The 57,671-nt window shown below is 63.0% G+C and carries 43 protein-coding genes (2 of these 43 only partly in view); 21 read left to right on the top strand and 22 right to left on the bottom strand.

The genetic code is table 11. The annotated features are described in order from the left end of the window. Positions 1–761, top strand: the 3' portion of a protein-coding gene (locus CUJ91_RS28815) for an alpha/beta fold hydrolase (protein WP_114157743.1). Its footprint begins 19 nt before the window's first position; the window shows 761 of its 780 coding nt (coding positions 20–780); the start codon falls outside the window, past its left edge; the stop codon is at positions 759–761. Between the two features lie 295 nt (positions 762–1,056). Then, positions 1,057–2,097, top strand: a complete 1,041-nt coding sequence (locus tag CUJ91_RS28810) for an ATP-binding protein (protein ID WP_114157742.1) — start codon at positions 1,057–1,059, stop codon at positions 2,095–2,097. A gap of 96 nt (positions 2,098–2,193) precedes the next feature. Here CUJ91_RS28810 and CUJ91_RS28805 read toward each other — a convergent pair whose 3' ends face one another. From CUJ91_RS28805 to CUJ91_RS28795, 3 genes are all read right to left on the bottom strand, one after another. After that, the gene (locus tag CUJ91_RS28805) at positions 2,194–3,465 is read right to left on the bottom strand and encodes an epoxide hydrolase family protein (protein ID WP_114157741.1); all 1,272 of its coding nucleotides are present in this window, start codon (positions 3,463–3,465) and stop codon (positions 2,194–2,196) included. 79 nt (positions 3,466–3,544) lie between these two features. Further along, complete coding sequence (locus CUJ91_RS28800) at positions 3,545–3,850, bottom strand: hypothetical protein (RefSeq protein WP_114157740.1); 306 nt, start codon at positions 3,848–3,850, stop codon at positions 3,545–3,547. A 30-nt stretch (positions 3,851–3,880) separates the two neighbouring features. Then, positions 3,881–4,138 carry a DUF4148 domain-containing protein gene (locus tag CUJ91_RS28795; protein WP_114157739.1) on the bottom strand — a complete coding sequence of 86 codons (258 nt, stop codon included), beginning with the start codon at positions 4,136–4,138 and terminating at the stop codon, positions 3,881–3,883. A gap of 421 nt (positions 4,139–4,559) precedes the next feature. On the opposite strand from CUJ91_RS28795, the gene CUJ91_RS28790 reads away from it, so the two are divergent. The 4 genes from CUJ91_RS28790 (at position 4,560) to CUJ91_RS28775 (ending at position 9,548) form a co-directional block, all read left to right on the top strand. Further along, positions 4,560–5,591 carry an alpha/beta fold hydrolase gene (locus CUJ91_RS28790; protein WP_053859916.1) on the top strand — a complete coding sequence of 344 codons (1,032 nt, stop codon included), beginning with the start codon at positions 4,560–4,562 and terminating at the stop codon, positions 5,589–5,591. Between the two features lie 44 nt (positions 5,592–5,635). Further along, complete coding sequence (locus tag CUJ91_RS28785; RefSeq protein ID WP_053860799.1) at positions 5,636–6,145, top strand: cytochrome P460 family protein; 510 nt, start codon at positions 5,636–5,638, stop codon at positions 6,143–6,145. Between the two features lie 332 nt (positions 6,146–6,477). Continuing rightward, on the top strand, positions 6,478–8,205 hold the full coding sequence (locus CUJ91_RS28780) for a methanol/ethanol family PQQ-dependent dehydrogenase (protein ID WP_114157738.1): 1,728 nt from the start codon (positions 6,478–6,480) through the stop codon (positions 8,203–8,205). A gap of 92 nt (positions 8,206–8,297) precedes the next feature. Further along, a complete protein-coding gene (locus CUJ91_RS28775) occupies positions 8,298–9,548 on the top strand; it encodes a c-type cytochrome (protein WP_114158092.1) in 1,251 nt (416 codons plus the stop codon). 140 nt (positions 9,549–9,688) lie between these two features. Here the strand turns inward: CUJ91_RS28775 and pqqD are convergent, their stop codons facing one another. The 4 genes from pqqD to CUJ91_RS28755 all read right to left on the bottom strand — a co-directional run bounded on the left by pqqD (position 9,689) and on the right by CUJ91_RS28755 (position 13,400). Next, complete coding sequence (pqqD, locus tag CUJ91_RS28770) at positions 9,689–9,970, bottom strand: pyrroloquinoline quinone biosynthesis peptide chaperone PqqD (protein ID WP_114157737.1); 282 nt, start codon at positions 9,968–9,970, stop codon at positions 9,689–9,691. 84 nt (positions 9,971–10,054) lie between these two features. Then, entirely contained in the window at positions 10,055–10,129 is a 75-nt protein-coding gene (gene pqqA / locus CUJ91_RS28765; protein ID WP_013341955.1) for a pyrroloquinoline quinone precursor peptide PqqA, read from the bottom strand. 197 nt (positions 10,130–10,326) lie between these two features. Next, a complete protein-coding gene (locus tag CUJ91_RS28760; RefSeq protein WP_114157736.1) occupies positions 10,327–12,300 on the bottom strand; it encodes a sigma-54-dependent Fis family transcriptional regulator in 1,974 nt (657 codons plus the stop codon). A 116-nt stretch (positions 12,301–12,416) separates the two neighbouring features. Continuing rightward, a complete protein-coding gene (locus CUJ91_RS28755; RefSeq protein ID WP_244231041.1) occupies positions 12,417–13,400 on the bottom strand; it encodes a cupin domain-containing protein in 984 nt (327 codons plus the stop codon). Between the two features lie 130 nt (positions 13,401–13,530). Here CUJ91_RS28755 and CUJ91_RS28750 point away from each other — a divergent pair, with 130 nt between their 5' ends. Beyond that, positions 13,531–14,067 carry a carboxymuconolactone decarboxylase family protein gene (locus CUJ91_RS28750; RefSeq protein ID WP_006049707.1) on the top strand — a complete coding sequence of 179 codons (537 nt, stop codon included), beginning with the start codon at positions 13,531–13,533 and terminating at the stop codon, positions 14,065–14,067. 41 nt (positions 14,068–14,108) lie between these two features. Further along, positions 14,109–15,491 (top strand): dihydrolipoyl dehydrogenase, encoded by a 1,383-nt coding sequence (locus CUJ91_RS28745; RefSeq protein ID WP_114157735.1) that lies wholly within the window; start codon positions 14,109–14,111, stop codon positions 15,489–15,491. Between the two features lie 10 nt (positions 15,492–15,501). Here CUJ91_RS28745 and CUJ91_RS28740 read toward each other — a convergent pair whose 3' ends face one another. The 5 genes from CUJ91_RS28740 to CUJ91_RS28720 form a co-directional block, all read right to left on the bottom strand. Further along, positions 15,502–16,266: a DUF4410 domain-containing protein gene (locus tag CUJ91_RS28740; protein WP_114157734.1), complete on the bottom strand. Its 765-nt coding sequence runs from the start codon at positions 16,264–16,266 to the stop codon at positions 15,502–15,504. Between the two features lie 173 nt (positions 16,267–16,439). Continuing rightward, positions 16,440–17,804: an ATP-binding protein gene (locus tag CUJ91_RS28735; protein WP_114157733.1), complete on the bottom strand. Its 1,365-nt coding sequence runs from the start codon at positions 17,802–17,804 to the stop codon at positions 16,440–16,442. Then, positions 17,801–18,514 carry a response regulator gene (locus CUJ91_RS28730; protein ID WP_053859923.1) on the bottom strand — a complete coding sequence of 238 codons (714 nt, stop codon included), beginning with the start codon at positions 18,512–18,514 and terminating at the stop codon, positions 17,801–17,803. Before CUJ91_RS28730 ends, CUJ91_RS28735 begins: the two co-directional genes overlap by 4 nt. A 26-nt stretch (positions 18,515–18,540) precedes the next feature. Beyond that, positions 18,541–18,831: an EF-hand domain-containing protein gene (locus tag CUJ91_RS28725; RefSeq protein WP_029966918.1), complete on the bottom strand. Its 291-nt coding sequence runs from the start codon at positions 18,829–18,831 to the stop codon at positions 18,541–18,543. A 67-nt stretch (positions 18,832–18,898) separates the two neighbouring features. Then, positions 18,899–19,936, bottom strand: a complete 1,038-nt coding sequence (locus CUJ91_RS28720) for a hypothetical protein (RefSeq protein WP_114157732.1) — start codon at positions 19,934–19,936, stop codon at positions 18,899–18,901. Positions 19,937–20,235: 299 nt separating this feature from the next. Between CUJ91_RS28720 and CUJ91_RS28715 the strand changes: the two genes are divergently transcribed. The 7 genes from CUJ91_RS28715 to CUJ91_RS28685 all read left to right on the top strand — a co-directional run bounded on the left by CUJ91_RS28715 (position 20,236) and on the right by CUJ91_RS28685 (position 27,972). Next, complete coding sequence (locus tag CUJ91_RS28715) at positions 20,236–21,162, top strand: sterol desaturase family protein (RefSeq protein ID WP_107707137.1); 927 nt, start codon at positions 20,236–20,238, stop codon at positions 21,160–21,162. Between the two features lie 290 nt (positions 21,163–21,452). After that, positions 21,453–22,487, top strand: coding sequence for a substrate-binding domain-containing protein (locus CUJ91_RS28710; protein ID WP_006049699.1), 1,035 nt, complete (start codon positions 21,453–21,455; stop codon positions 22,485–22,487). Between the two features lie 33 nt (positions 22,488–22,520). Next, a complete protein-coding gene (locus CUJ91_RS28705; RefSeq protein ID WP_114157731.1) occupies positions 22,521–24,005 on the top strand; it encodes a sugar ABC transporter ATP-binding protein in 1,485 nt (494 codons plus the stop codon). Further along, entirely contained in the window at positions 24,002–24,937 is a 936-nt protein-coding gene (locus tag CUJ91_RS28700; protein WP_006049697.1) for an ABC transporter permease, read from the top strand. The genes CUJ91_RS28705 and CUJ91_RS28700 overlap by 4 nt, the downstream gene beginning before the upstream one ends. Then, positions 24,934–25,920, top strand: coding sequence for an ABC transporter permease (locus tag CUJ91_RS28695; RefSeq protein ID WP_114157730.1), 987 nt, complete (start codon positions 24,934–24,936; stop codon positions 25,918–25,920). The genes CUJ91_RS28700 and CUJ91_RS28695 overlap by 4 nt, the downstream gene beginning before the upstream one ends. Positions 25,921–25,983: 63 nt before the next feature. Then, positions 25,984–26,892 (top strand): SMP-30/gluconolactonase/LRE family protein, encoded by a 909-nt coding sequence (locus CUJ91_RS28690; protein ID WP_114157729.1) that lies wholly within the window; start codon positions 25,984–25,986, stop codon positions 26,890–26,892. An 81-nt stretch (positions 26,893–26,973) separates the two neighbouring features. Continuing rightward, a complete protein-coding gene (locus CUJ91_RS28685) occupies positions 26,974–27,972 on the top strand; it encodes an ABC transporter substrate-binding protein (RefSeq protein WP_216649191.1) in 999 nt (332 codons plus the stop codon). A 26-nt stretch (positions 27,973–27,998) separates the two neighbouring features. Here the strand turns inward: CUJ91_RS28685 and CUJ91_RS28680 are convergent, their stop codons facing one another. Beyond that, positions 27,999–28,892 (bottom strand): LysR family transcriptional regulator, encoded by an 894-nt coding sequence (locus CUJ91_RS28680; protein ID WP_053859929.1) that lies wholly within the window; start codon positions 28,890–28,892, stop codon positions 27,999–28,001. A gap of 102 nt (positions 28,893–28,994) precedes the next feature. Between CUJ91_RS28680 and CUJ91_RS28675 the strand changes: the two genes are divergently transcribed. Then, the gene (locus CUJ91_RS28675) at positions 28,995–29,984 is read left to right on the top strand and encodes a zinc-dependent alcohol dehydrogenase family protein (protein WP_006049692.1); all 990 of its coding nucleotides are present in this window, start codon (positions 28,995–28,997) and stop codon (positions 29,982–29,984) included. Between the two features lie 49 nt (positions 29,985–30,033). Here the strand turns inward: CUJ91_RS28675 and CUJ91_RS28670 are convergent, their stop codons facing one another. The 3 genes from CUJ91_RS28670 to CUJ91_RS28660 are packed head-to-tail and all read right to left on the bottom strand — an operon-like array spanning position 30,034 to position 35,381. After that, entirely contained in the window at positions 30,034–32,232 is a 2,199-nt protein-coding gene (locus CUJ91_RS28670; RefSeq protein WP_114157728.1) for a TonB-dependent siderophore receptor, read from the bottom strand. A 58-nt stretch (positions 32,233–32,290) separates the two neighbouring features. Continuing rightward, complete coding sequence (locus CUJ91_RS28665) at positions 32,291–34,564, bottom strand: sensor histidine kinase (RefSeq protein ID WP_279635441.1); 2,274 nt, start codon at positions 34,562–34,564, stop codon at positions 32,291–32,293. Between the two features lie 7 nt (positions 34,565–34,571). Beyond that, a complete protein-coding gene (locus CUJ91_RS28660; RefSeq protein WP_029966903.1) occupies positions 34,572–35,381 on the bottom strand; it encodes a response regulator transcription factor in 810 nt (269 codons plus the stop codon). Positions 35,382–35,826: 445 nt separating this feature from the next. On the opposite strand from CUJ91_RS28660, the gene CUJ91_RS28655 reads away from it, so the two are divergent. From CUJ91_RS28655 to CUJ91_RS28645, 3 genes are all read left to right on the top strand, one after another. After that, positions 35,827–37,701 carry a YadA family autotransporter adhesin gene (locus CUJ91_RS28655; RefSeq protein ID WP_114157726.1) on the top strand — a complete coding sequence of 625 codons (1,875 nt, stop codon included), beginning with the start codon at positions 35,827–35,829 and terminating at the stop codon, positions 37,699–37,701. Between the two features lie 1,012 nt (positions 37,702–38,713). Continuing rightward, positions 38,714–44,944, top strand: coding sequence for an ESPR-type extended signal peptide-containing protein (locus CUJ91_RS28650; RefSeq protein ID WP_114157725.1), 6,231 nt, complete (start codon positions 38,714–38,716; stop codon positions 44,942–44,944). A gap of 67 nt (positions 44,945–45,011) precedes the next feature. Continuing rightward, on the top strand, positions 45,012–45,740 hold the full coding sequence (locus CUJ91_RS28645; protein WP_114157724.1) for an OmpA family protein: 729 nt from the start codon (positions 45,012–45,014) through the stop codon (positions 45,738–45,740). Positions 45,741–45,806: 66 nt separating this feature from the next. On the opposite strand, the gene CUJ91_RS28640 is transcribed toward CUJ91_RS28645, so the two are convergent. Then, positions 45,807–48,455 (bottom strand): hybrid sensor histidine kinase/response regulator, encoded by a 2,649-nt coding sequence (locus CUJ91_RS28640; protein WP_107706945.1) that lies wholly within the window; start codon positions 48,453–48,455, stop codon positions 45,807–45,809. Positions 48,456–48,953: 498 nt separating this feature from the next. On the opposite strand from CUJ91_RS28640, the gene CUJ91_RS28635 reads away from it, so the two are divergent. After that, positions 48,954–50,693, top strand: coding sequence for a ShlB/FhaC/HecB family hemolysin secretion/activation protein (locus CUJ91_RS28635; RefSeq protein ID WP_114158091.1), 1,740 nt, complete (start codon positions 48,954–48,956; stop codon positions 50,691–50,693). Positions 50,694–50,710: 17 nt separating this feature from the next. On the opposite strand, the gene CUJ91_RS28630 is transcribed toward CUJ91_RS28635, so the two are convergent. Then, positions 50,711–51,403, bottom strand: a complete 693-nt coding sequence (locus CUJ91_RS28630) for a phosphatase PAP2 family protein (RefSeq protein ID WP_053859938.1) — start codon at positions 51,401–51,403, stop codon at positions 50,711–50,713. Positions 51,404–51,566: 163 nt separating this feature from the next. Here CUJ91_RS28630 and hmpA point away from each other — a divergent pair, with 163 nt between their 5' ends. Beyond that, positions 51,567–52,781, top strand: coding sequence for an NO-inducible flavohemoprotein (gene hmpA, locus CUJ91_RS28625; RefSeq protein WP_114157723.1), 1,215 nt, complete (start codon positions 51,567–51,569; stop codon positions 52,779–52,781). A gap of 32 nt (positions 52,782–52,813) precedes the next feature. Here the strand turns inward: hmpA and CUJ91_RS28620 are convergent, their stop codons facing one another. The 4 genes from CUJ91_RS28620 to CUJ91_RS28605 all read right to left on the bottom strand — a co-directional run. Further along, positions 52,814–53,347: a GNAT family N-acetyltransferase gene (locus CUJ91_RS28620; protein ID WP_114157722.1), complete on the bottom strand. Its 534-nt coding sequence runs from the start codon at positions 53,345–53,347 to the stop codon at positions 52,814–52,816. Positions 53,348–53,416: 69 nt separating this feature from the next. After that, the gene (locus tag CUJ91_RS28615; protein WP_114157721.1) at positions 53,417–55,990 is read right to left on the bottom strand and encodes an ATP-binding response regulator; all 2,574 of its coding nucleotides are present in this window, start codon (positions 55,988–55,990) and stop codon (positions 53,417–53,419) included. 29 nt (positions 55,991–56,019) lie between these two features. Next, a complete protein-coding gene (locus tag CUJ91_RS28610) occupies positions 56,020–57,057 on the bottom strand; it encodes a 3-oxoacyl-[acyl-carrier-protein] synthase III C-terminal domain-containing protein (protein WP_006049675.1) in 1,038 nt (345 codons plus the stop codon). A gap of 175 nt (positions 57,058–57,232) precedes the next feature. Further along, positions 57,233–57,671, bottom strand: the 3' portion of a protein-coding gene (locus tag CUJ91_RS28605) for a porin (RefSeq protein WP_244231040.1). 629 nt of this gene lie beyond the right edge of the window; the window shows 439 of its 1,068 coding nt (coding positions 630–1,068); its start codon lies off the right edge, out of view; the stop codon is at positions 57,233–57,235.

Raw genomic sequence — 57,671 nt, 5'->3', positions numbered from 1 at the left:
AATTCGCCGGTGCCGCGCTGTTGCTCGGCGGCCTGTTTGCGCTGCAGGCTTCGCACGCCGCGCCGCCGCAGGATCTGAAGGGCAAGAACGTCGTGCTCGTGCACGGTGCGTTCGCCGACGGTTCCAGTTGGGACAAAGTGATTCCGCTACTCGAAGCGCGAGGGGCGCACGTGGTCGCCGTGCAAAATCCGCTGAGCTCGCTGGCCGACGACGTCGCTGCGACCAAACGCGTGATCGAGCAGCAGGACGGACCTGTGGTGCTGGTCGGCCATTCGTGGGCAGGCGTGGTCATCAGTGAAGCAGGCAACGAAGAGAAGGTCAAAAACCTCGTCTATGTCGCCGCGTTTGCGCCGGACAGCGGTCAGTCCATCGACGACATCACCAAAGGAAAGCCGGCGCCCGTGTGGGCCGGCGAGTTGCAGAAAGACTCGGCGGGCTATCTGACTCTGTCGACGAAAGCCGTACTCGAGGACTTCGCGCAGGACGTGCCTTTGCCGCAACGCCGTGTGATCGCGGCGACGCAAGGTCCGTGGGCCTCGGCCTGTATCGGCGAGAAGGTCACGAAAGCGGCGTGGCACGGCAAGCCGTCGTATTTCGTCGTGACCGGGCAGGACCGCATGATTGACCCGCATCTGCAACAGGCGATGGCGAAGAACATCGGCGCGCACGTCACGATGGCTAATGCAAGCCACGTCGTAATGGTCAGCCAGCCGAAGCTGGTCGCCGACACGATCATCGCGGCAGCGAAAGCGGCGCAATAGCAGCAGGCGGGCTTGCAGGCCGTGCACATACAAACGTCAGCTTAATGAGTTGTTCGGGCGCCCGCATGTCGGGGCGCCCGAACAACTCGTTGTCGTTACCGACGATGATCCCTTCCGTGCGGGCCGCCGCCAGCGGCCTCGCGCGCTCGGACACGGCTAACCGAAAGTACACCACCGCATGACGAGGGCAAACCTTAGTAGGGGGTAGACGACCCCATGTCTGATGGTGCGAACCCCGCCCCGCATGATCTTATTCTGCCAAGCCGTCCGACGTGGCGGTGCCAGGAGAACGAAGATGACCTTCATCCATTGGACCGTGTCGCGTGAAGCCTCGCCCAACTCCCTGCTGAAAATTCGAACTCGCGCGGCAAGACGTTTATTGCTCTGGACGGCTCGCGTGCTCGCCGTATTCATAGCGATAAGCATGCCCGCGGCCCATGCAGCGATGCTCTACGCACAGCCGTACCGCGCCGGCGGCTATCTGCTGCCGCTTCTCTGGCTGCTCGCAACGGGCTTCGCGCTGCTCGCGGCGGCCTTGGGCGTGCATGCTTACGAGCAACGTTCGAGCATCGCGCGGCTTGCCGCCGCGATCGAGCAACGCAGCAGCACGGGCACCTTGCCACAAAGTTTGCCGGAGTTCGGGCCGTCCACGGTCGCGCGGCTCGCGCGTGCGATCAACGGCGCGCAGCGCTGCGAGGCCGAACGCGTCGCCGAACTGCTCGACGTGCTGGCGGCCTATGCACACGATCTGCGCACGCCGCTGACGCGCATGGCCCTGCGCTGCGAGCGAGTCGACGAAGGAGAATTGCGCAGCGCAATAGAGCGTGACATCGCGGAGATGAACGAGCTGGTCGAAGCGAGTCTCGCCTGCGCGCGGATGCAATGCTGCGCCGGCGCGCCGCTGCGGCGCTTCGATGCGGACGGACTGCTCGGCGCGCTCGTCGATAACTATAAGGACATGGGCCGCTCGGTCGAACTCGAAGGCGAGGTCGGCCATCCTGTCGTGACCTGTCCGCACGCGCTGCGCCGGGTGCTCGTCAATCTGATCGACAACGGATTGCGCTATGGCAACGACGTGCGCCTGTGCGTGCGCGTCGATGCGCGTCGCGTGGTCGTCGCGATCGTCGATTCGGGGCCGGGCATTGTGCCGGCCGAAATGGAAGCGGTATTCGCGCCCTGGTATCGTGCGCCGCAGACGGCAGCGCGTGCGCCGGGATCGGGCCTGGGACTCGCGATCGCTCGGCGTCTGACGCTCGCGATGCAGGGCGAACTGCAACTGGAAAATCGCCATAGCGGCGGACTCGAAGCGAGATTGACGCTGCCTCTCGCGGCGTGAACTCGCACCGTTCCTTGGTGGCATGCAAACGTCACGGCGACCGCGCAATGTGCGCGCAATGCACGCGCAATGCAGTCGCCGTGACTCACGCGCCGCCTAACGCAGACTGCGGAACGCAGCGCGAACCTCAGTCGCGAAGAGTTGCGGCTGTTCCCACGCGGCGAAGTGGCCTCCTTTATCGACTTCGTTGAAATAGATCAGATTGTGATAGGCGCGCTCGGTCCAGCTACGCGGCGCCTGATAGATCTCTCCAGGAAAGACCGTCACCGCCGCAGGCAACGAGATATCGACCGCGTTGAAGTTGTTCGAATGATCTTCCCAGTAGATTTGTGCAGCGGACGTCGCGCTGTCGGTCAGCCAGTAGAGCGAGATGTCGTCGAGAATTTCATCGCGTGTGAGCGAGCGTTCCGGCACGCCGCCGCTATAGGTCCATTGCGAAATCTTGTCGTACATCCATGCGGCCTGGCCGACAGGCGAATCCGCGAGTGCGTAGCCGACGGTCTGCGGCCGCGTCACCATCATCTGCGCATAGCCGCAATTGTCGCGATAGAAAACATTCAGCGAGTCATACGCCGCTTTCTCTTTCGGCGACAGATTGGCGGGCGCGGGTTCTCCCAGCGTGAGCAGCGTCGCGATGTCCGGCGGCACGGTCGCCGGCATGTTGACGTGAATACCGATCAGCCCTTTCACCTTCTGCATCGCCATGCGGTGCGAGATCACCGATCCGCAATCGCCGCCTTGCGAAACGAAGCGCGTATAGCCGAGCCGCGCCATCAGTTCACCCCATGCGCGCGCGATGTGATCCGATCCCCAGCCGGTCTTCTTCGGCTGTTCGGAGAAGCCAAAGCCAGGCAGTGAGGGAACGACGACGTGAAACGCGTCGTCAGCGCTGCCGCCATACGCGGTCGGATCGGTGAGCGGCCCGATGGCCTTGATCAGCTCGAAGATCGAGCCAGGCCAGCCGTGCGTCATGATGAGCGGCAACGCATTTTTGTGGCGCGAACGTACGTGGATGAACTGGATATCGAGCCCGTCGATTTCAGTCATGAACATCGGCAGCGCGTTCAGTTTGGCTTCGCCTTTGCGCCAGTCGTAATCGGTGCCCCAGTACTTCGCGAGCGCCTGCATTCTGGCGAGCCGCACGCCTTGCGATTCGTCGGCGACGGTTTCCTTGCCAGGCCAGCGCGTGGCCGCGATGCGCCGGCGCAGATCGGCGAGGTCGGCTTCCGGCACGTTGACCTTGAACGGACGGATCTTGCTGTCGCCTGCGGCGGCGAACACCGAGCCGGGAATCAGCCCCATCGCGCCGACTGCAACGGAGGCGGCCAGCACGTGACGTCGAGCGGGAGAAAACGGTGTTGAAGACATATTTTTATTTCCTGACGCTATGAGAAACCGGCGCGCTCATCGCGGCGAGCCGGCAAGTTATCGATCAGTCGACTCGCGTTCAATGATGTGCATACGGCGCGATGGATGTATTCGATGCGTCCGATGCGTGCGGCGCCGAACGCGAGCCGGCCTGCGAAGTCGTGTCGTGCATGCCGCCGTACGATTGCGCGTCGATGTCCGCGTTCGCCATCAGAGAGGTTTGTTCGGCGCGAACGGTCTCGGCGCTCTGGCCGCGTTGCGACGACGGTGCGCCGATCAGCGGGTCGTAGTGGGGCGCGGGGCCGTAGCCGCTGCTGGCGAAAACCGGCGCGGCGATCGCGGCGCTGGTGGAAAGAACGGCGGCGATGACGAGACGCTTGATCATGATGAAACCTCCAAGATTGAATGGAAAAACTTAGCTACCCTGATAGATCTTGCTGAGTGCCGCGAGCTGGCCGTCCTTCTGGGCGCGCACCAGTTCCTGACGAACGTCGGCGCGCGTCTTCGCTGTCGTTGCGGGCTGAACCAGTGCCCACTGAGTTGCTTGCTGCGCGTCGTAGCTGCCGGCATTTGCGGTGGCGGAATTGACCGCCGGATTCGCTGCATAAGCGGAAACAGTCATTGCCGAAGCGGCGAAAGCAGTAAAGGCCAAAGCGATGATCGAAACTTTCATGTCGTTCTCCTGGAACAGTTCAAATGGAAAGCATCCGTACGGGCATCTGCGAGCCGCTATCGGCAGTGAGGCTTGCCGTGCTGCGTCGATCAGAGTCCGTCGTTGGAATGCATTAGAACCGGGAGAGGTATCTGGCTTGTGTCGTGGGAAGGGGCTATTGCAAGGCTGTGTATCGCTTTGGACTTCATACACATTGAGAAACAAATTTCTGCTTTCGCTTCTATTCAGCTTTTGCCGGATCGAATGCCATGTCCGTTTTGTATCCCAATGTATCTACACAACCGGGCGACACATAACGTTGCACTGGCGTGCGTCGTGGACATACGGCGGATACTTTGAAGGCGTCTAATACTTCCACGCCGGCCGGACTGGCAACGCGCAGGCTCTCGCAAGTTTTCATTCAAAAGAAAAGGAAATAGCCATGACTGAACAGATTAATAACCGGCGTCGCCGTCTGCTCGGTACGACCGTCGCGGGCATCAGCCTGATGGAACTTGGTTTGAGCGGACTCGCGCATGCGCAGTCCACTGGCGCGAAGGCGGGCGCGGGCGCGACCTCGTTCGAGAACCTTCGGCAGATCAACGCGGGCACGCTGAACATCGGTTATGCAGAAGCGGGTCCGCAAAACGGTCCCGTCGTGATCCTGTTGCACGGCTGGCCGTACGACATTTACAGCTACGTCGAAGTCGCGCCGCTGCTGGCCGCCGCCGGCTATCGGGTGATCGTGCCGTATCTGCGCGGCTACGGCTCGACGCGCATTCTCTCGGCAGATACGCCGCGTAACGGGCAGCAGGCCGTCATCGCTCTCGACATCATTAATCTGATGGACGCGCTGAAGATCGACAAGGCCATTTTCGGCGGCTTCGATTGGGGCGCGCGCACCGTCAACATCATTGCGGCGCTGTGGCCGGAACGCTGCAAGGCGATGGTCTCGGTGAGCGGTTATCTGATCGGCAGCCAGGAAGCCAACAAGGCGCCGTTGCCGCCGAAAGCGGAACTCGCGTGGTGGTATCAGTTCTACTTCGCGACCGAGCGCGGCGCAGCGGGCTACGACGCAAACCGTCACGACTTCAACAAGCTGATCTGGCATACCGCGTCGCCCAAATGGAATTTCGACGACGCGACGTTCGAGCGCTCGGCGGCTTCGTTCGTCAATCCGGATCACGTCGCGATCGTGATTCACAACTACCGCTGGCGTCTCGGACTCGCGCAGGGCGAACCGCAATACGACGACCTGGAAAAACGTCTCGCGAAGGGGCCGACTATCTCCGTGCCGACCATCACGATGGAAGGCGACGCCAACGGCGCGCCGCATCCCGAGCCGTCGGCATACGCGAAGAAGTTCACCGGCAAGTACGCGCATCGCAATGTCGGCGGCGGCACTGGGCATAACCTGCCGCAGGAAGCGCCGAAAGCCTTCGCCGACGCCGTCATCGACGTCGCCCGTTTTTAAGCGGACGAAGCGGACGAAGCGGAGACAGGCACATGACGATGCAGATGCGAAAAGTACGGACCGCATACGTTGCGCTGAGCGCGGCGCTTTTGCTCGGCGCAGTCGCGGAACACGCGCTGGCCGGGCCCGCGAAGTCGGCGCCGTCGCCGATCTACGGGGTGACGATTCCCGACGGCTACCGCAAGTGGCAGATGATCGCGCCGGCCGAAGAGGCCGCGCCGCTCGACGAGCTGCGCGTCGTGCTCGGCAACCCCGCGGCGATCAAGGCGATCGAGAACTCGACGCTGCCGTATCCCGACGGCACGATCCTCGTCAAGCTCGCATACAAGCGCAAGCAGTCGCCTGAGTTCGCGACCGCGACGATTCCCGGACCGCCCACCACGGTCCAGGTGATGGTGAAGGACTCGCGCCGTTATGCATCGACAGGCGGTTGGGGTTTCGGGCGCTTCGTCAACGGCCAGCCGGTCGATGCCGCACAACACCAGACCTGCTTCGCGTGTCACGCGGCGAAGGTCAAGGATCGCGACTACGTGTTCACGCGATTCGCGCCGTAAGCGCGGCGGCTCTCCCCACACTTCCGACCCAACGCCCGCTGTCTTTTTTAGCAACACATCGGCGATGGATTGCTTCAACGTGCAACAGCCCTTATCACGCTGACCTAGCGCGCGGATCGCTCCAGCTTTCCTCCTCTCCTTAGTCCGGCGCGTCTTGCGCCGGAACCATGCCGCAATGGCATGCGACTTGCCTCGAACGGTTCGCAGCCAGACTGCGTTCCCCAGACGATGGCGTCGCCGTCCGGCTTCGCGTCGATAACTCAACAGCAAGCATGTGATGTGTGACCGGAGCAGCGCTTTACTCAAGCTCGGGTCGACACCAGGAGACAAGGATGAAAGCACGTTCGATTCGGACGATGCGGCGAGGAGCGCTTGCGATAAGCGTCGCCGCGGCCGTCGGTTTGTCATGCGCAACGGCGGCGGTGGCCGACGATTATCCAGCCGTCACCTACGAACGGCTGACCGCCGCGCAAAGCGATCCCGGCTGGCTCACGTACTACCGCACCTACAACGGCCAGGCGCACTCGCCGCTCAAGCAGATCGACACGTCGAATGTGAAGCAGTTGAAGCAGGTCTGGAGCTACAAGTTTCCGGCCGAGCTGCAACAGGGCTTCGAAGCGACGCCGATCGTCAACGGCCGTTATCTCTTCGTGACCACGCCGAAAGACAACGTCTATGCGTTCGACGCGGCAAGCGGCAAGCAACTGTGGAAGTTCGAACCGAAGCTCAGCGCCGAATCGTTCAAGACCGCCTGCTGCGACGTGATCAATCGCGGCGTCGCGCTGTACGGCAAGAACGTCTATGTGGCGATGCTCAACGGCGAGGTCGTCGCGCTCGATGCGCAAACGGGATCGCCGGCATGGCGCAAGGCGATGTTCGAGCCCGGAGTCGGCTACGCGTTTTCGCTTGCGCCACTCGCGCTCGACGGCGCGCTGGTGGTCGGCAGCGCGGGCGGCGAATATGGCGCGCGCGGCTTTATCGCGGCGTTGAATCCCGACAACGGCAACGTGCTGTGGAAGCGCTTCACGGTGCCCGCGGCCGGCGAGAAGGGCGGGAACACATGGCCCGACGGCATGCAGGAGCATGGCGGCGCGCCGGCCTGGCTGACGGGCACGTATGACGCGGCATCGAAAACGCTGTACTGGGGCGTCGGCAATCCCGGACCTTGGCTCGCGGATCTGCGGCCGGGCGACAACCTGTATTCGGATTCGCTGCTCGCGCTCGATCCGAAGACCGGCGATCTCAAATGGCATTACCAGTACACGAAACACGATACCTGGGACTATGACGGCGTCAACACGCCGGTGCTTGCCAATATCAAGTATCAGGACAAGGACTACGACGCGATCATCCATGCGGACCGCAATGGCTACTTTCACGCAATCGACCGGTCGACGGGCAAGCTGATTTACGCGAAGCCCTTCGTCAAGGCCACCTCCGTGACCGGCTATACAGCGGACGGCGCGCCGATCCAGGACCCGGCGAAATATCCGAAGACCGGCACGACGATCGAAACGTGCCCGAGCTTTCTCGGCGGCAAGAACTGGTGGTCGGTTTCGTACGATCCGGACAAGCACATCGCGATCGTTCCCGCGCTGCATGCGTGCATGTCGCTGTCCGGCAAGTCGGTCACGTACATGGAAGGACTGCCGTACCTCGGCGAAGGCTTCGAGATCAAGCCGGAGCCCGGCAGCAAGGGCTACGGGGAACTGCAGGCTATCGACGTCGGCACCGGCAAGAAGCTGTGGAGTTTCTGGAGCAAGCTGCCGTGGAACGGCGGCGTCGCGACGACCGCGGGCGGTCTCGCGTTTAGCGGTTCGCTCGACGGCCATCTGTACGCATTCGACACGGCGACCGGAAAAGTGCTCTGGAAAAGCCCGAAACTGGCGAGCGGCATCGTGGCGCAACCGTCGGTATTCGAAGTCGACGGCAAGGAGTACGTGGCGATTCTCGCCGGCTACGGCGGGGCCAATCCGATCTGGGGCGGACCGATGGCGAAGGCCGCGGAGAAGGTCCCGCGCGGCGGCACGCTCTACGTGTTCGCACTCAATCGCGGCTGATGCCCACGCGGCGCCGGCGCCGGTCCTGCCCGATGCACATTCGCTCGAGCAACCAGGCTGCGGCGGCGCCGCTTCTTTCCGGAAGCAAGACCATGAAGACTCGACTCAACTCTTTTGCTCTCGCCGGCGCATTGCTCGCGAGTGGCGCTCTGATGCCCGGCCACGCGAGCGCGGGCGTGCGCGTCTGCACGTTTCCAGGCAGTCCGTCGACGGCACTCGACGAGGCCGTGACGCGCGAAGCGTTTCGCACCGCGGGCATCGCCTTTACGCTCACGCCAGGCGGCTTCGCGAGCAGCGACGACGACGGCGTATCGCTGAAGGAACTCGACAAGGCGCTCGCGCGCAAGTGCGATGCGATCGCCGGCTTTCCGCGCTCGGATATCGCCGACGGCTCCGGCAGCAAGCTCGTTTTCTCGCGTGCCTATCTGCGCTCGGGTTACGTGAGCGTGACGATGCAGGAATCCGCGGCGCATGCGGGCGGCGCGGAAATCGTCGCGGCCACTTATGCGAGCCCCGCGCAGTTGATCGCCGTGCAACAGCCCAACGTGAAGCTCGATCTGCAGAACACGGCCGAGCTTACCGTCGATGCCGTCGCAAGCGGGCATGCGCAGCGCGCGATCGTCTGGTATCCGGCTGTCGTCGCTTATACGAACACGCATCCCGGGCGGAGCTTTCATATCGCGCAAGCCGCTTCGGCGTATGCGGACTGGCACCTGGTATTTGCGTTCGGCAAAAACGGTGCGGTGTTGCAGCCGCGTATCGACGCCGCGTTGCGCAAGATGGAGTCCGACGGCAGGCTCGCCGCGCTGACGCGCGGCTGGACGTTGCCGCGCATGACGCAGGCGAGTGCGCCCGACGCAGCGGCGTTTCTCTATCGCGACGGTCCTCGGCGTGCCGACGTTAAATCGCCGATCATGCGAGCCGGCGGCCGTGAGATCGAGCGCGGCCATTTCATCAAGGTCGATGCAGCCGTGCCCGCGGACGCGCCGGCTTTCGATCGCGCGCAGGTCGCGCATGGCAAGACGCTGTACTCGAGCGCGTGCGCGAAGTGCCACGGTCCCGAGCTGCAAGGATTGAACGCGCCGGCGTTGCGCGGCCCGTCGTTCGCGCCGACCTCGAATGCGAAGCTGACCATCGGCGGTGTGTATGGATACATGGCGAACAACATGCCGGCGGACCGTCCGGGCAAGATGAAGCCGCAGGATTACGCGGACATCATGGCGTTTCTGCTGTATTCGAACGGCTACAGCGCCGGGAAGACGAAGTTGACGGATGAGAGCGCGAGGGCTTCGTCGAAACCGTTGAACGCGGGTAGCTCGCTCAGTGCAGGCACTTCGCAATAGCGTGAAGCGCTGAAAAGCCAACGCGCAAGCGCAAACTTCGGCAACGAAAGAAAGCGCCCGGCGGTTCTTCCGAGCAACGGAGAATCGCCGGGCGCTTCATGCGTGTGCGTCAATAACGCCATTCGGCACGCAACCGCAAATCACTCCACCCAGCCGCGCTGCCGCGCATGTTCGATGAAACGGTAAACGTCCGTGGCGAGATCCGACGCGTTGAACATAGCCTCGAGCTCGCCGATGATGTCGTCGAGTTGGCGCTTGCCGTCGCAGCGGCTCAGAATTTCGCCTGCGCTCGGATTCAATCTGACTACGCCTTGCGGCGAGAGCAGCACATAGCCGTCTTCGGCGACTTCCCGTTGCAGGCGAAAGTGCGGGCGCAAATTCGGCCTCGGACCGATGCAGCGTTCAATATTCTGAGCGGTCATACGAAGCACGCCTTTTTGTCCGTTGTGGCAGGCCGCCGCGCGCGACACGTTCGGTGACGCGCGCGGCGGCGCTTCATGCTTGCTTCAGCGTGTGGCGATATACATCGTGACTTCGAAACCGAAACGCAGATCGGTGTAGGCGGGGGTAGTCCACTGCATGGCTGTCTCCTTGGATAGGACGTTTGATTAAAAAACCGCATCGGTGAAGCGGTCCCGTGCTCAAACGCAAGGTCCATGCCGAACTTATCCATGTGTGCTTGCAGCCCACGTAAAGCGCGAGCAAGCCGCCGATGCCCGCGCGCTGTTCAATTCCAGCACACTCGTGTTGCACAACGGAGCAGTGCAATGCGCGCGATTCACGCGGCGTCTTCGCTATTGTTCGCGCCGTGCGCCGGCAGCTTGCGATAGATCGTATTGCGCGAGATGCCGAGCGTGCGAGCCGCCGCCGACACGTTGCCGCCATGCTGCGCGAGCGCATTCGCGATCACGCTCGCGGCGACGTCATGCAGCCGCCCGCTGGGCAGCGGCAGCGCATCCGCTGCATGCGTCGACGATGGCCGCGCGGCGCGCAGATCGTCGAAGAAGTCGTCAGGCAGATGCTCGCGGCGAATCTCGCCGTCGGCATCCACCATCACGGCCGCGGTGCGCAGCAGATTGCCGAGCTGGCGGAAGTTGCCGGGCCACGCGCATTGCTCGAAGAGCGTCATCACGTCGCCGGCGATGCTGAGCGGCTGGTCGCCAGCGTTCTCGGCCGACGCGCAATCAAGCATCTTCTTGATCACCGCCGACAAATCGGTGCGTTCGCGCAGCGGCGGCAATTTGACGACCAGTCCATTGAGCCGGTAGTACAGATCCTCGCGAAAGCGGCTCTGCGCGATCATTTCGCGCAGATCGCGATGCGTTGCGCAAATGATCGCGACATCGACGGGAATCGACTTGGCGGAGCCGAGCGGGTTCACGAGACGCTCCTGCAGCACGCGTAACAGGCGCACTTGCAACGGGTACGGCATGTCGCCGATTTCATCGAGAAAAAGCGTGCCGCCGTTGGCTTGCAGCAGTTTGCCGACGGCGCCTTTGCGGCGCGCGCCGGTGAACGCGCCTTCTTCATAGCCGAACAGTTCCGACTCGATCAACGTCTCCGGTATCGACGCGCAGTTCACCGCAACGAAAGGCGCCGCGCGCCGGGGCGAATCGTTGTGGATGGCCTGCGCGAGCAGTTCCTTGCCGGTGCCCGTCTCGCCGGTGATCAGGATCGGGATGTTCTTGCCGATCACCTTGCGCACCTTCGTGATGACCGCCGCGATCCGCGGATCGCCGGTGTCGAGCTGGCTCAGCGTCGATAGCGGATTCGCGGGCGGCGCGCATGGCTCGTTGCGCTTGCCCGCCGCCGCTTCGTTCGACGTATGAAAGCGAGCGGGCTCGTCGGCGAGCGTCGTGCGGCGGAATTGCACATTGGCGCAGACCACCGCGCCGTTGCTCAGGTTCAGCGACAGATGCCGGTCGCGATGCATGCGCAGGCGGTCGATCAACTGCGCGCTCGTGAGCCCGAACAGCGACGACAGCGTATGCGCGCGCAACCCTGCAAGCGGCAGCCCGAGCTGGAATTGCGCGCTGCGATTCGCGGACAGAAAGCGGCCGTCGCAGGTGAACGCGGCGATGCCTTCCATCAACGTGCCGAGGAACTCGGGGCGGCCATGAAAGGCAATCTGCAAGGTCTCACGGAACGTGTTGGCGAACAGATGATTCTCGATCATCTGCACGGACATTTTCGCGAGCGCCATGGTGTGCTGATGATAGCTGCGATGATCGCCCGTGACGTCGAGCACGCCGATGAGATCGCCATACGGATCGAGAATCGGCACGCTCGAACAGGTCAGAAACCGGTTCGCCGCGAGATAGTGCTGCTCGCCATGCACGACAGTCGCACTGCGTTCAGCCAGCGCCGTGCCGATTGCATTCGTGCCTTGCCGGCTCTCCGCCCAGTTCGCGCCCGGCCGCAGTGCGACTTTCTCGGCACGCCGCAAAAAATCGTCGTCGCCGATGGAATGAAGGATCAGACCTTCGGCGTCGGTCAGCACGATCATGCTCTGAGTGTTCACAATCTGCTCATGCAGCGTTTCCATCACCGGCGTGGCGTGCGCGCAGAGGATGCGGTTCTGCTCGAGCTTCATTGCGAGTTCGCCGGCGGGCAGCACGTCGTAATCGGGGCGCATGGACTCGCTCAGACCGAATACCTCCGAGCGTTCATGGGACTTCTGAATCGACGGCGTAAGCCAGCAAGCCTCGCGCGTGGCGATTGGGGTTGCGGCGTGATACATGTCATCGCGCATTGTCTCCTCCTGGTCGGGCCCCGGTCGTTCTGCCGGGGTCGTGCAGGTGCGACAGAATGCAAATACTGCGCCAGGGCGCTTGCGATATGCGGATTCGCTTGCTTTACAGACCTGCTTTACAGACTTGCTTCTCCGACCTCGTTTCGCGACGAACGCGCACGCCACTTCGCTGGCGTCATGCCGACCTGCCGTTTGAAAACGCGCTGAAATGCGGCTTCCGATTGATACCCCACCGCCTCACCGATCTCGGCGACAGACATGCCCGTTTGCGCCAGCTTGCGTCCGGCGATCGCCATGCGGATGTCCGTGAGCACGTCGCTCGCCGAACGGCCGATCGCTTCGTCGAAGTGACGTGCGAACGTAGCACGCGACATGTGACAGAGTTCGGCGAGCGTCGGCAGCGTCCACGGCTTCCCCGGTTCGTCGAACATGGCCGCGAGAGCCGGTTGCAGGCGTTGACGCTGCGCAAGCGCAAGCAGGCCGCGCGGCGCTTCGTCGGTAGTGGACGCGCAGCGCAGGGTCAGCGCGAACAAAGCGCCCGAAAGCTGATTCACGACCGTCGCGCTGCCCGGCTGCTGCTCGAACGCTTCCTCACGCATTAATTCGATGACGCGCGCAAGCCGGCTTGCTGCGAACGCGGCGTCGCGCGCCGCTCCGTCGCCGGTGTCCGCGTTCACGCTGCTCACCAGCAAACGGCCCGGCAGATGGTCGCGCATCAGTTGCTGCGGCACGGCCGGCAGCACGAAGCGCCCGCACAGCACATCGGCGCCTTCGCGTACTTTGCCGTTCGTGACGATGGTCAATCCGTCCTTCTGCTGCTCGCGCGCCGGTCGCGGCGGACTGCCGCTGCCGTCGTGCAACGTATGAGCGCTGCCCGATGGAAACAGCACGATATCGCCGGCTTTCATGCGCAGCGCCGGTTCGCCTTTCGTTCCCGCAGCGCTTTCGATGACAGCCTCGCCGCGCAACAGCACGTGATACGGAAACTCCCACTCGTTCGATTCGGGATGATCGAGGCGCCACGGCGAGCCGAAGTGGCACCGTACGTCGAGCCGTCCGGTCACCGGCATCAGCGAGAGCAATCGGTCGAGCAGTTCCATATGAGACGTTTGAGCATGAAGTTGCGAAAGTATGGCATTAAAGAACTCGCCGCGCATCCCTACACTGACTCCCATGCCATACGACATGGCTAAGCAGTTTCAACCGCCAACCTGAAGGAAGGAGTCAATCATGTCCCGTCTGACCACCATTCGCCCCGAAGAAGCAACTGGCGCAGCCGCCGAAGTGTTCGCGAAGATCAAGAAGGCCGTCGGCAAGGTGCCCAACGCCTACGCGACCATCGGCACGCACAGCCCCGAAGCGCTCAGCGCGGCGCTCGCATTCGATGCAGCCGTGGATGCCGGCACGCTCGGCAAGGCGGACATCGAAGTCATCAAGCTGGCCGTCAGCGAGCACGTGGGCTGTGACTACTGTGTGGCCGCGCATACGTTGAAGGGCAAGCTGGCCGGTCTGTCGAGCGACGACATGAAGCAGGTGCGTGCCGGCGTTGCAACCGGCGACGCGAAGCGCGACGCGCTGGTGACGTTTGTGCAAACGCTGGTCGGTACGCGCGGCACGGTGCCCGAGGCCGCACTCGATGCAGTGCGCGCGGCCGGTTACACGGACCGCCAGATCATCGAAATCAACCTGGCCATCGCGTCGATCACGTTCACGAATCTCGTGAATCGCGTGAACGACACGACGATCGACTTCCCCGCAGTCAAGTAACCCGCAACTGCGGCACTCAAGTTTCGACAGGAGAGACTGTCATGCGCACCATTCATACAGACGTCGCCGTAATCGGCGCAGGCACGGCCGGGCTGTCGGCTTACCGCAGCGCGAAAGCCGAAGGCCGCAAGGCCGTGATCATCGAAGGCGGTGAATACGGCACGACGTGTGCGCGAGTGGGGTGCATGCCGTCGAAGCTGCTGATCGCGGCGGCGGAAGCCGCGCACGCCGCGAGCCATGCGGAACCGTTTGGCGTTCATGTCGATGGAGTGCGGATAGACGGCAAGGCGGTCATGCAGCGCGTGCGCAGCGAGCGCGACCGCTTTGTCGGCTTCGTCGTGGACGGCGTGCACGCGTTGCCGGAAGCGGACCGGCTGATCGGCCACGTGCGCTTCATCGACGACCGGCTGTTGCAGGTCGGCAGCGATACGCTCGTGCATGCGGCGAGCGTGGTGATCGCGACGGGTTCGACGCCTGTCGTCCCCGAGATTCTTCGTGGCGTCGGCGAGCGCGTCATCGTGAACGACGATGTGTTTGCATGGCAGACGCTGCCGCGCAGCGTGGCCGTGGTGGGCCCGGGCGTGATCGGTCTGGAACTCGGTCAGGCGCTGGCTCGCCTCGGTGTGAAGGTGAGCGTGTTCGGCGCGCGCGGCGGCGTGGGTCCGCTGACGGACCCCGTGATCGTGGCGGAAGCGCGCGCGACGTTTGCCGCAGCGTTCCACTTCGAGCCGCAGGGTACGCTCGAAGCCGCGACGGCAGTCGAGGGCGGCGTGCGGATTCGCTATGCGCGCGCCGACGGAAGCTACGTCGAGGACACGTATGAGTACGTGCTCGCAGCGACCGGCCGACGCCCGAACGTTGCGCAACTCGGCCTCGAAAACACATCGCTCGAACTGGATGCGCACGGCGTGCCGCGCTTCGACCGCGACACGCTGCAAGTGGGCGCCCATCCGGTCTTCATTGCCGGCGACGCGAACGGGATTCTGCCGCTCCTGCACGAAGCCGCCGACGAAGGCCGCGCCGCCGGACGCAATGCCGCGCTTTATCCCGATGTCGTGCCGCTGGTGAGGCGCGCGCCGCTCGCCATCGTTTTCTCCGATCCGCAGATCGCGATGGTCGGGGCACGGCATCGCGATCTCGCGCCGGATAGTTTCGTCGCGGGCGAAGTGAGCTTCGAAGACCAGGGGCGCAGCCGCGTCATGCTGAAGAATCACGGACGGGCGAGGGTGTACATCGATCGCGCGACGCGGCGCTTTGTCGGCGCGGAATGGTTCGGCCCGGCCGCGGAACACATCGGTCATCTGCTCGCGTGGAGCTTGCAAATGAAGGTCACGGTCGACGATATGCTCGGGATGCCTTTCTATCATCCGGTCGTCGAGGAGGGGTTGAGGACGGCGTTGCGGGATGCGGCGGCGCGGTTGTAGGAGACTGGCGTTAGTCGATATGTGTGGCCGACATCCATCCGTTGGCCGTGCTTACCGCCGCAATCTGCTTCGCGATCGAATCGCCGAGCTTTTTCGCGTCGCCGCTCATGCCGCCCTGTTTCGCCTCGGACGCGCCATGCAGCGCCGTGCCTGTCGCTGCTGCGGTTGCAACATGCGCAGCAGCGGCGCCGACGCCAGCGGTTTCCGCGATGCCGGGCATGTGACCGCTATCGGCGTTGGCGGAAAAGCTTTGCAGTTCGATCGGCGTGCCGGCGGCCGGCTTGTACAGGATCTGGATCGACGCGCTCACTTCGCTCTTGCCGGCGCCAAGCCCGATCAGCACGCGACGGCGGCGCTTGCCTTCGTCGATTGTCTGGAAGCTGCCTTCGACGACGAGCGCGTTTTCGTTCATCGGTGCAGGACCGTCCACGCGCACCGCGCGCAGTCCGAGCGTTTGCAGTTCGCGCACGATTTCGTCGGCGACCTGTTCACGCGTATCGCTCGCGGTCTGAAGCTGCTTTTGCTCCGACGATTCGCCCGTCATCGCCGCTCCGAGTTTCTGCGCGATGCCGCCGCTGTCCGATTTCACCTGGTTGGGCGTGGCGCCGAACGAATACACGTAGATGACGTCGGCGCGAACATGCGGGACGGCGCTCGTCTGCGTCGTGGCGGCGATGCCCGAAGCGCAGCCGGTCAGAAGCAGCGCCCCTGCGACGAGTGCGGAGCCTGCTACACGTTTAGCGTTGCCAACGAATGATTTGAGTGAGGTATGCATATCGATCCTGTCGTGGCACCGTGGCGCCGGTAATGTCGGGAGGTGTGCCGCAGCACGTAGACGTGAGTATGGGAGGAAGCGGCTCCGCACACCATTCAGCAATTGTGTCGCGCGATGTCGCCAGGACCGTTCGCCAGGATCGTTCGCGCGGGGCCGGAGTAGGCCCGCGTTGCTTATGAAGAATGCCGGTTCAGCGGCAACGTGACGAGCGCCTCGAGACCGCCGCCTTCACGCGCACGAAACTGCAGCGAGCCGCCATGCAGACGCGCGATGCGCTCGACGATCGCAAGCCCGAGACCTGTGCCGCCCGAATGCGTCCGTGCGTTCGTACCGCGGCTGAACGGCGTCTTGAGTTTTTCCATTTCTGCGGCGTCGATTCCGCTGCCGCGATCGCAGACGGCGACACACGCAGCATCGCCTTCGGTCCATGTGCGCACGGCGAGGCCCGTACGTCCATACGCAATCGCGTTGTGCATCAGATTCATCAGAAGCCGCATGAGGCTCACGGGCCGGTACGCGAACTCGGGGACTTCGCCGAGCGACAGTTCGAACTCGTGTCCGAGCCCCGCAAAATCCGCGGCGAGCTGACCGATGAGCGCGTTGAGATCGCCCTGCCGCGGCGGCTCGCGTTCGCCGCTGCCGGCGTAGTCCATGAACTGCTGGAGAATCGTGTCGATGTGGTCGAGATAGCTTTCCGCCGATGCGACGAAGGGGTCGTCGGCGCCGCGCGGAATCGCCATCGCCATCGCGAGACGCAGCTTGGTGAGCGGCGTGCGGATGTCGTGCGATACGCCCGCGAGCATCAGCGCGCGCGTTGCTTCGGCCTGCTGCAATGCCTCGGTCATCTGGTTGAACGCGCCGCTGACCTGGGCGATTTCCGTCGGACCGTCGGTTGGCAGCACGACGGGCGCTTCGCCCGCGCTCACGTGCCGCGCGGCGCGAGCGAGATCTTTGAGCGGCCGGTTGATGTGCAACTGGATCAGATAACCCGTCAGCGCGGCCAGTAACGCGAGGCCCACGGAAAGTATCAGCGTCGTGGTGATGCCGCTCGCCTGCGCGTCTTCTGTCATCGGCAGCGCGATCCAGCTTGGCGCGCCGGCGACGTGCACGCGAATCCAGAGCCGCTCGCCGTCGCCGCCGTTGCCAGTTTGCCAGCGCACCGGCATGTCCGGCGGTAGATGATGCTGCAGCGCGCGAAGGAAGACATCGCGTTGCCATGTGCCGAACAGGCGCGGCAGGCTGCGCTGCGCTTTGACGCCATCGGGTTCGGGCGCCGCTGTCTGCGCACCGAGGCGCGCGGCCGCGGCGCGGCCCTGGTCGGGCGGCATCGCGGCGAGCACGCCGTCGAGCGTCTTGACGTAATCGGCGAAGATGATCGCGGCGCGGTCGATGCGCGGACGCTGCACGAAATGCAGCAGCACCGCGAACGAGCACGCCTGCGTCAGTGCAACGAGTGCTACCAGCAGAACGATATTGCGCGTCAGCAGCGAACGCGGCAGCCATCTGCTGCGCCGCTTTGAACGCGTTGCGATGCTCACGAGTCGATGCCTGCAACGAGCATATAGCCGACACCCCACACGGTCTTGATGAAGCGCGGTTTCGACGGATCGTCTTCGACGATCTGACGCAGCCGCAAAATCTGCACGTCGATGCTGCGATCGAGCGCGTCGTGGTCGCGGCCGCGCGCCCGCGCAAGCAGATTCTCGCGGCTCACCGGCCGGTTCGGCGACGACCCGAGCGCGTGCAGCAGCAACATCTGCGCGGAGTGCACGTCGACCGGCTCGCCACGATGCAGCAGCGTTTGCTTGCCGACATCGAACTCGTATTCGCCGAAGCGCAGCGTTTGTGAAGTCACGGTCGGTACGCCCGCGGCCATTTTCTGGCGACGCAGCAGAGCGCGGATTCGCGCGACCAGTTCATCGGGGAGAAACGGTTTCGCGAGGTAGTCGTCGGCGCCGGTTTCGAGGCCGACCACGCGGTCGACGGGATCGCCTTTCGCGGTCAGCATGAGGATGGGCAGCGTCTGTCCTTCGGCGCGCAGCCGCCGGCATATCGTCAGCCCGTCTTCCGGTTCCATCATCAGGTCGAGCACGAGCAGGTCGTACGGTTCGCGCTGCAGGTAGCGGTCGAGCTGCTTGCCGTCGGCGACGACGCGCACATGGAACCCGTGCCCGGTCAGAAACCGTTGCAGCATGTTGCGCAACTCGGCTTCGTCGTCCAGCACGATGATCCTGTTCGCCTGATCCATGACGCGTCTCCCAGCCTCGTTGCCTTTCAGCGTGCCATTGCTTTCTGCTGCATGAGCGCCTCGATTTGCGGCAGCGTGACATAACCGGCGTGCTGCGTGTCGATTTCGTCGAAGTGTTTCGCGACCATCGGCATGCCGGCTGTCGCCTGCTCGCGCGTCAGCTTGCCGTCGCCCGTCGTGTTCGCTCGGGCAAAGCGGGCCTGCAATTGCTGCATCGCACGCTCGCCGCGCGGGGCATCCGCGGGTGGCAGTGCGCTTTGAGCCGAAGCCACTGCAGAAACAATACACAAGAGAAGCACTGCGATCATCTTTTTCATCATCTACTCCGTGGTTTCGCCGACGCTTATGGCCGGCAGGGTTGATTCATCGATCTCGCGTTTGCTGTTATGCCCAGTGCGCCGGCACCCAGAAGCGCCCGACCCAGTGGCCCGGCACCAGCACCGCGGGATGCGGCGCGGGCGCGACATACACAGGACGCGGCGCGACATACAGCGTGTGGGCCTGCGGCGCGATGAATACGACATGCGGCGGGGGCGGCGCAACGTAGACGACCTTCGGCGGCGGGGGCGCAACGTAGACGACCTTGGGTGCGGGCGGCGCGACGTAGACAGTCTTCGGTGCAGGCGGCGGCACGTAGGCGACCGGCGGCGGGGGCACATAAGCGGGCGGAGGCGCGACGACCACAGGTACAGGCGCAGCAACCACCGGTACGGGCGCGACGACAACCGGAGCCGGCGCCACCACGACCGGTACGCTGCCCACGGCAACCGTCGCGCCGACAGTCGTAACCGTGCCGCCCGTAGTCACCGTGCCGCCATGTACGACCGTCGTGCCGCCGCCCGTCGTCACCACGCCGGGCGCCACGCGTGTCGCGCTGCCTGAATGGTTGACGGTTCCGCCATCGGAGCCCGTCACCGTCCCCGAACGATTGCAGGTTGAACCGGCGCAGTCCGTCGATGCCGTGTGACTGGTCGTATTGCCGTTCGCGCCGGTAACCGTGCCCGACGACGAATACTGACCCGGCGCGTCGCGTGTCACGCTGCCCGAAGTCGTGGCGCTGTGACCGTCCGAGCCGTTCAGCGCGCCGGTGTGGTCGCATGTGCCGCCTGCGCAGCTCGTGTCGCCCGAGTGCTGCACCTGACGTCCGTTGGGGCCCGTCGCCGTGCCCGAATTCGAGAACTGGCCGGGTGCGGTGCGGTTGACCGTGCCGGTGTTGGTGGCGATGCCGCCATAAGGATTCTCGACGCCGCCGGCGTGCGTGCAACTGCCGCCTGTGCAGGAGCCGTAGTGTGCGCCGTTGTAAGTGCCGTGCGGCGTGTAGGCGGTGCCATGACCCGACCATCCGGCGAAGGCGGGCGTGCTGATGGTGCTGATCGCGATGAGCATCGCAGCGCTGGCTGCGGCGAGGTAACGGAGTTTCATGAGGTGTCCTTCCCGGTTCGGTTAGTCACGCACTGCGGCGTGGCAGCGGAACGAACTATAAGAGGACCTCGCGAAATAATCGCCCGGTAAAAGATGTCGCGGTGTTACACCCCCGCGGCGGGCCGCCGGCAGCCGGGCCGCATGGCCCGATTCGCCGTCGCGGCCGCGATTTCGTGACATCTGGCGACATGGTTTACGCGTGGTCTTTGGCCGGGCAGCCCACTACATTAGCTTCACCCGACGCGATAGCGGCTTTGCCCGCAGACGACGCGTCCCACCTCAACCGTTATCTGCCCATCATGTCGACTACTGGAAAAATCGCGCTTTTCGTTACCGTGTTCATCATTGGCGTCTCGCTGATCGAGGCATGCGTGCTCACCCGCACACAGAGAAACAGCGCCTCGCCCTTCGACTGGTATGAAGTATGGATTTCGCTCGCCGATGTGGCCGGCCGCAAGCTGCTCGCGCTGCTGCCGCTTTCGCTCGCGACGCCGATATTCGCCCTTGCCTGGGATCACCGCCTCTTTACGGTCACGCTCAACAGCGCGCTGATGCTGTTCGTGCTCTTTATCGGACAGGAGTTCTGCTACTACTGGTATCACCGCGCGTCGCACCGCATCCGCTTTTTCTGGGCGACGCACGCGGTTCACCACTCGCCGAACCAGTTGACGCTTTCGTCCGCCTATCGCCTCGGCTTGACCGGCAAACTGACCGGCTCGGCGATCTTCTTCACGCCGCTCGTCTGGCTCGGCGTACGTCCCGAAATCGTGCTCGCAACGCTGAGCTTCAATCTGCTCTACCAGTTCTGGCTGCATAACACCTGGACGCCGAAACTCGGCTGGCTCGAATACGTGTTCAATACGCCGTCGGCGCATCGCGTGCATCACGCATCGAACGTCGATTATCTCGATGCAAACTTCGGCGGCGTGCTGGTCATATTCGATCGGCTGTTCGGCACCTATGTCGAAGAACGCGCCGATGAACCGTGCCGCTACGGTCTCACGACACCGACGCGCTCACGCAATCCGCTCGTCGTCGAATTCGAGCACTGGGTGAGTCTTGCACGCGATGTCGCGTCGGCGGGCAGCGTCTGGGCCGCGATTTGCTACGTGATTCTGCCGCCCGGCTGGCGCGCTGACGGCGCCGGCGAAACGACAGAAGCACTGCGTCGGCAGAGTCTGGCCGCAGCGCGTACGGTTCCGGCGAGTACGACACAGGGACGATGAGCAATGGTGTCCTACGGCCCGATTTGCCGTTTCCCCACGTGGCCATTTATACCGACGGCCAATTCCGTTACCGGTAACGGAAATCGAATTGCACGCGCCGAAGGCAGTCGTTATACTGCCTCGGCGATCCGGTGGCCTGGCCACCGTGATTGGCCTGACCGCAGAACGGGTTCGAAGCAGACTGTCCGAAATGTATAGCGGCCGCGCACAAGCGGCCGTGTTCGCAAGAGGCGTGCTGTAGACAAAGTCGAGTCGCGCCTCCGACAAGCAGAATGAAAGGAGACGACAAGATGTTCCGTAAAGGAATGCAGGTCAAGATCGCCGCGGCCGTGGTTGCGTGCGTGTTGGGAGGCGCCGCGCAGGCGCAGGTCGCAACCGGCGATACGTCGCAGAAAAAGATCGCGCTGTCGAACAGCTTCGCGGGCAACGCGTGGCGGCAGTCGATGCTCAAAAGCTGGAACGCCGTCTCGCAGCAGGCGGTCGCCGACAAGAAAGTCGCCGCCGCGCCAGCCTTCACCACCGCCGAAAACCAGGTGACAGAGCAGGCGCAGCAAATCCAGAATCTCATCTTGCAGGGCTATAACGCGATCGTGATCGACGCCGTGTCGCCCACTGCGCTCAACGGCACGATCAAGAAGGCGTGCGCGGCAGGCGTCGTTGTCGTTTCGTTCGACGGCGTCGTCGACGAGCCTTGCGCGTATCGCGTAAACTTCGATTTCAAGGGCTGGGCCGAGCAGGGCGTCGACTATCTGGCGACGCGGCTCAACGGCAAGGGCAACATTCTCGAAGTGCGCGGCGTCGCCGGTATTTCAGTCGATAACCTCATGCACGAAGGCGTGCTCGAAGGGCTCAAGAAGCATCCGGGCATGAAGCTCGTCGGATCGGTCAACGGCGACTGGACGCAGTCCGTCGCGCAGAAAGCCGTCGCGGGCATTCTTCCGACGCTGCCGCAAGTGGACGGCGTCGCGACCGAAGGCGAGATGTCCTTCGGCATCGCGCAGGCATTCAAGGCGGCCAACCGGCCCGCGCCTCCGATGATTATCGGCAGCACGTATCCCGAGCTTCAATGGTGGAGCGAACAGACGAAGGCCGGCTATCAGTCGCGCTCGCTGTCCAATCCGCCGGGCGCGGTGAGCTTTGCATTCTGGGTCGCGCAGCAAGTGCTCGCGGGCAAGAAGATCCCGAAGGAAGTCACGATCAACGTGCCGCTGCTCGCCATCTCGCAACAGGAGTTGCCCGCGAAGCTCGCCGCGATTCCGCCTGGCGGCATCGCCGATGTGACCTATACGTTGCCGCAAACCGTGGCTCTGCTCGACAAGAAGTAAGCGCACGAAGACGCCACCCACGGAGACAGGTGAATGGGCGCAACATCCAGCCAGGAGGACAGCCGCGCGCTGATCCGCTTCGAAGGCATCGGCAAGACGTTCGGGCGGGTCCGCGCACTCACGGACATCGACTTCGCGTTCCTGCCCGGTGAATGTGTCGGCATTGCCGGCCACAACGGCGCGGGCAAATCGACGCTGATGTCGGTGCTCGCGGGCGTGTACGCGCCGACGCAAGGCCGCATCGAAGTGGACGGGCAAGATGCGCCGCATTACGACGCGAATGCCGCCAGAAATGCGGGCGTGCGCTGCGTGTTTCAGGAACTCTCGTTGTGCGCGAATCTGACCGTGGCCGAGAACATGACCGTCGTGCATCCGCATTTGCATGGACGCGGTTGGCGACGCAAGGCCACCGCGCTGATGCGCGAGAAGCTCGACGAAATTTTTCCGGATCACGGCCTGAAGGGCGGCGAACTCGTCTCCGATCTCACGCTCACGCAGCAGCAAATGGTGGAGATCGCGCGCGCTTTCACGGTCACTGATACGCCCGTGCGTCTCGTGATTCTCGACGAGCCGACTTCCTCGCTCGACGCTCATACCGCCGAGCAGTTGCTCGCCTTCGTGCGGCGCGCGGCTGCCGAGCGCGGTATTACGTGTCTGCTCATCACGCACATGCTCGGCGAAATAGAGCGCGTGGCGGACCGCGTGATGGTGATGCGCGACGGCGGCATCGTCGGCGTGCTGCCGCGCGCGCAGTCGAGCCGCGCGTCGATCATTCAGGCGATGGGCCAGCATCTCGAAGCCGACAAGTCGCCGGCCGCGGCGCGCGCGCGTAATGCGCGCAGCGATGAAGCGCGTTTTCGCTGGAATGTCGGCGTGAAGAAGCACACCGTAATCGAAGCGTCGCGCGGCGAGATCGTCGGCTTCGCGGGACTCGCGGGACAAGGTCAAACCGAAGCGCTGCTATCCATCTACGATGCCGCGACACGTCACGGCGCGGCGCGCGCGAAGGTCGCATTCGTTGCGGGCGATCGCGGACGCGACGGCGTGTTTCCCGTCTGGTCGATCGCGCAGAATCTCGATCTGCGCTGGCTGCTTGGCGGCGCAAAACGCAAGCGCGGTCTCGTCGATTTCGCCGCGGCGCGCGAACTCGTCGAAGCGTGGCGCGCGAAGATCGGCATACGCGGCGCGTCGATGAACGCGGGCATTCTTTCGCTCTCGGGCGGCAATCAGCAAAAGGTTCTGTTCGCGCGCGCGCTTGCCTGCGACGCCGAACTCATTCTGATGGACGATCCCACGCGCGGCGTCGATGTCGGCACCAAGCGCGACATCTATCAACTCGTACACGAAGAAGCCGCGAAGGGCCGCACCTTCATCTGGTACACCACGGAAAACGAAGAACTCTCGCACTGCGATCGCACTTACGTGTTCCGCTCCGCCGCCGTTACGCGCGTGCTTCACGCCGACGAATGCACGGAAGAGGCGCTGCTCGCGGCGAGCTTCGAGGATCAGGCAGCATGACATTCGCTAATACGCAGGCGCGTTTGCGCGCGATGCTTCCCGCAATTTCGCTGGTCGCGGTGCTGGTGCCGATCGCCATCATGCAGCCGACCGTGATGAGCTACTTCGGCTCCAGCCTGCTGCTGAATCTCGCCGTGCCGATCGTGCTCGCGACGCTCGCGCAACTCGCGATCATCACCGTCAACGATCTGGATCTGTCGATTGGCCCGTTCGTGAGTCTTGTCGCGTGCATCGGCGCGACGCTGCTGGTGAAGCAACCGTGGCTCGGCGCGCTGGCTTTAGCCGGTTGCGTGCTCGCGTATGCGGCCGTCGGCGCGCTGATCGAGTTGCGGCAGATTCCGTCCATCGTCGTAACGCTTGGTCTTTCGTTCGTATGGAGCGGGCTCGCCATCGTGCTGCTGCCGTCGCCTGGCGGCACGAGTCCCGAGTGGCTCGGCACGGCAATGGGCTACCAGACGCCGCTCATCGCCGCGCCGATCGTGTGGTCGGTGCTGATCGCGATCGTCGGACACCTGCTGCTGATGCGCTCGTCGGCGGGCGTGCGGGTTCGCGGCGCGGGCGGCAATCCGCGCGCGATGCGCCGCTTCGGCTGGTCGCTCGTGCGCAGCAAGGCGACGCTCTACGGCGTCGCGGGCGTGTTCGGCGTGCTATCGGGGTTGTCGCTGCTCGGCCTGACGACTTCCGCCGACGCCAATCTCGCGCTGCGCTATACGTTGCTGTCGATTGCGGCGGTGATACTCGGCGGCGGTGAATTTATCGGCGGCCGCGTGTCGGTAGTCGGCGCGGTGCTCGGTGCGATCACGCTGACGCTTGCGGCGTCGTTCCTCGCTTTCCTCAACATCTCGGCGGATTGGCAGGTCGGCATGCAGGGAGCGATTCTGATCGTCGTGTTGTCGTTGCGCGTGCTGCTGCAACGCGGAGAACGCCGGTGAAAACGCAAATTTCCAGCGAGCCGATCGCTTCTCAGGACAGCGCCTGGGCGCGGCTCAAAAGCATTCAGGCGCCGTGGGCCTGGTCGTTCGTCGGTACGGTGCTGGTGTGGTTCGGCATTGTCGGCGTGTTCGGCTTCGGCATCGCAAGCAATGTCGCGCAGACCGCGCTGACCTACGGCGTCTTCATGGTGCTTGTCGGTCTCGGGCAGATGCTCGTCATCACATCGGGCGTCGGCAACATCGACCTGTCGGTGCCGTCGACCATCGCGCTCGCCGGTGTGATCGGCATGCATGTGATGCGCAGCTCGAACGGATACATCGCGTTGGGCGTGGCCGCGGTGCTGGGCGTGGGCGTCGTTGTCGGCGTCGCCAACTACATGCTGATTCGCCTTTTGCGCATCCCGCCGATCATCGCGACGCTGTCGTCGAGCTTCATCATTCAGTCGATTGCGATCACGCAAGGCCGCCAGTTGCCGCCGCCACCGCCCGCGCTCGGCGCTTTCGCGACGGGCCGCGTTTTGCAGATTCCGTATATCGCGCTGCTCGCGCTCGCGTTGTCGATTGCGCTCGCGGTGCTGCTGCATCGCGCCGTGTATGGCCGCAGGCTTTCCGCTATCGGCCAGAACGCGCGGGCCGCGTGGCTCGCGGGCGTCAACGTGCATCGCACACGCTGCCTCGCGTACGTGCTGTCGTCGATGATCGCGTCGCTCACCGCGTTGCTGCTCGCGGCCATATCCGGCGGCGCGTCGCTCGACATGGGCGTGGAGTACATGCTGATTTCGATTGCCGTGGTCGTGATCGGCGGCACGCTGGTGACGGGCGGCAAGGCGACGATCGTCGGCGTATGGGGCGCGTCCATGTTCCTCTTTCTCACGAACGCGGCGCTCAATGCGGTGGGCGCGGATGCGGGCGTGCGCTCCATCGTGTATGGCGTGTTGATCATTTCGGTGACAGTGGCGGCGGGCGGAAAAGTGCTGCGATAGGCTTTGCAATAAGCGTTGCAATTGAAGCCCGCAGTAATAGCAAATAGAGAAGGGCAAGGAGACATGAAAAGCACCGACTTCGAAGTACATGACCCGCGTTTCAGGCTGCTGCTTCAGCCCAACGCCTTTCTGACGCGTCTCACGAACGAATGCCTGTGGGCCGAAGGTCCGGTCTATTTCCCGGCGGCAGACCTGCTTATCTGGAGCGACATACCGAACAACCGGATGATGCGTTGGGCGCCGGGGATGGGCGTAGGCGTTTATCGCGCGCCGTCCAATTACAGCAATGGCAACACGCGCGACCGCGAGGGACGGCTCGTGACCTGCGAGCACGGCACGCGACGCGTGACGCGCACCGAACACGACGGCAGCGTGACCGTGCTGGCGTCGCACTTCGAAGGCAAGCGCCTCAATTCTCCGAACGATGTAGTCGTGGATTCCAAAGGTGACATCTGGTTCACCGATCCCGACTACGGCATTCTGAGCGACTACGAAGGTTATCGCGCCGACAGCGAAATTGGTCGTTGTAACGTCTATCGCATCGGCGCCGACAGCGCGCAGGTGGAACTGGTCTGCGACGAGTTCGCGAAGCCGAACGGCCTCGCGTTCTCGCCGGACGAGAGCAAACTTTATATCGCCGATTCCGCTGCTTCGCACGACGACAACGCGCCGCGCCATATCCGCGTATTCGACGTGACGAGCGAAGGCGGTCTGCGCAACGGGCGTGTTTTTGCGGAGATGCAAAGCGGCGTGCCGGACGGCATGCGCATCGACGAGCACGGCAACGTCTGGACCAGCGCCGAAGACGGCGTGCATTGCTACGCGCCCAATGGCGCGCTGCTCGGCAAGATCCTGATACCCGAAGTCGTAGCCAATCTGACCTTCGGCGGATTGAACCGCAACTGCCTGTTCATCGCGGCGACGGCTTCCATCTATTCGCTTCATGTGGGTGTGCGCGGCGCGGGCCGCTGAAGCGCCCGAATATTTCAAATACATCGAATACTCGATAGGAGACACGACGTGCAGATAAAAAAACTGGCTCTCTCGCTGTGCATGGCCGCGATATGCGTGGCTGCATCCGCGGGCGCATCGGCGCAGGTCGCGACGGGCGATACCTCTTCGATGAAAATTGCGCTGTCGAATAACTATGCTGGCAATAGCTGGCGTCAGCAGATGCTCAAGAGCTGGTCCAACATCGCGGACCCGGCAGTCAAGCAAAAGATCGTCGCGGCCGCGCCGAGCTTCACCACGGCGGAAAGCCAGGCGACCGAGCAGGTCCAGCAGATCCAGAACCTGATACTCCAGGGCTTCAAGGCGATCGCGGTCGACTCCGTGTCGCCCACGGCGCTCAACGGCGTCATCAAGCAGGCGTGCGGCGCGGGCGTGACGGTCGTCTCGTTCGACGGCATCGCGACCGAGCCGTGCGCCTATCGCATCGCCGTCGATTTTCAGGGCATGGGCCGCATGCAGGTCGACTATCTGGCGAAGCGTCTAAACGGCAAGGGCAACCTGCTCGAGATTCGCGGGCTCGCGGGTGTCTCCGTCGACGACGAGATTCATCAGGGCATGGTCGACGAACTGAAGAAGTATCCGGGCCTGAAGGTGGTCGGTTCGGTGCATGGCGACTGGACGCAGACGGTCGCGCAAAAGCAGGTTGCGGGTGTGTTGCCGACGTTGCCCAAGATCGACGGCGTGCTCACACAAGGCGGCGACGGTTTCGGCGCGGCGCAGGCGATCAAGGCGGCCGGACGGCCGACGCCGATCATCATTCTTGGCAACCGCCAGGAAGAACTTGCGTGGTGGGCCGATCAGAAAAAGAGCGGCTACGAAACGATGTCGGTGACCATTCCGCCCGGCGCGTCGTCGTTCGCATTCTGGGTGACGCAGCAGATTCTCGCGGGCAAGAAAGTGCCGCATGACATTCGCATGCCGGTGCTCGAAGTGAAGCCCGACGAACTCGACGCGGTGCTGGCGAAGACGCCGCCTGGCGCGCTCGCGAACAAGGAGTACACGCGCGAGGAAGTGGTGGCGGTCATCGACGGAAAGAAATAGAGTGGCCGCTACTTGCGTCGACCGATCTATCCCTCGCCGAAGCGCGCCACGACGAAGTCGATGAAGCTGCGCAGCTTCGGCGTGGGCCGGCGGTCGGGCGCAAACAGTAGATGGATCGGCAGCGGCGGCGGTTCGTAGTCCGGCAGCACGCGCACGAGGCGCCCTGCAGCGAGATCGTCGCGCAGCATGTCGCACGGTTGCAGGATGATGCCCGCGCCTTCGACTGCGGCATTGCGCAGCGCCTGGCCGTTGTTGATCGAGAAGCGGCTGCTGACCGGCACCACATGCCGGCCGTCGGGCCCGACCAAATGCCATTCACGTAACGGCCCGCGACCCCAGTAAGAGAATCCGGGGCACTCATGCTGCGTCAGATCTTCAGGGCGTAGAGGCGTGCCGCGCTCAGCCAGATACGCGGGCGACGCGCAGATCGTCAGTCGATAAGGACCGATCGGCCGCGCAATCAGCCTCGAATCGGCGATCGGCGCGATGCGCACGACGGCGTCATAGCCTTCGTCGATTACGTCGATCAGCCGGTCGCTCAGCGTCAGGTCAACACTGACTTCGGGATGTTGCCGCATGTATTGCGCGAGCGTCGGCACGAGGCTGTGCGCGCCGAAGCTCACCGGTGCATTGATGCGCAGCTTGCCGCGCGGCGCGGCCTGCAGGTTCGCGGCCAGCGCCTCCGCCGCTTCCATCTCGGCGAGCACGGACTTGCTGCGCTCGTAAAACGCGCGCCCGGCTTCGGTGAGGCTTTGGCGGCGCGTCGTACGATTGATGAGCTGCATGCGATAGCGCTCCTCGAGCAGCCGCACATGCTTGCCGACGGCCTGCGATGTCATGCCGAGCGCCGCGCCGGCCGCGGCGAACGAGCCCGTTTCCGCCGCTTTGACGAAGACCGCCATGCTGGTGAGACGATCCATGATTAGAAACAGTTAGGTTCGATAGTCAGAGCGAACGCGCCATTTATCGTGCGGCCGGCTCAAATTATAGTGAGTTCGTCACTTACTCGTTGGAGAGCGAACATGCCGCGTGTCGTACGTTTTCATCAGAATGGCGGTCCCGAAGTGCTGCGGATCGATAACGTCGAAGTACCGCCGCCCGCCGCGGACGAGATCCAGTTGCAGATTCGTGCGCTGGGCGTGAACAGAGCGGAGTCCATGTTCCGCTCCGGGTTCTATGTGGAGTCGCCGGTGTTTCCCGCGCGGCTCGGTTATGAGGCGTCCGGCGTCGTCAGCGCCGTCGGTTCGTCCGTGACCAATGTCGCCGTCGGCGACGCGGTCGCCATCATTCCGCCCATGTCGATCACGCGATGGGGCGCGTATGGCGATACCGGCAATTTTCCGGCGGCGCATGCGGTGAAGAATCCACCGTCGCTAGGATTCACCGAGGCCGCCGCGGTGTGGATGCAGTATGTAACGGCGTGGGGCGCACTGGTCGACATCGCGCAATTGCGCGCAGGCGAGGCGGTCATCATCACGGCGTCGTCGAGCAGCGTGGGGCTTGCGGCGATTCAGGTGGCAAAGAGCGTGGGCGCCATTGCGATTGCGACGACCCGCACCGACGCGAAGAAAAACGCGCTGCTGGAAGCGGGCGCCGACCACGTGATCGTCACGCAGCAGGAAGATCTGGTCGCGCGCGTCAACGAGATCACCGGCGGCGCGGGCGCGCGCGTCGCGTTCGATCCGGTGCTCGGGCCGGAGTTCGAGAAAGTGGCCGATGCGCTGTGCGAGCGTGGCATCGTGTTCGCTTATGGCGCGCTGAGTCCAGAACCGACGCCGTTCCCGCTGTTCGCGATCCTCGGCAAGATGCTGACCGTGTATGGCTACCAGTACAAGCTGATCGTGAGCGATCCGGCGCGTCTGGAAAGGGCAAAGCGCTTCGTTCTCGATGGCCTTTCGTCGGGCGTGCTGAAGCCGGTGATCGACAAGGTCTTCCCGCTCGAGCAGATCGTCGACGCTCATCGATATCTCGAGTCGAACCAGCAGTTCGGGAAGATTGTTGTCACGGTGTGAGGACGTTTGCAGGCATAGCGTTCGGAGCCTGCAATCGCTCACATCGCCATCACCAGTTGTATTTCGCACTGGCCAGCACGGTCCGCTCGTTGCCGAACACGCACACTGCATACGACTGGCAACCGCTCACATAGCGGCGGTCGAATACGTTCGCCACATTCAATGCGAGCCGCCAGTCGCGAGTGTCGTAGTGCAATGCGGCGTCGTAAAGCGTGTAGCTTGCAATCGTCAGCGAGTTGTCCGGTGCGCCCGCCAGCGCGCTTTGATAACGGACTCCGGCGCCGATGCCGAAACCCGCGAGCGCGCCTGTATGCCATGTCCAGTCCGTCCATAGCGACGCCATTTGCCGTGGACGTGGAACGTCCACGGGCCACCTGTTTAGCGACGCATCGTTGGCCTTGATGTTCTTCACGTCCTGATAGACATACGACGCAATCATCGACAGTTCCCGCGTTATCTGTCCGACGGCATTCAGCTCGATGCCACGCGAACGGACCTCGCCGGTCTGCACGAACGAAGTGCCGGTCGGATCGAAATTGATCGGCGCCGGCGTGACGACGTTGGTTTGATTGATCTGATAGACGGCTGCGCTTAACGTCACGTTTTTTCCTGCGGGTCGCCAGCGCAGACCCGCCTCGATCTGCCGGCCGCGCGTCGGCTTGGGCAAGCCACCGCCGTTCATCCTCACGCCAATGACCGGATTAAACGATGTCGAATAACTTGCGTAGGGCGACAGTCCATAGTCGCCCTCATAAGTGAGACCGACGCGACCCGAAAAGGCGCTGACATTCTGTTTGATCTGCGAGTTGTTCGCGCGGTCGTCCTGGCGCATATCGACCCAGTCTTCGCGGCCGCCGAGCGTCAGTGTCCATCGGCCCGCCTTGATCTGGTCCTGCGCATAGGTGGCCAATGTACTCATCGTTGTGTGCGCATCGGTATGGCCGAACGAAGTCGGACCCGAAAAGATCGCGGTCGTGACCGGCGTATAGGCCGGCTTGTAGAGATTGAGATAGGGTGCGAGTGCGAGCCACACGCTTTCGGTCGTCGTCTGCCTGTTGTACTGGAAGCCGAGTAGCAGCGTGTGCTCGAGCGGTCCTGTCGCGAAGCGCGCTTGCGCATTGTTGTCGACGTCCAGGCGGCTGTAGTTCATCTGGAACAAGCCTGCATAACGTGTCATGGTGGTCGTGCTGTGAGGCGCGAGACCGTTGCCGAAGACAGATCCATCGTCACCCGACAAGTGCATCCAGCGCACGTTCTGGCGCAACGTCCAGATCGGATCGAGATCGCGCGAGAACTGATAGCCGAGCGATTCCTGCTTCTTCTGATAGTGGTTGAATGCCGGATCGCCCATATAAATGTCCTGAGACAACGAGCCGTTCGGATTCGGTAGTACCGTGCCTTGCGCGGGCAGGAAGTTATATGAAATATCGCCGCGATCTTGCAGGTAGGTTGCAGTGACTGTGAGCGATGTCTTCGAATCTGGTCGCCAGCGAAACGACGGTGCGAGCGCGACGCGCTGGTCCGCGTTCGGGCCGGTCAGCGCATTGCCGTCGCGTGCCACGCCGAGAAAGCGATACGCGTACTTGCCGTCGGCGTCGAGCGTATCGCCGACGTCGATCATCGTCTGCTTGCGTGCGTAATTGCCGATCTGCACGCCGATCTCGCGGATGCGCTCGCCGTCAGCCTGCCGCGTCTGTGCATCGACGATCGCGCCGGGGTCGCCGGCTCCATATACCACCGACGTCGGCCCGCGTAGCACGGTGAGGCTCTCGATCATATAAGGATCGACACGCCAGTTCGCGAGTGTTGCGGTATTAGGCGTTTGCAACCCATCGACGAACAGCGTCGGCGTAAAGCCGCGCAATGCCGCATACCAGTCGGTGCGGCCGTCCGACCCGAACGATGAAAAACCAGGTACGTAGCGCAGCGCCTGATTGATGTCGGTCGCGCCGGTCATCTCCATCTGCTGTGCGGTGACGATGTTGACGGTTTGAGGAACCTCGTTGATCGGCGTATCGGTTTTTGTGCCCGTCGTTGTGCGCTTGCCGACGAGTCCGACCGACGATCCCTCTCGTACATCCTTCACGGTGATCGCCGGCAACGCGCTGAGAGGCATGGCGTCCGTCACGCTCGCGTCGTCTACGGGTTGTGTCGGCTGTGCGTGCGCGTGGCCGACAGTCGCTGCGAGAACGATACCCTTCACCGCGACCATGATCGTGCGTCGTCCGGTGCGCATAGCCCACATCATTCGGTACTGCTCCTGTTTTATTGTTGGCGGCCTGCGGGGCCTGGCCATTTGCGCAGTTTCACGAGATGTTCTCTGGTTCATGCGGCGCGAGTGCAAGCGCTTCGGCGCCCGGAAAGTCCAATGCCTCGACGCAACGGCGAACTTCGGTCAGAAACGCGGTACACGAGGGATGAATCGCGAGCATGGTTTCAATCCATTGCTCGATGTCGGTGAGGCGCCCGTCTTTTGCAAGTACTGCGAGATCGCGGCGATCGCTGCGCGGGGGAATAGCCGAGGCAAGCCACCGCTTAGGCTGCGGACGAGCAGGCGCTGAGCCGATGGAGGTGTACGGTACGACGCTCAACTGCGAAGCATCGAGATCTTTTGCAAAAGGAACAATGAGCTCGAATGAAAACGAAGTGCCTTGCTGCAGCGCGCTCGAAACGCGCAACTCACCGCCCATTGTGTTGACAATACGCTGGGCGATGAAAAGGCCGAGTCCGGTACTGCCGTTCACCGACTGTATCTGTCTAAAGGCGGTAAACAGTTTCGACTGTTCTTCGATGGCGATGCCAATGCCCGTATCCGCGACTTCAAAGCCCATGTGCCAATGCTGTTCATGGCGGCGCGCCCGCACTGTCATCATGACGGTGCCGTCGTGTGTGAACTTCGACGCATTGGACAATAGATTCAGCAGTACCTGCTGTAATCGGCGGCCGTCTATCGTCAATTGACGCGGTAGCGATGTCAACGCCTGATAGTGGAACTGGTTATTCAGTTGCGCACAGAGTGCGACCGCGTATTCGGCGATGTCGTCGAGAAGTGCGGGCAGATCGGTCGCGGTCGGTGCGATATCCAGTGGTTGCAACTCTGCTTTCGTGTATCCAATTAGCTCGTCGATCAAGGCCAGTTGATAGTTCACACTGCGCTCGATAGCCTGTATCAGCGTGGCTTGCTTCGAATCGGCTCTATTCAGTAGAAGGCTGGCGTAACTGGAAATGGTCGCCAATGGCGCGCGGAGATCGTGACTGACATAGCCGAGCGTTTCGATCTTTTGCCGGTTCTTCTCTTCGGCGTAACGCAGTGCTTCGTTCAATTCCAATGTGCGCCGCGCGACTTGCTCGCGCAGGCGGTCGTGTTCGGTTCTTTGCCAGTCCGCGAGTTCGGTTCTCGCCGCCCTTCGTTGCTTGCCGACGTGATTGACCCATGCGGCAAGCACGATTAGATGCGTCGCTAATCCAATGATCGCGACCGCCGGGTTCGGATGAATATCCGACTTTAACCATGCAAGAGCCGGCGGCAACGATCCGAGCGTTTCGAGCACGCGCAACGCAGAGTTGAGCAGCGAGAAGATCACGGTGAGCAACATGATCCGCGCGGTGGGCGTCGATTGACGGGCGAGACTTGCAGCCATCCCCACTGTGACGAAACCGAATACTGCGTTGACGTACAGGCCGACTTGCGCGAAGACGAACAGATTGCCGAAGGCGGCGCCCGCCGCCCCAATGCATTCGAGCGACGCGAATACATACAGCACGTAGCGCCAGGGCAGACGCGCTTTCTCGTCGCGTGCAATGCGCAAGATGAAAGCGATGAACAGCAGCACCGCAGTGCATCCGAATACCGTGACGCTTCTCGAACTCCACTCGGTCGCCTGCGGCCATAGATAGACTCTCGTGTACCCGCGCTCCGCAGCTTCGAATAGCGCTGTCATCAAGCAGAGAGCCGCCAACACGAGAAACGGGCCGCTGCGGGAGAAATAGGCGATAAGCAGCGCACACCATGCGAGTGCGAGAGTTCCGCCGATCAGTCCGCCATTCCAGAGCGCGGCGCGTTTTTCCAATGCATCGAATGCCGCCGACGAATACAGCGCCGGTTCGAGCGTAAGCGCGGTATCGCTTGCTACGCGGATGAAAACCGGCAAGCGTTCGCCGGGCGCGAGCGAGAACTCCATCAGCGGATAGCGTGATGAAACAGGCTGGGACACCGCATCGGTACGGCTCGCATAGAAGTCGACATGCTCTAGACGCGCGTCGAGAAGCGCGAGAACTAGTGCGAGGTTTGTTGCGGCATGATTGCTCAACTCGACGCGCAGCCACCAGGCCGAGTGCGTGAAACCCGGCTTTAATCTCTTCTGCTGTGCAGTGGCGAAGCTGAGTGGACTTTCTGCGTAAAGGGCATTGATATCGGCGAGCGTCATCGTGCCCGAGACATCTTCAAAGACCTGTATCTGGCCAAGAGCGGGCAGTGGCGACTCGTTAGCGCTGGTAGTGTTGGACGTTGAAGCGAATAAATGAGTGCTCCAGCAGATAAAACACAAGAACACGATGCGCTGCCAGATGGCTCCCGGCATGATGGAATTAATCCGCATCGACGGCAGGCTCGTTCTGGCTAGCCTCTGCGTTGCCGCGACGCTCGTCGCGATACGTCGATGGAGTCACATGAAATCGCTCGCGAAACGCCGTGGCGAAATTGGCTGCACTGGAAAAACCAATTTCCTCGGCGATGCTCGCGATACTCAACGGCGTACTGCTCAATAGCGTTTGCGCAATCCGCAATCGTTCTTCGCGAAGGTACTCGAATACCGTTTGCCCAAGGTTCTCCCGAAACGCGCGCGACAGTCGCTTTTCATTTGTTCCCACGAGGCGTGCGAGCTGCTCGACCGTCGGCGGGTCGTTCAATCTTTGGGACAAGTGCTGAATGGCGGCGCGAACGAGTACGCCATTGCCGGTAGTGTCTGCTGCGGACACATCCTGTTCATCACGCTGAGTACTTTTTGCACGGACGAGGTGCACGCGAATGCGTGCAAGCACTTCGGCCGCGTCGAATGGCTTGAGTACATAGTCGACGCCACCAATCTCCAGGCCATTGATACGTTCGTTGAGATCGCTCGCCGCAGTAAGAAAGATGACGGGAATCCCACACGTGCGGGGGTCCGCAGCGAGAAGCCGGCAAGCAGCGAATCCGTCCATGCGCGGCATCCGCACATCCATCAGGATCAGATCGGGCGAAATGGCGAGTGCCCGCTGATAGGCCTGCGATCCGTCAAATCCAACGCTGATCCGGCATCCGGCATTGCGCAGAAGATCAATTAACAATCGCAACTGGTCGGGCTGATCGTCGACAACGAGAAGATGAGCGCCTGCCAGGGCGGTGTTGAGAAGCGGCATCGTGTAAGCGGACACACCTTGCGGGTGACGTTCTCGGAGGTTTATCGGCGACGGGATACGCCGGTCGGCGTTGATGGCTCTCCATCAATAGGCCGAGCGAGCGGCGAAGAATATCAGATACATGTTTCAGTTCAAATTAAGTTGCGTTGGAGGCTTCGTTGCCGGCGACGCCCATTCGCTTCGGCAACAAATCGCACGACCTGGCGACAGTCGACAAGATGCCTGGCGGATAAAGAAAGAATTTTCTCTCCAGCAAAGCAATTCGCCGCTCGGGCAAACAGATGCGCCGATAGCGCTACCCATAATTCCGCGAGTCCTTACACGGTGTTTCTAGTGCTTACTCGCGCAACTGTCGGTGAGAAACGGCTTTGAATTCCTGCGATATGCGGCGCGGAGAGCAAGAGAAACCCTTTCGTCTACTAGAGAAGTCAGAACGGGAAACGCAATGAACAAGAGCCGATATGAAGTGGCGGGTACTCCGCTGAAGTCTAAGCTGTCACTCGCAGTACTCACGGCGCTAATGCTGCTGCCGGCGACGCAGGCGTATGCAGATAACCTCGCTGTCGGCGGTGAAAACGCTGGTCAGACTGCAACCGTCGGTGGCGCCACGGCGCCTGTCGCGAGCACGGGCGGCGTATTTCCCGCAGTCGCCGGTGCGGACGGTACGAGCCAGAATACGGCTGTCGGCATCAATGTGTCGGCACAAGGCGGTGCGGCAACGGCCTTGGGCGATACGGTCACGGCGAACGGAACGAATGCCACGGCGGTGGGCGCAAATTCGGTTGCAAATGGCACGAGAGCAGTAGCGTTCGGCGGTGGGGCAACCACGACGACCGGTGACGCGACTGCAATCGGTGCTCTTGCACACACGACTTCTGAATTCTCGACGGCGGTCGGTACCAATAGCTCAGCCGCTGGCGGCACGGCAGTGGGTTTCCAGGCGAGCGCGAACGCATCTGACGCTACGGCAGTCGGTGTAGATTCCGTCGCGTCGGGTATCGGCAGCGTTGCAATTGCCCGCGCACAGGCGACTGCCCAGAACGCAATCGCTATTGGTGAGAATGCCTCGGCAGTCGATGTGAATGCCGTAGCGGTAGGCACGGGGTCGAACGCGACCAACAGCGCCACGGCACTTGGTCCCTTAGCGACGGCAAGCGGCGGCAGCAGTACGGCGATCGGCAACTCGAGCGTGGCGAGCGGAGGATCGGCCATTGCGATTGGTCAGTCTTCCACCGCATCATCAAACACTTCTGTTGCGATTGGTTTTGCCGCGAACGCCGCATCGGCCAACGCGATTGCGTTGGGTACGCTCACGCAAGCGACGGGCAACAATTCCATCGCGATCGGTAACGCAGCCGTCGCTTCGACCAACGAATCGACGGCGCTCGGTTCCGGTGCTGTCACGCGCGCGGCTACGAACGTGAGCAGCGTCACGCTGAACGGAGTCACGTTCGGTGGCTTCGCGGGCGCGACGCCGACGGGTGTCGTGAGTATCGGCGCGGTCGGTCAGGAACATCAGTTGCAAAACGTCGCCGCCGGTCAGATCAGCGCAACCAGCACCGACGCCGTCAACGGCTCGCAGCTTTTCTCGATCGCATCGCAGGTTTCCGCGCTCTCGACTAACCTGACGTCGCTCACGACCACGGTCAACACCATCTCGACTACCGGTTCGAATGGCACCGCTATCGACAGTTCCGCCACCGCAGTAGGCAGGAACTCGCTGGTATCGGCAGAGAACGGAACGGCGGTGGGCAACGGTTCGACTGTCTCGGGTCAGGACGGCACGGCAATCGGCACTAACTCGACTGTCACGGCTGCGCGTGCCACCGCCATCGGCACGAACTCGAAAGTCACGGGCACCGACTCCACTGCAATCGGCACCAACAGCCAGGCTACCGCTAACAATTCGGTTGCCTTGGGTGCAAATTCAGTTGCAACCCGGGACAACACGGTTTCGGTGGGTGCGCCGGGTGCTGAGCGTCAGATCACCAACGTTGCAGACGGTACGGCTCCGACCGACGCTGTGAATGTGCGTCAATTGAATGGCGCCATCAGCAGCGTTCGCGATGACATGCAGAGGTATCGTCGCGACGCAAACGCGGGCTCGGCATCGGCAATCGCGATGGCGAACTTGCCGCAAGCCGTATTGCCTGGCGAGAAAGTCGTCTCGCTTGCAGCCGGTAATTACAGCGGCCAGTCGGCGATGGCACTCGGCGTGTCGGTCGCGACGCAAAAGTGGATGGTCAAAGGTTCGGTGAGTACCGGCGTTTCGGGCCACGGCGCAGTAGGTGCAGGCGCGGGCGTCGGCTATCGCTGGTAATCATGCTCTCATGAGCGTGTTGTGAAACCGCTGCGATGCCCGGCAATACGCGGGCATCGCAGTGGGTTTTGGTGGACCGCAAAGCGATGTCGGAATTTGCACAGAATCCGAGCAAAAAAGTATTGGCCGGCCGGATCGATTTAACGAGAAATACATAAAAAATGCGTATGCGCACGAAACGATTCTGTAAGGAATATTCGCTCAGTCGTTTGAATGACATTCGAGAGGAACACGGCGTCGCCGCTACCGCTCATTCCCCGCTGATGGCCGTATCACGGCGTGCTGCACAGTTTCCGGGCAACTGCCAGGCAACCTCGCTGTCAGCCTTAATAGGGGCGGCTTCTTTCAATTGTTAAATCTTGCAATACCTGAAAATAGTTAAAGACTTTACGTGGACAAATGAAAAGTCTTATGAGAAAGTTCCCTTGAGCACAGAACTTTCTTTTTGTTACACGATACCCCGGACGAGACGCCGCATCCAAAGCGAATAGGTCGGTCATCGTCTCAGATAGTGCTCAATCATTTGAATAAACGGCGCTTGTGCACGGCATGAGGTGGCTCACCACTCAGGCGCCGGCGAAACGAAGTGACGCATATCCAGGGGGCTGGCAGCTATGAGTATTCCAGGCGCAAAAAAGTCGGGCGCACGCCCGGCGAAAGAACAATATCAAGGCCGGCAATTGGCGTTCCGCCGCTCAATCGCTGCTCGCGTCTCAGTGCCGTGTCCGTTCGGACCTTCATAACGCGGCAATTCATCAATCGTCTCAGCGGTTAGTCGTCTGAAACTGGAAGTGTCCGGTTGACGCGCGCGTTTTCCTTTAGCTATGCGAATTGATAGTGTGGCGATGTTTTGCGCCTGCACCGAAGATTCGTCGTCGAAAGATCAACGCTAAAGCTGTTCGCCACTGAGCGATGTTTTAAACGCGGTAAATAGTCATCCTAAGTAAACGGGAGGCGAGCGCACGCTCGCGCTTAAGAACTCCGCATTTCAATTATTCGGCGAGACAACGACATGAACAAGGCATATCGGACAATCTGGAACAAGGCGCTGGGCGCTTTCGTCGCGGCGTCGGAACTGGACGCGTCGCGCGGCAGGGGCAAGTCGGGGGCGGCGGCCTCGGTATGCGATGCGCGCAACGATGAACCCGGCGAAGGCCGCGTCGCTCCGCAGCGCAACGCCAATCCACGCGTGCTGACCGTGCTGGTGGCAATGGGCGTGGGCGGATGGGGCGCGCAAGCGCAGGCCCAGGTGAACTGCGCCGCACCGCCGTACAACTCTTTCAGCGGCAGCGCGTCGTGCATGGGCGTTCAGTCCTCGGCCACTGCGGGCGGGGCGACGGCGGTAGGTTATGCCTCCAGCAGTACGGGACTCAATGGCCTGGCAGTCGGCTATCAAGCCATTGCCGCGGCTACTAATGCCATTTACCTCGGCGCTCGCACTGCGGCAGGTACGGGCGCAACTGCGCAGTCGGCGATCGGCATTGGTACGGACGTCACCGCGAGTGGCTCAGCCGGCATCGGTATTGGCGTCCAGGCCCTCGCTAGCGGCAATGTGTCGACTGCCGTCGGCGCCTTGGCGAAAGCCGCCGGCGACAACGGCGTTGCAGTCGGCGCGAACGCAAGCGCCGCGGCGTCGGGCGTGGTTGCGGTGGGCAGCGGAGCCGTCGGTTCAACAACCAATGGTGTAGCGGTCGGTTCCGGAGCTTCCGCGACCGGTGTCAACGCGGTCTATCTGGGATCGCGAACCGCTGCCGGCACCGGATCGAGCGGACTATCGTCCAATGCGATCGGCACTGACGTTGTTGCCACCGGCGACTACGCGAACGCCTTCGGCTTTCATGCGGTGGGCAGCGGAGCCGCATCGGTCGCGATTGGGTACGTCGCCAACGGTTCGGGCACGCATGGCGTAGCCGTCGGCTTTCAGTCCATTGCCAGTGGCTTGAACGCCGTCTATCTGGGCGCGCGTACCGTCGCGGGGACCGGCGCAACGGCGGACGGCGCCGTTGCTCTCGGTACGGATGTCGTCGCATCGGGCCTCTCTTCGCTGGCCGCGGGCACCGTGTCCAGAGCCACCGCACAGAACGCAGTCGCATTGGGCGCGGGAGCCGCCGCCTCGGGGCTCAACTCGCTCGCCATGATGAACGGCTCGCAGGCCACCGGAGCTAATTCGATAGCGCTGGGCTCATCGGACTCTGTCGCGGAAGGCGGTTCATCTTCGCCGGCCGCAGTCGGAGGCGCCGCGGCATCCGGCATTCGCGCGGTTGCTCTCGGTTCCGGCGCGAGCGCTGCGGGTTTGTCGTCGATTGCGCTAGGCGACTCGGCAGTGACGGGCACGAATGCGAATGCCATCGCGATGGGCACGAATGCAACGGCGTCGGGAACCAGCGCCGTCGCGTTGGGCAAGCAGACGGTCGCAAGCAGCGGCAATGCGACGGCCATCGGCGTTACATCGCAAGCACTGGCCGCGTCGACGGTGGCCATCGGCGACAGCAACATCGTCGCGGCGGCGGCCGGCGCCGGTTCGATCGCCGGCGGCCAGAACTCGCGCGTGCTGGGCGGAACGGGCGCGGTGGCGCTCGGTCAGGCGCAGACGGTCAGCGGCAACGGCGCCGTTGCGATCGGCGATCCGAATACGGCGAACGGCAACGGCGCAATCGCGGTGGGCGCGAACAACACGGCCACCGGCAACGGCGCGGTCGCGCAAGGCAACGGCAACACGGCAAGCGGCCAGGGCGCCGTCGCGCTCGGCAACGCGAGCAACGCGACGGGCGCGAGCGCGCTCGCATTCGGCGACTCCGCCGTGGCTAACCTGGGCGGTGCGATTGCGTTGGGCGCAAACGCGACGGCGGCCAATGCAAACGCCGTGGCGCTCGGCGCCGGCAGCGTCACGGGCGCGGCCGTCAACACCGCCACTGTCACGGTGGGCGGCGTCACGCATGGCGTGCAAGGCACGACGCCAGGCAGCACCGTGAGCATCGGTTCGGTGGGCAACGAGCGGACGCTGACGAATCTCGCCGCGGGCCGCGTGACTGCAACCAGCACCGACGCCGTGAACGGCAGCGAACTGTATGCGACCAACCAGGCAGTCGACAGTCTGACGAGCGGCACGGTCGGCCCGTTCGTGTCCAACAACTCGGTCACGTCGACGCAGCCGGTATCGTCCGGCGCCAACGCGGCGGCCGGCGGCTTCGGCGCGACGGCGAGCGGCGCCGCGTCGCTCGTGGTCGGCAATCAGTCCACCGACAACGGCGTCGCGAACTCCACCGTGTTGGGCCAGGGCGCGAGCATCGCGAGCATCGCGAGCGGCGTGACCGGTTCGAACGTGGCGCTCGGGCAGGGCTCGTCGGTGACGTCGGCGGCGGTGCCGACCGGCAGCGGCGTCATCAACGGCGCGACCGTTATTTATGCGGGCGGCGCACCGGCCGGCGTGGTCAGCGTCGGGACCGCGGCGGCGCCGCGTCAGCTCACCAACGTCGCGGCCGGTCGGGTGAACGCGTCGAGCACGGACGCGGTGAACGGCTCGCAGCTTTTCGCCGCCGATGCCGCCATCGACACAATCGGCGGCCAGGTGACGAACCTGGGTAACACCGTGGCGTCGAGCCTCGGCGGCGGCACCACGTACAACAGCACGACCGGCGCGCTGACCACCAACCTCAGCTACGGCGGCAACACTTATACGTCGGTACAGAACCTCATCACAGCGATCACGGGCGGCGGCAGCGCGCCGGGCATCAAGTACTTCCACGCGAACTCGACGGCGCCGGACAGCCAGGCGCTCGGCACCGACAGCGTCGCGATCGGCCCGAACGCGGTCGCGACGAATGCAAATGACGTGGCGCTCGGCTCCGGTTCGCAGACCGGCACCGCGACGCCGACCGCGAGCGCGACCATCGGCGGCACGGTGTACAGCTTTGCCGGCACGAATCCGACGAGCGTGGTGAGCGTGGGCGCGCCGGGTGCCGAGCGGCAGATCCAGAACGTGGCGGCGGGCACGCTGAGCGCGAGCAGCACGGACGCGGTGAACGGCTCTCAGCTCTACCAGACCAACCAGGCGGTCGACAGTCTCGCGACGACCGTCGCCGCCGACAAGACGCATTACTACAGCGTCAACGACGGCGGCACGCAAGGCGCCAACTACAACAACAACGGCGCGACCGGACTGAACTCGCTGGCGGCGGGCGTTGCGGCAGCGGCGAGCGGCGCGAGCAGCTTCGCGGGCGGCAACGGCGCTTCCGCGCTCGCGGACAATGCTGTTGCGTTGGGCGCTTTGTCGAGTGCGTCGGTGGTTGGCGGCGTCGCGATTGGTTCGGGTTCGGTCTCCGATCGCGCGGTGCTGTCGGGCGTCGGCTCGATTGCCAACGGCAGCCACTCGATTCCGTTCAACACGGCGGACCAGACCTTGCTCGGCGCAGTGTCGTTCGGCAGCGCGAGCGCCAACACGTATCGTCAGCTCACGAATGTCGCGGACGGCACGCAGGCGCACGACGCCGTCACGATCCGCCAGTTGGCGGGTGCGCTGTCATCGTTTGCCGTGACGGGGCAGTTGTACTTTCACGCGAATTCGGCGGCAGCGGATTCGCTTGCGATCGGTGCGGAGTCGATTGCTGTCGGACCGACGACCGTGGTCAACGGCGACAACGGCGTGGGCGTCGGCAACGGCGCAATCGTCGACGCGACTGCACCAGGCGGCGTCGCAATCGGCCAGGCCGCTAACTCGGCACAGGCTGATGCGATTGCGGTCGGCAGCGGCTCAGTCGCGAGCGGCGCGCAGTCGATTGCTCAAGGCGCGAACGCAAGCGCGGCCAACGCCGGATCGATCGCAATCGGCTCGGGCGCGCAAAGCACTGCAATCGATGCCCTCGCGCTCGGCGCCGGCGCGAACGCGACATCTGCGAACAGCGTCGCGCTCGGCTCCGGCTCGCAAACCGGCACGGCAACGCCGACGCCGAGCACGACCATCAACGGCACGGTCTATGGCTTCGCGGGCACGAATCCGACGAGCGTCGTGAGCGTCGGTGCGGCGGGCGCCGAGCGGCAGATCCAGAACGTCGCAGCGGGACGTCTCGACGGGACGAGCACGGACGCGGTCAACGGCTCGCAGTTGTATCAGAGCAATCAGGCGATCGACGCGCTGGCCACCACCGTCGCCGCCGACAAGACGCATTACTTCGACGTCAACGACGGCGGCACCCAGGGCGGCAACTACAACAACGACGGCGCGACGGGCGTCAACGCGTTGGCGGCGGGCGTCGGAACGGTCGCGGCGGGCGCGGGCAGCACGGCGCTCGGCCAGGGCGCGACGGCGAGCAACGCGAACGACGTGGCGCTCGGTTCGGGTTCGCGGACCGGCACCGCGACGCCGACCGCGAGCGCGACCATCGGCGGCACCGTGTACAGCTTTGCCGGCACGAACCCGACGAGCGTGGTGAGCGTGGGCGCGCCAGGTGCCGAGCGGCAGATCCAGAACGTGGCCGCGGGCACGCTCAGTTCGGGTAGCACGGATGCAGTGAACGGTTCGCAGCTCTACGCAACCGATCAGGCAGTCGACAACCTCGCCAGCGTCGTGACGGCCAACGCGAAGCACTACTACAGCGTCAACGACGGCGGCACGCAAGGCGCCAACTACAACAACGATGGCGCGACCGGTCTCAACGCATTGGCGGCGGGCATAGCTGCAGCGGCGAGCGGCGCGAGCAGTTTCGCGGGCGGCAATGGCTCTTCGGCGGTGGCGGATAACGCGGTTGCGCTCGGCACTTTGTCGAGTGCGTCGGTGGTTGGCGGTGTCGCGATGGGCTCGGGTTCGGTGTCCGATCGCGCGGTGCTGTCGGGCGTCGGCTCGATTGCAAACGGCACGCACGCGATTCCGTTCAACACGGCTGACCAGACCTTGCTCGGCGCGGTGTCGTTCGGTAGCGCGAGCGGCAACACGTATCGTCAATTGACGAATGTCGCGGATGGCACGCAGGCACACGACGCCGTCACGATCCGGCAGTTGGCCGGCGCGTTGTCGTCGTTTGCCGTGACGGGCCAGTTGTACTTCCATGCGAATTCCACGGCGGCGGATTCGCTTGCGGTCGGTGCGGAGTCGATCGCTGTCGGGCCGACCACTGTGGTCAACGGCGACAACGGCGTGGGCGTCGGTAACGGCGCAATCGTCGACGCGACGGCGCCTGGCGGCGTCGCAATCGGTCAGGCCGCGAACTCGGCGCAGGCGGATGCGATTGCGGTCGGCAGCGGCTCGGTTGCAAGCGGCGCACAGTCGATTGCTCAAGGCGCGAACGCTAGCGCGGCCAACGCCGGATCGATTGCAATCGGCTCAGGCGCGCACAGCACCGCAATCGACGCGCTCGCGCTCGGCTCAGGTTCGAGCGCATCGTTTGCGAACAGCGTGGCGCTCGGAGCCGGATCGGTGACGACGGTCGGCGCGGTCAGCAATTACATCGCGTATGGCTTGAGCACGCCGCAGTCGTCGGCGGGTGAAGTGAACATCGGCAACCGGCAGATCACCGGCCTTGCGGCGGGCAAGGCCGGCACCGACGCCGTGAACGTCTCGCAACTCGATGCAGTGGCAAGCCGCTTGACCACACTCATCAGCCAGCAGACGACCAACAACGGCGGCAGCTTCTCGTCGTCGCCCGGCACGCCCACGCCGCCGACGCCCTCGGGCACGAACTCGTCGGCGGGCGGGCAGGGCGCGGTGGCGTCCGGCACGAACAGCTCGGCGGTGGGCAACGGTTCGACGGCATCGGCCAGCGGTTCGACTGCGGTGGGCGCCGGAGCGACATCGACGGGAGCAGGTTCGACGGCGCTCGGCTCCGACAGTAACGACGGCGGCCGCTCGAATGTCGTGGCAGTGGGCTCCTCGGGCACGAACCGGCAGGTCATCAACGTGGCAGCCGGCACCGCGCCGACGGATGCCGTCAACGTCCAGCAGTTGAACGCCACGCTTTCGCAGGCGAACGCCTACACCGACGCTCGCATGAACGAACTGCAGAACGGCATCAATTCGACGGCGCGCAATGCGTATTCGGGCATCGCGGCGGCGACCGCGCTCACGATGATTCCGGAAGTGGACAAGGACAAGACATTGTCGCTCGGCATCGGCACGGCGGGCTTCCGCGGTTATCAGGCGGTGGCGATCGGCGGCACGGCGCGTCTCACCGAGAACGTGAAGATGAAAGCCGGCGTCGGCATGAGCCCCGGAGGCACGACGGTCGGCGTCGGCGCGGCCATGCAATGGTAAGTCGTGAACGCGGGGCCGCAGCCGCGCGCCACGCATTCTTCGCCACACACAGTTTATGGAGTACCAGATGAACCGACTCTTTTTTGCAAGCCTTTTCAGTAGCGCCGTGCTCGTCATGAGCGGATGCACGGCGGCGAGCGGCCCGACCTTCAACGCCTATTCCGTCGACTCGAACAACGGCGTGCGCACCTACCGTGCCGAGTGCCACGGATTGTTCGAAAGCGCGTCGACCTGCATGGACGTTGCGAAACGCATTTGCGGCGACAAGGGCGTGCAGCCGATCGACAAAATAGACCGCGTGCGCGCCGCCGACGACAACCGCAGCGACCCGCGCATTCTGCTGTTCAAATGCGGCCAGGAAGCGGGCAACAATGCGGCGGCCGACACGGGCGCCGTCGCTGCGCAAGCGCCCACGATCGAGAGTTTCGCACTGGAAAGCGATGCGTTGTTCCCGTTCGGCAAGTCAGCGGCTGACACGATGTTGCCGTCCGCGAAAGCGCAACTCGACGACGTCGCCGCGCGCATCCGCAAGCACGAGCAGGTGAGCGCGATCGAGGTCGTCGGCCACACCGACAGGCTCGGTCCCGAATCGCTCAACGGACCGTTGTCGCTCGCGCGGGCCAACACCGTGCGCGACTATCTGATCGCTCACGGACTGGACGGCAGCATCATTCAGGCGAAGGGCGTGGGCTCGAGCGAGCCGCGAACGAACTGCGCGGACCGCGAGGGCCGCGCGCTGATCGCGTGCCTGCAACCGGACCGGTATGTGTCGATCACAGTTCAGGGACGCAAGTGATGTGAGCGTCGGGGCGGCGCGGGTGGCTTGATGCACCGCTCCCGGCTTAATGCTGCGTTCGATGCCTCACTCCGCGTGCGGCGACGCCGCAGCAGGCGAGAGTTCCGCGAGCAGCGACATCAGGTACTCGATGTCGACCGGCTTGACGAGATGATGGTCGAAGCCGGCCGCCTGCACACGCAGATGATCGTCGGCCTGGCCGTAACCCGTCACCGCGATCAGCACGGGCCGCGTCTCGCCCTTCTGGCGAATCAGCCTGGCGAGTTCGTAGCCGTCCGTGTCCGGCAGACCGATGTCGAGCAGCGCGGCATCCACCGGCTCGGCCTCGGCTTTCGCAAGCGCATCCTGCGCGCCATACGCGACATCGACGTGATAGCCCTCGCTCTCGCAAAGCAGGGCGAGCGAGTCGGCGGCGTCCTTGTTGTCGTCGACGATCAACACATGCAGCGAAGCGCGCTCGGCATGCGAGGCACCGCTCGCCGACGGTTCGTCGTGCGACGGCGCGGCCGTTTCCGGCGCATGCGAAAGCGGCAGCCTGATCGACACGGTCGCGCCGCGGCCGGGACCAGGGCTCGCGATCTCGATTGAACCGCCGTGCAGTTCGACCAGCTTCTTCACCAGCGACAAGCCGATGCCGAGACCGCCATGCGCGCGGTCGAGCGTGCGCTCGCCTTGCGCGAAAAGATCGAAGATGTGCGGCAGCAGATCGGGCGAAATGCCGCTGCCGTTGTCCTCGATCGTGACGGTCGCGAAGCGCTCGTCGGCGAGCGCGGTCACGCACACGCTGCCGCCGTGGTCCGTGTACTTGCACGCGTTGTTCAATACGTTGACGAGGATCTGCGACAGACGCAGCGGGTCTGCATGCAGCCACACGGGCGTGGGCGGCAAGCGCACGGTGAGGTGCTGGCCGCGCGAGGCCGCCATCGACGAGACGGTTTCCAGTGCGCCATAAACCGCGGTGCCGAGCAGGAGCGGCTCGCGTCGAAGCACGATGCGTCCGTGCGTGATGCGCGACACTTCGAGCAGATCGTCGACGAGTTGCGCCATATGATCGACCTGCCGGCCGAGCATGCCGACCAGTTCGCCGGGCTTCATGCCGGCGTCTTTCTGCCGGCGCAGCAATGCAATGGCGTTGCGCATCGGCGCGAGCGGATTGCGCAGTTCGTGTGCGAGCATCGCGAGGAATTCGTCCTTGCGGCGATCCGTTTCGCGCAGCGCGAGTTCGAGCGTCTTGCGCTGCGTGATGTCCACCGCGCTCGCAATGACGCGCCACGGCCGGCCGTCGGCGTCGCGTTGCAACACGGCCTGGCTTTGCAGCCAGCATTCCTGGCCGTTCATCGCGATGCGGAACTCGAGCGGCTCGTCGAATTCGCCGGTGAGCGCGACGCGGCGCATCGCGGCGTCCACCGCGGCGCGGTCTTCAGCGTGCACGCGATGCAGCGCCGCGTCATACGACAGCGCAATCGGGCCGGCCAGCACGCGGGGCATTGCGTCGACGGTGTCCCAGCAGACCGTCCACGAATCCAGCGACAGATACCCGATGATCATCTTCGCGGCGCGCATCGCGACCTGAAGACGCAGGTTGCGCTCTTCGAGTGCGGCCGCGGCCGCGCGTTCGTCGGTCACATCGGTTGCCATGCAAAACCATTCGCGCAGCGTGCCGTCGTCGTCGCGCAACGGCGCGGCACGCGCGGACATGGTCCGCCAACTGCCGTCGCGCCGACGCAAGCGGAACGTCATCGAGCCTGGCCGCTCGGCCTTGACGATGCCCAACCACTTGTCGCGCGCGCTGTCCTGGTCGTCGGGATGAACGAGATCGAGCCATTCGCAGCCTGTGCTTAAGCCCTCTTGCGGAGCGAACGAGTGCCAGTTGCCGAGCTGATGGTTACGGCCCGCCGCGTCCGCAATCCACGTCAGTTCCGAACTCGCTTCGACGAGCGCGCGATAGCGCTGCTCGCTGCGTTCGCGTTCGGTTTGCGCGTCGTGCTGCTCGGTGATGTCGAAGGTCACGCCGAATACGCGCTCGATTTCCGAGCCGCTGCCGCAGTCCGTTTCGCCGCGCGTGCGCAGCCACAAACGGCGTCCGTCCTCGAGTTCGATCGGGAAATCGAGTTCGAACGGCACACATTCGTGCAGGCGCCCCGTCAACTCGCGCGCGAACCACGCGCGGTGGCTTTCGGGGATTCTGTCGAAGAGCCATTGCAACGGCACTTCCGCCTGCTGCTGCTCGAGCCCGTAGATGTGCGCGAGCTGGGCGCTGATGCGCGCCGTGCGGCTGCCCATGTCCCATTCCCACGCGCCGACGCGCGCCGCGTCGAGCGCGAAGCGCAGACGCCGTTCGCCGATTTCATAGGCCTCGCCGGCCTTCACGAAGTCGTCGATGTCCATCGCGATGCCGCATGCGCCAGTGACGACGCGCGCGTCGTCGAAAATGGGCTGAAGGCGCAGCTTGTGCCAACGGTACTTGCCGTCGAAGCGCTGCAGGCGCGCGTTGACCTTCGCGCTTTCGCCGGCCGTGAGCGCGCTGCGCCAGGCGTCGAGCACTTTTTTCACGTCGCATTCGAGAACGAACTGGTCCCAATGCAGCGTGGTGTTCGGCGCGAAGGGATTGCCGAGGTAGTTGCGGCAAGCGATGTTGGTATAGGTGACAATTCCGCGCGCGTCCGCGGTCCAGACAAGAGCCGGAACCTGATCGGCAATATCGTTGTTGCTCATTGCGTTATCAATCGCACCGTTTTACTGCTTCGAGAGAACGTCTGCCTACACCGCAAGTGGATTGAAGCACTGCGCTGCGTGAGCGAAGTGACAATCCATCGTCCTGTGCGCGGCGCCTCGCTGCTATTGGGGAAAGCCTGGGTTCGCGCCCCATTGCAGCGCGCCGCTGCTTATGCCTTGGCCAATTCCGCAGACCTTTAGGCGCAATAGGTCGAGATCGCGCGATCCGTGCCCCATTGTGCGCCTGAAAGCCGCTGCAATAATACGGGCGTGCGCACAATCGGGCCGCCTCGCGAGAGCCCAATCCACTTATTAGCATGCGGCGCGCCTCGCGCGGGACAGGAGACGTGATGAACAGTATTTCGCCGACATCGTATGCAAGCCGCGCCGACGGCGTGCGCCCGATGCCGTTCAATGCGCCGCATTCCGTGTTGCGCTCGCAGCTTGCGCGTTAAGCGGCGTATTTCATCGACGGATGCGCTGGCGCGCGTCGGCAGCATGCGCTGCTCGCTGCTGGCGTGTTGCATTGCGTGTTGCGTAGCAGCGGCGCTTCACTCTTCCGCCGTGCTCGCGCAGGCATGGCGAGACCTTGCGCCGCAGCCGACGCCGCCCACTCCGCGTAGTGCGCCGTCGCAACCTTCCGCTCCATCGGAAGAGAATGCCGCGCAGATCGCAGTGCCCCGACTCGAGGGACTGGTGTTCCAACCGGCCGGCGCGAGCGCTCCTGCCGCGGCAACGCAGCCCCGCATTGCCGCCGAAGATTTGCCCCTGCTCGACGCGGCATTTCTTCATTCGTTCGACAGCGATCTCGACAAGCCTCTCACGTTCGGACGTCTTGCCAACATGCGCCGTGCCGTGGTGGAGCGCTATCGCGCCGCGGGCAAACCGCTCGTGGATGTGTACGTGCCCGAGCAGGACGTGAGTTCGGGCGTCGTGCATATCGCGGTCGCCGAGTTTCGCCTGGGACAGGTGCGCACGAATGGCAACCGCTATTTCTCCGACGATCTGCTCAAACGCGAAATGCCGCTCGAAGCAGGCGCGCCGATTCTGCAGTCGGACGTCTCGCTCGGTCTCGCGGTACTCAACGCCAATCCTTATCGACGCGTGGATGCGGTCTTTGCGCCAGGCGAAGCGGCGAATTCAACCGACGTCATCCTGCAGACCGACGACCGTCTGCCGCTTCGCGTGAGCGCCGGCTACGACAACGCGGGCGTGCGCGATCTCGGCCGCGACCGCTTTTTTGCCGGCATCGACTACGGCAATCTGTTTGGGCTCGATCAGCATGTTGCATATCAATTCACGGCGAGCAACGATTTCTTCAGCGGCAACCCCGACATTGAAGGGCGCCCGAACCGCGCGCGCTTCATGGCTCACGCGCTGAACTACATTGCGCCGCTGCCGTGGCACGACAGCATCGAACTATTCGGCGTCTATGCACAGAGCACGCCGCGTCTGCCGGACAGTTACGGGCAAACGGGCATTTCCGCGCAGATGAGCGTCCGCTACGACTGGCGTCTGCCGACCACGACGAATACCGCGCAGCTCGTTCAGTTCGGCTATGACTTCAAGCGCAGCAACAACAATCTGGAATTCGGCGGCTTTCAGGTGTTCAACTCGAACACACACATCCACCAGTTTCTGCTTACCTACGATGTCAGTCAGCCGGGCGACGCGGGCGTCGGGCATCTATCGGCGACACTCGTGGGAAGTCCTGGCGGACTGGACGGCTCTAACAACGACGCCGCGTTCGCCGCCGCGCGGCAAGGCGCGACCGCCCGCTATGCGTATCTGCAACTCGCAGCGCAACGCGCGATCGTGCTGGGCGGCTTTACGTTGACCGGGCGGGGCGCGTTCCAGTGGACGCCGAATACGCTGTTGCCGAGCGAGGAAATGGGCCTCGGCGGCGAGACCAGCGTGCGAGGCTACGAGCCGTACGTCGTGCTAGGCGATCGCGGCTGGAACGTGCAGACGGAATTGCGCGCGCCCGCGTTGCAGTTCGGTGCGAGCGGCGCGGCCGCGCAACCGTTTGTGTTCGTCGACGCGGGCCATGTGTGGAACCGCGACGATCAACTCGCGGAACCCGCTCATGGGTCGCTCGTTAGCGTCGGCGCAGGCGTGCGTTTTCAATGGTCGCGCTTCGTCGATTTTCGCTGCACGTATGGCGTGCCGCTGCGTGCGCCGACGCCGGGCGCATCGAAGGCGCCGATGGTGCTTCTGTACGTTTCTATCGGCAGTTAAAGCCTGCGTCGCACGCGTTATACATGTTTCAGCACGCTGCTCGCGAGCTTGCGCAGTTCGTCGAACTGGGTGACGAGTTCGAGACAGAGCACGAAGGCCAGCATCGCGGAAGGGCCTGGGTAGCGTTCGCTCAATCGCAGTAGCGGGCCCGCGTAACGCGCGCGAACGGCTTCGCGTGTCATGACCCACGTGATCGCGATTCCGATTGCCGCGCCGACCAGCAGATCCGTCGGATAGTGAAAGCCGAGATAGGCACGCGGGACGCAGATAAAGAACACGGTGTAGATCAGCGCCAGTACGCCGATGCGCTTGCAGATCAGAAAGATGCCGGTGGCGATGGCCATCCATAGCATCGCGTGGTCGCTGGGGAATGAACTCCACGAAGACAGCAACGCGTCTTTGGACACGCCGGCCGCAAAGTGCAGGTTCAGTTCGGAACTGTAGACGGGGCGCACTCTGAACGGCAGCCAGTGCGTGAGGGTTCTTCCTACAAAAAGCGCGACGAGGCCGCTGAGTATCGTTGCGATGACCATTTCGCGCCGCCATGCACTGCGCTCGCCGGATTGAAACCACATCCACCACAACACGGGTATGAGCAGAAGACCCTTGAAGGTGTAGAGATCGGCGAGTGCCTGTATTGCATGCGTTGTATGCAAGCCGAAGTGAATGTTTGAAAGATATGTCTCAATGGTTATATCGAAGCTATTCATCTTTTTGTGGGGTTCCCAATCAAACGGCTAATGGTCAGTGTAACTGATGATTAGCCGTCGCCAATTTTCACCGGATGCGTTGCTGTCACGCGGTTTGCTACATGCGTTTATTCATGGACTCTCGCACGCTTGCGACGCGTGCACCGCATGAAAGGAGAGGCAAATGCTTACGCAGAAAACGAAGGACGTTGTAAAAGCTACGGCCCCTGTGCTGGCGCAGCATGGGCTGCCGATCATCAAGCGCTTTTACAAACGATTGTTCAACGCGCACCCGGAACTGAAGAACGTATTCAACATGGCCCACCAGGATCAGGGCCAGCAACAGCAGGCTCTCGCTCGCGCCGTCTACGCTTACGCAGAGAACATCGAGAATCCCGGCAGTCTCGCGGCGGTGCTGAAAAATATCGCCAACAAACATGCGAGCCTGAATGTCCGGCCGGAGCATTACCCTATTGTCGGAGAACATTTGCTCGGCGCGATCAAGGACGTACTCGGCGACGCCGCCACCGACGAGATCATCTCCGCGTGGGCACAGGCTTATGGCAATCTCGCGGACCTGTTGATGGGAATGGAAAGCGAGTTGCGCGAGAAGTCGACGCAACAACTCGGCGGCTGGACGGGCTGGCGCAAGTTCGTGGTCAAGGAAAAACGGCCTGAGAGCAGCGTGATTACATCGTTCGTGCTTGAACCGTCGGACGGGCAGCCGGTCGTCAACTTCGAGCCGGGCCAGTACATCAGCATTGCCGTAGATGTCCCTTCGTTGCAGTTGCAACAGATTCGCCAGTACAGCCTGTCCGACATGCCGAATGGGCGCAGCTATCGCATCTCCGTCAAACGCGAGGAGGGCGACGCTTCGCGGCCGCCGGGCTATGTGTCGTCGCTGCTTCACGAGCATGTGAACGTGGGCGACGAAGTCAAACTCGCCGCGCCGTACGGCACCTTTTATATCGACGTACACGCGAAAACGCCAATCGTGCTGATCAGCGGCGGCGTCGGTTTGACGCCGATGGTCAGCATGCTCAAGCGCGCGATTCAGGACCCGCAGCGGCAAGTGGTATTCGTGCATGGCGCGCGAAACGGTGCGGTTCATGCGATGCGCGACAGGCTTCGGCAAACCGCCGCGACGTATGCGAACTTCAAGGCGGTGGTCTATTACGAGAACCCGCTACCCGCCGATATAGCGGGTCAGGACTATGACCGTGCGGGCTTTATCAATCTCGATGAGTTGCGTGATCTGATTCTGCTTCCCGACGCGGACTACTACATTTGCGGGCCTATTCCGTTCATGCGCTTGCAGCACGATGCATTACGCGCGATGGATATTCCCGAGACGCGGATTCATTACGAGGTGTTCGGCCCGGACCTGTTCGAGGAGTGAGTGCCGCGCTTCATTGAACGGCTTTACGGCGTTTATGCAATGAGTTGCTTATGAAAGAAAGTAGTGCCGCAAAAGCTGCCGTCGGGCATCAACGCATAGTTTGGCACTTCTCCGACACGTTGCCAGCCTGCGCGCTCATAGAGCCGCTCGGCATCTCCGCCGGTCACAGTGTCCAGCACGAGTACGGACTTGCCGGCGCGGCGCGCTTCGTCGTCGACGGCGGTCATCAGACGAGCCGCAATGCCGCGACGCCTCGCGTCTCGGTGCACGAGCATCTTCGCGACATCCGCGCGATGAGGCTGGTTCTCGGGCTGCGCCGTGATCAGTTGCACGGTGCCGACGATCTTGCCGTCAGCGCGTTCGGCAACCAGCAGGATTCGCTCGTCGCGGGCCACGCCATTCGCGACCTGTTGCCAGAAGTGAAGCGCGGTTTGCCGCGAGATAGGCAACATGAAGCTGACCGACGCGCCGCCTTCCACGCAGTCGATCAGCAGATCGGCGAGCGAATCGACACAGGCCATTGCTTCGTCGGCATGGATGCGTCGAATGGCTATCGTTTCAGTCATCGTTGGCTCCGTGAGTTGAAAGGCAAGTATGTTTAGTGCTGCCGGTTAGCAAGGCGTTTTGAAAGATCATTAGTCGCTCAATGTCTTGCGATGATTCTCAGGCGCCTTCGCCGAAGCAAAATATGTCTGCAACGCGGGCGCCGACCGGTCGCTCAACGAGCAGATTCGCGCGAGCCAGTCTGCCTCAGCAGGCCATTCGCCTTCCAGCACGCGGGGATAAATCTGGCGCACGAACTGATGCAGCGCTTTTGCGCCGATATTGCCACTGACGCCGAGCAGCACATGCAAGGCGTCACGTGTCGCGTCGAAGTCGCGCGCGCTAACGCTCGCGGCGAGTTGCGCCACCGTCGAGCGAATCTGTTCGATGCCGTTGAGGAATGTCTGGTCAAGCAAGTCCAGCGCGACCAGTTCCTGAAGATGTTTCTCGTCGAGCAACGGACCTTCATGCAACGCGGCGAGCTTGCCCGCAGGCAACGTGTTCTCCGGCGACGACACCGTGTCTGCCGTCACATGATTCACTCGATGGCGTGCAAATTGCCGCGCCAGCGCTGCATATAGCGCGCCGATTTGCGCGGGCTTGGTCATCACTTCGTTCATGCCCGCGGCGAGACAGCTTTCTACCGCCTCGCGATCGGATTGACTGGTCAACGCGATGATCGGCACGCTCGCGTAGGCATCGGAGCGCGCGCGGATCAGCGCGGTGGTCTCCACGCCGCCCATGCCGGGCATGTTCATATCCATCACGATGGCGTCGATAACGACGCCTTGCTGCAAGCGCGCCAGCACGGCCGGTCCATGCTCGGCTTCGACGACCGTCGCGCCGAATCGCTCCAGATAGCCTTTCGCGACCAGTCTGCTGTAGGTGTCGTCGTCCGCGAGCAGAATCGTTCTGCCGACGAAGCCATCGAAGCGCTGCGTACGGCCATGCCGATGACCGTTCTCGAACAGCTTGTGCAAAACACCGATCAACTCGACCATGCTCGCCGACTTGCTGACGAATTCGTCCATGCCTGCGCGGCGCGCGAGAGATCGCGCCACGTTGCCCGGTTCCGCCGTATAAGCGACGACGATCACATTGCAGTTCGGGTTGCGACGATCGGCGCGAATTCGTTCGGTCACCGTGTAGCCGTCAAGCGTCGGCATGTTGATGTCCATCAGCACCAGGTCCCACGGCTGGGACTCGCTGAGCGCGGCGAGCGCGGCCTCGCCGTCCGCTGCGTCGCCAGGCTTTGCGCTCACCTTCGACAGTGCCCGTTGAACGCGCGTGCGCTGGTCTGCATCGTTATCGACAACGAGAATACGTTTGCCGTCGAAAAACGGGGCGGCACGATTAAAGATTTGCTGCTCGTGCTCGGCGACCTCGCTTTCCGAAACGCGCGGAAATTCGAGTGTGAACTGCGTGAACTGACCGACCTCGGAGCGGCAGCGTATCGTGCCGCCGAACGCGCGCATTGCGCGCTGACAGTAAGCGAGTCCGAGGCCCGTGCCTGCGGAATTGCCCGCTGTGCGAAACGGCTCGAAAAGATGCGGCAGGATTTCGGGCGCAATGCCGGGACCGGTGTCGTGCACGATTACTGTCTGCCGATCCACCGTCAGCGTGAGCGTGGCCAAAGGATGCGCCGCAATGTGATGCAGCGCATTCTTGATCAGGTTGAAAAGCGTAAACAGATAAACCGTTTCGTCGACCTTGAAGGTGAAATCTTCGAGCACCGCGAGTCTGACTCTCGCGCGTTCGTTCTGGTCGCCGAAGCCGTATTCGTCCAGCGCCTTGCGCGTTGCGGCCGCTGCGCTCAGATACGTGAACTGTTCCGGGCGGATGGCTTTCGCGCTGACTTCGTCAAGTGTCATCGCGATGATGCGCAAACCGCGCTCGATCGACAACTGGCCGTGTGCCAGGTGCCGATACAGCAGTGCAATCCGGCGCTGTGATGCGGCCAGCGGCGAGTCATGATCTATTGCCGCGGGCAAGACTTCTTCTACTCTATCGAGAACATGCTTGAGCTGGCTGAGAGGATTGCGCATTTCATGAGCGATCGACCCGGCAAGCGCGCGAAGCGCTCCGGTTCTCGCCTGTGCGACGATCCCCTTCAGATTGCTGTATGAGAAGGTGATGCCGGCGAAAATGCCAAACGTGAAAACCGGCAGATAGGCGTAGAGAAAGAGATGCGCGTCGACGTGGACGGCTTCCGGAATAACGATTCGCGCGCACAGAATAGCAGCGCCTATGCCGAGCGCAAGATTCAGTGACAACGCAACGAAAGACGGAAAGATGGCGATCAGAAAGAACACCATGCCCAGTTCCGCCATCGACCAGAGCATCGAGTAATGACCGGACAGCAGGTAGTAAGTGAAGAAAAACGGTAGCGTGTACGCTACCGTTACGAAGTAAAACCACGGCAGGAGGCGCGCTGTCCTTGCGGGCCAGAAACGGCGCAAGAGCAGCAATGCGCAGCTTACGGTGCCGACAACCCGCATCAGCAGGTTCTCGTTCGGTTGCGGATCGATGAACGTCCACCACAACCAGTACACCGGATGTCCAACGGTGCCGATCAGGCCCACAGCCAACACGCTGTAATCGGAGACCTTCGCGGCATCGGACACGACCCGGTTGAGATAGCGGATGCCCCCTGAAATGGCTTTCATGTCGCTCTTTAACTTTTATTGAACCGGCCTCAGAACTTGAAGCTGCTGACGTTGAATGACATGCCGGCACTGCCAACCCAGCACAACACTCTGTCGCCGCGCTTCAGTTCTCCGCTGTCTTTTGCCATCGCTATCGCGGCGGGAATAGAGGCCGAAACGAGGTTTCCCGTTTCCGGATAGATGTGATACATCTTGTCCTCTATTCCGGCCTTTTCTCCGTAGCCGTGCCACGCTGCCTTCGAAGAAGCATGGGTAAAGACAATGTCGATGTCTTTCCTCGGAATCGGCAGTTTAGCGAGTACCGCGGACAGTTCGTCGGAATTCTTGTGAAGCTCGTGGCCGAACGATGTAAAACGCATGTCGCCGTTCTTGCCAATTCTTTCCGACGGATGGCAGAAGCCTTCATAGCCGGGAATCGGAATGGTGCACAGGTCCGATACCTGGGGCTTGCCCCGAAAGGCAAAATTGAAGTTGTCCGGCTCGTTGGCGACCAGCAGCGTGGCGGTGGCGGCCTCGCCGATCGTAAACGACGGCAGCGTGTATTCGATTTGCGCCTGGTTCTTCAACGCAAAATTCCCCGGGTAGAGTGGACCACCTGCGAGCATATTGAATTCGGCATTCACGATCATAGCGTTTCTGTACTGACCGCACTTGAACAAACTGTCGATAATCGACATCGCTCGTGTCCAGCTCATGCAGGCGTCCACCACGTCGAAGCATTCCGCATTGATGAAGCCGAGCGTGCTCGCCATCATGTGGCTATTGCCCGGCTCGAGAAACCCTCTGCCGATGCCGACATAAATAAACAGCTCGATATGCTCCGGCCGCAAATAGGTTTCCGACAAAGCCTTGCGAGTGGCCATCGCCACGTGATCGATGGGTGATTCGTGGCTGTCGCACCAGCGCCGGTTGACGAGCCCGCTTCTGTCGAGCAGTGTCTTGATGGTGCGTATGCCTCTGTCGATGTCCCCGTCGTAGCCGGTGGAATGAAACCGGATCATGTCGGCGACTTCGTCATTGGTGACGATTCGGGAAGGCAGGCTGACCGCAACGTTCTTGATAAGCATAAACAATCCGTGAAAGAGGGTTTTTGGTGGATGGAGTCCCGTTCGCGCGTGGCGGCGGGCGCGGGTACTTCGGCGTCCGCCTCACGGCGCTCGTACATTAACGCGTCCACCGCGACTGGCGAAAATACCGTCGCCCTCGCTGGATCATTTAATCGGCCTCGCGGCCGATATCTGGCTAGAACCGCTCGATCATTCCCAATTGCACGCCGCGAACCGGCGCACCCGGATAGGCCGCGGGAAGGCCGGTGACGTTGACGCCGCGCAGGGTGAAGGTAGCGTCGTGGTGGTTGCGCAGCATCGCGCCGCTCGCGTAGAGCGTGAGTTTTGGCGAGAGATCGTATTCGCACGCCACGCTGAACTGGTCCGCGTCGTTGTCGCCGCCCGAGCGATCGCGTGCGTACGCATAGCCCAACGAAGCGCGCAGGCGCGGCGAGAACGCATAGCGCATCGAAAGCGAAAGGCCGTCGTCGTGATACCGCGGCGAACCGCCGTCGCCGTTGAAGAACGACGCATAGGCGGTCGCTGCGCCGAACTGGTAGGAGACACCACCGAGGTTCGCGCGCAAGGTCGTACCGCCATGCGTTTGCTGATGCGCGTAGGAAACGCGAAGCGGT

This window comes from Paraburkholderia graminis (assembly GCF_003330785.1).
In the GTDB taxonomy this organism is placed as follows: Bacteria; Pseudomonadota; Gammaproteobacteria; order Burkholderiales; family Burkholderiaceae; genus Paraburkholderia; species Paraburkholderia graminis.
The sequence above is the reverse complement of the archived record's forward strand: the minus strand, read 5'-3'. Positions and strand labels throughout refer to the sequence as shown.

Bases quoted from the DNA above. Each gene is read 5' to 3' on its own strand.
- CUJ91_RS28810 (WP_114157742.1), top strand. From the start codon at position 1,057: ATGACCTTCATCCATTGGACCGTGTCGCGTGAAGCCTCGCCCAACTCC.
- CUJ91_RS28805 (WP_114157741.1), bottom strand. From the start codon at position 3,465: ATGTCTTCAACACCGTTTTCTCCCGCTCGACGTCACGTGCTGGCCGCC.
- CUJ91_RS28800 (WP_114157740.1), bottom strand. From the start codon at position 3,850: ATGATCAAGCGTCTCGTCATCGCCGCCGTTCTTTCCACCAGCGCCGCG.
- CUJ91_RS28795 (WP_114157739.1), bottom strand. From the start codon at position 4,138: ATGAAAGTTTCGATCATCGCTTTGGCCTTTACTGCTTTCGCCGCTTCG.
- CUJ91_RS28790 (WP_053859916.1), top strand. From the start codon at position 4,560: ATGACTGAACAGATTAATAACCGGCGTCGCCGTCTGCTCGGTACGACC.
- CUJ91_RS28785 (WP_053860799.1), top strand. From the start codon at position 5,636: ATGCGAAAAGTACGGACCGCATACGTTGCGCTGAGCGCGGCGCTTTTG.
- CUJ91_RS28780 (WP_114157738.1), top strand. From the start codon at position 6,478: ATGAAAGCACGTTCGATTCGGACGATGCGGCGAGGAGCGCTTGCGATA.
- CUJ91_RS28775 (WP_114158092.1), top strand. From the start codon at position 8,298: ATGAAGACTCGACTCAACTCTTTTGCTCTCGCCGGCGCATTGCTCGCG.
- pqqD (WP_114157737.1), bottom strand. From the start codon at position 9,970: ATGACCGCTCAGAATATTGAACGCTGCATCGGTCCGAGGCCGAATTTG.
- CUJ91_RS28760 (WP_114157736.1), bottom strand. From the start codon at position 12,300: ATGCGCGATGACATGTATCACGCCGCAACCCCAATCGCCACGCGCGAG.
- CUJ91_RS28755 (WP_244231041.1), bottom strand. From the start codon at position 13,400: ATGGAACTGCTCGACCGATTGCTCTCGCTGATGCCGGTGACCGGACGG.
- CUJ91_RS28750 (WP_006049707.1), top strand. From the start codon at position 13,531: ATGTCCCGTCTGACCACCATTCGCCCCGAAGAAGCAACTGGCGCAGCC.
- CUJ91_RS28745 (WP_114157735.1), top strand. From the start codon at position 14,109: ATGCGCACCATTCATACAGACGTCGCCGTAATCGGCGCAGGCACGGCC.
- CUJ91_RS28740 (WP_114157734.1), bottom strand. From the start codon at position 16,266: ATGCATACCTCACTCAAATCATTCGTTGGCAACGCTAAACGTGTAGCA.
- CUJ91_RS28730 (WP_053859923.1), bottom strand. From the start codon at position 18,514: ATGGATCAGGCGAACAGGATCATCGTGCTGGACGACGAAGCCGAGTTG.
- CUJ91_RS28725 (WP_029966918.1), bottom strand. From the start codon at position 18,831: ATGAAAAAGATGATCGCAGTGCTTCTCTTGTGTATTGTTTCTGCAGTG.
- CUJ91_RS28720 (WP_114157732.1), bottom strand. From the start codon at position 19,936: ATGAAACTCCGTTACCTCGCCGCAGCCAGCGCTGCGATGCTCATCGCG.
- CUJ91_RS28715 (WP_107707137.1), top strand. From the start codon at position 20,236: ATGTCGACTACTGGAAAAATCGCGCTTTTCGTTACCGTGTTCATCATT.
- CUJ91_RS28710 (WP_006049699.1), top strand. From the start codon at position 21,453: ATGTTCCGTAAAGGAATGCAGGTCAAGATCGCCGCGGCCGTGGTTGCG.
- CUJ91_RS28705 (WP_114157731.1), top strand. From the start codon at position 22,521: ATGGGCGCAACATCCAGCCAGGAGGACAGCCGCGCGCTGATCCGCTTC.
- CUJ91_RS28700 (WP_006049697.1), top strand. From the start codon at position 24,002: ATGACATTCGCTAATACGCAGGCGCGTTTGCGCGCGATGCTTCCCGCA.
- CUJ91_RS28690 (WP_114157729.1), top strand. From the start codon at position 25,984: ATGAAAAGCACCGACTTCGAAGTACATGACCCGCGTTTCAGGCTGCTG.
- CUJ91_RS28685 (WP_216649191.1), top strand. From the start codon at position 26,974: ATGGCCGCGATATGCGTGGCTGCATCCGCGGGCGCATCGGCGCAGGTC.
- CUJ91_RS28680 (WP_053859929.1), bottom strand. From the start codon at position 28,892: ATGGATCGTCTCACCAGCATGGCGGTCTTCGTCAAAGCGGCGGAAACG.
- CUJ91_RS28675 (WP_006049692.1), top strand. From the start codon at position 28,995: ATGCCGCGTGTCGTACGTTTTCATCAGAATGGCGGTCCCGAAGTGCTG.
- CUJ91_RS28670 (WP_114157728.1), bottom strand. From the start codon at position 32,232: ATGATGTGGGCTATGCGCACCGGACGACGCACGATCATGGTCGCGGTG.
- CUJ91_RS28665 (WP_279635441.1), bottom strand. From the start codon at position 34,564: ATGCCGGGAGCCATCTGGCAGCGCATCGTGTTCTTGTGTTTTATCTGC.
- CUJ91_RS28660 (WP_029966903.1), bottom strand. From the start codon at position 35,381: ATGCCGCTTCTCAACACCGCCCTGGCAGGCGCTCATCTTCTCGTTGTC.
- CUJ91_RS28655 (WP_114157726.1), top strand. From the start codon at position 35,827: ATGAACAAGAGCCGATATGAAGTGGCGGGTACTCCGCTGAAGTCTAAG.
- CUJ91_RS28650 (WP_114157725.1), top strand. From the start codon at position 38,714: ATGAACAAGGCATATCGGACAATCTGGAACAAGGCGCTGGGCGCTTTC.
- CUJ91_RS28645 (WP_114157724.1), top strand. From the start codon at position 45,012: ATGAACCGACTCTTTTTTGCAAGCCTTTTCAGTAGCGCCGTGCTCGTC.
- CUJ91_RS28640 (WP_107706945.1), bottom strand. From the start codon at position 48,455: ATGAGCAACAACGATATTGCCGATCAGGTTCCGGCTCTTGTCTGGACC.
- CUJ91_RS28635 (WP_114158091.1), top strand. From the start codon at position 48,954: ATGCGCTGCTCGCTGCTGGCGTGTTGCATTGCGTGTTGCGTAGCAGCG.
- CUJ91_RS28630 (WP_053859938.1), bottom strand. From the start codon at position 51,403: ATGAATAGCTTCGATATAACCATTGAGACATATCTTTCAAACATTCAC.
- hmpA (WP_114157723.1), top strand. From the start codon at position 51,567: ATGCTTACGCAGAAAACGAAGGACGTTGTAAAAGCTACGGCCCCTGTG.
- CUJ91_RS28620 (WP_114157722.1), bottom strand. From the start codon at position 53,347: ATGACTGAAACGATAGCCATTCGACGCATCCATGCCGACGAAGCAATG.
- CUJ91_RS28615 (WP_114157721.1), bottom strand. From the start codon at position 55,990: ATGAAAGCCATTTCAGGGGGCATCCGCTATCTCAACCGGGTCGTGTCC.
- CUJ91_RS28610 (WP_006049675.1), bottom strand. From the start codon at position 57,057: ATGCTTATCAAGAACGTTGCGGTCAGCCTGCCTTCCCGAATCGTCACC.